A 53,670-nucleotide genomic window follows, 5' to 3' on the forward strand; every position below is an offset into this window, starting at 1 on the left:
AAAATCATAGTGTTTGTTGCCCATGTGCGGCTGCCAAGTGCCAGCCTGCTCCATCTCTACGAATTGGCCGAATGTCAACCGATAGCAAGCACCCACGCGATGAGTGACAAAGTAATCTCCTAGCCTGTCCAGCACCCGATCATCTATCATAGCTACCACACTGAATGCTGATGCTGGTTAAGTACGTGCAGCTCAATCATCATGGCCATGGCCGGGCGGTGCTCGTATCGCCTGAGCTCCGGCATCACTGCCGCCCGCCCCCGCTCCGTCAGCTGATATCCGTTATCCGTCAGCTCGACCTTGCCCTCTTTGATTAGCTCCCTCAAACAGGTCTGACTAAAATCCTGCGTTGCTACCGATTGTTTGCCCAATGGGATCAACCTCCTTATATGTGCCTTCCAAAATTGCCTCCACGTCCTCGATCGCCTGCTGGAGCAGTGCTTCCGACCGCTCCAAGTGGAGATACTGGACCACCAGGGCGAACTTGCCGCTTTTTAACCGCTTGTTGATCCAGACATTGACTCCAGCCCCGCTCTGCGTCATAACCGTTACCGAGTACGGCGCGTCAAACCCAATCTGAATCACTTTCTCCGAGAGCCAAATCAGGCTCAAGCTGAGAGCAGCCGGTTCCGCCGCCCCCCCGGGCGGCTTTTTTTGGTCAGTCATGGGTGGGGCTCCTTTCTCCGCTACTGTTCGCAACTCGCTGGGCCGCGCGCCAGGCTTCCAGGTCAGCAAGCCTGAATTTGATTGTAGGTCTGCGCGATCCGATGCCGCCATAGCGCTCATGCGGAATGATGCGCTGCTGACACATCCGATAAATAAGCTTCTCAGATACCCCCAAGCGGGCTGCGGCCGCTGACACATCCAGTGTTTCATCATTGACACTTTCCATTTCTGCCCGGATACGTTTCTCAGCGGCAGCAACTTCTTCAACCACGATTTCGCGAATCATCTGTTCTATGCTCATCTCTGACACCTCCAAGCACAGTTAGAATAGGCCCTTTTTGACATAAACAGTATTTAAAATACAGTTTTTATACAAAAAAAGGGCGGGCTCCTTGACGTAGTATTGAAAATACAGTATTATGAATTTGTCGTATTAATAATACTAATTTCAAATGATGTCCGGGAATAATAGCTGTGGTTCTTTGCCCGTCAGTTTGCATATCTTAAGCAAAACTGTAGCGCTTGGGTTTACACGACCATATTCGAGGCTTCTGACGGTGTCTACGTGCAGTTCAAGCACTTTTGCAAACTCGATTTGATTAAGACCGAGTTCTTTTCTCGCTTCCCTTAATCCATCACGTTTCAAAGTGTCACCTTCTTTCTTTCGGTGTCATCATTATAAATCGTATTATAAATACAGTCAATAGTATTTTGAATACTTTTTTTGAGAGGATGTTTCCCTTGTCTACAGGCGGCCGCATAAAAGATCTTAGAAAAGCAGCTAAGTTAACCCAAAAACAAATTGCCGATCAATTAGGAATGGGTAGCTCTAACTTTGGCCATATCGAAAATGACAGAGTTATACCAAGCAGCAGTGACTTGGATAAAATCGCTGAGATCCTTGATACAACTACTGATTACTTGTTGGGCAGAAGTGCAAGCAGAAAAAAGCCATATTACGCATTAACAGAAAAAGATGAAAAAGACATCGCAAAAAGACTTGAAGATATGATGAATGATCTTAATTCTGATTCTGCACTAGCATTTATGGGAGAACCGATGGATGAGGACGATCGTGAGCTTCTAAGAATATCTCTGGAGAATACGATCCGTATGTCAAAGGAGATGGCAAAAAAGAAATTCACTCCGAAAAAATATAGGGAATAACCTGCCGGGGGTTATGTAATGGAACGACAAATAGTCACCGACTTGGTACGAACCCACGGAACCAACAGCCCGCTGGTTATTTCATCTGAGAGAAACTTAACGGTTCTGTACGAAGATTTAGGGAAATCCGTCTGGGGGTACTATACCTGCATCAATCGGATACCCAGCATCCATTTAAATAATCGCCTTGAGGATTTCAAGCAGTTGTTTGCTGCTGCTCATGAACTAGGACATAATATTTTGCACCCAGGGATCAGTACCCCTTTCTTAAGAAACCAGACTCTTTTTTCTGTGGACAAGATAGAGCGTCAAGCCAATAGATTCGCCCTCCACTTGTTAATAGGATTTGAGGTACCCGAACCTGGGGAACAGTTTGAGCATTTTTTAATGCGTTGCGGCATTCCGGCTGAATTTAAAATTTTTTACTGAAACTTGCGCTTTCCCGCTGCTAGGCGGTTTACTATACACAAAAAAAGAACATATGTACTCATGGAGGTATTAAAATGGCAAAAGGTAGCATCGAAAAACGTGGGGAAAATAAATGGCGTCTGACCGTGGATCTCGGATTGAAAGGAGACGGTACCCGCGACCGCCCCCGCAAGACAATTACCGTCGAGGATAAAGCACTGCTCAAGACAAAGAAAAAGCTCCAAGAATATCTGGAGAACGAGTTAGCTAAGTTTAGGCTGGAAATCGAATCCGGGGAGTACATCAAACCGGAGAAAATGCTGTTCAAAGATTTTGTCGAGAAGGAATGGAAGCCTAAGTATGCATCCAAAGAAGATAACCTTTCGGCCCTCTCATATAAAACTTATTGCCGGCACATCAAAAACCACATCATGCCGGTATTCGGCAATAAGGACTTGGGCGACATTAAAACAATGCACATAGTCACTTTCGTCGACGATCTGGGGAAGCCCGGTGCTAGAAAGGATGGTAAAGGGGATACACTAGAACCTGGAACAATCCAGTACATTTACCGGGTACTTAAGAATATCCTTAGCCGAGCAGACGAATGGGACTTAATCAAAGAGAATCCCATGAGCAAGGTAAAGAAGCCGAAGGTAAAGCAAACAGAATTTGAATTTTACGATGAAGACGAAGCCCGCGATGTTATAGGAGCTCTCTATCAAGAAGTGCGTAAGTGGAGATTGTTTATTTTGGGAGCAATGATTGGAGGGAATCGACGCGGCGAGCTAATCGCTCTGGAATGGCCAGAAGTCGATTTTGAAAAAGGAGCCGTCGCTGTAGAAAAAAGTATTTCGCTCACGGAGAATAGCCAAGCCATAGAAAAGGGACCCAAGAATGCAAGCTCAAAGCGGTGGATTGACATGCCGAACTGGTATATGGATGAGCTACGCGTTCATAAAAGGGAATGGGATCTCCAGAGAAAGAAGGCAATACTTGCGGGGGAGTGGTTAGGTGGCGAAAGACAATATGTATTCCACGGTGGGTACGGAAAGCCATACTATCATAGCTACCCTTCCGAGTGGTGGATTAAGTTTGTAAAGCGTCACGCTCTTAAACGTGTCAGGTTCCACGATCTACGGCATTCCAGTGCTACGCTCCTTATCGAAGCTGGCGCGTCAATGAAGGCCATACAGAAGCGCCTGGGGCATGCGAAGCATCAAACAACGGCTGACATCTATGCTCATGTAACGAAGAAAGTCAGCCGCGACACTGCAGAGAAATTTGATAAGTTTGCACCGCGTCCTATTTCCGTCCCCAATTTGTCCCCAAGATGATAATTAGCCACTTTGATGGCGGGTAAAAATCCCCCCTACGATCCGCAGACAAATAAAAAAATCCCTTATGTATCAAGGGATTTCAGCGTTTAAATTATGATGCGGTCGAGAGGACTCGAACCTCCACGGGCGTAAGCCCACTACCCCCTCAAGATAGCGTGTCTGCCATTCCACCACGACCGCAAGCTTGTTGTGTTTCTTCTATTATATACATTCTCTTCTGAGGAAGAAGAAAATGGTGAGCCATGAAGGACTCGAACCTTCGACACCCTGATTAAAAGTCAGGTGCTCTACCAGCTGAGCTAATGGCTCTGGGAAGTTGGTGACCCGTAGGGGATTCGAACCCCTGTTACCTCCGTGAAAGGGAGGTGTCTTAACCCCTTGACCAACGGGCCTTGTCCATTTGATGAGTGCGCCATAAGCGACAACAGAAGTTATTATATCTGATTGTTTTGAGCTTGGCAAGCATTATTTTCAGGGTCATTTTCAACCCTATAATCTTGCTTCGCTCTAGCGCTTCAGGCAAACTAAAAGGGCCGGCTGAACGGCCCTATCGTTCATCAACATTCGTATAAATGGCGGAGAGAGAGGGATTCGAACCCTCGCACCGCTTGCGCAGTCTAACCCCTTAGCAGAGGGTCCCCTTATAGCCACTTGGGTATCTCTCCATGCTGGCTCCCCGAACAGGACTCGAACCTGTGACAACTCGATTAACAGTCGAGTGCTCTACCAACTGAGCTATCAGGGAAAGTGTTTGACGAAAGTGACAAGTAATAATTTATCACGGTTCTAAAACAATGTCAAGCATCTTTATGAATAATTTTCCGCGGCATTTCCCGCAGGCATATTTGGCAGGATCAACCTTGCGTTTGCGGAGGTATTCCATCCCACAGGAACGGCAGATCAGCTTGTACCGGTAAGGCTGCGTTCGCTTGGTCTGACCAGGCAGCGCGCTACAGAATCGGCTCCCTCCTACCTGGGCCAGTAATCGCTTGAAATCTGCGTCTCGGTGTTGATAGCCCCGCTTCATCAGATGCAAATGATAGTGACACAGCTCATGCTTGATAATCTTCTCAGTCTCTTCCCGCCCGAAACTCTCCAGCTGACCGGGATTGATCTCTATATCATGCGATCTGGTGAAATAGCGGCCGCCCGTCGAGCGAAGTCTGCTATTGAAAGTCGCGCGGTGCAGAAACGGCCGGCCAAAGCTCTCTATTGAGATCTTCTCCACCCACGCTTGCAGCGTTTCATTATCCATCGTTATTCTCTCCTATCTACTTGAATTTATAATCGTTCATGCGATACACTGTCAAGTAGTAATGAACGGTTCCCGTGAGTTCAACTATGGAGGGGAGTAACCTGGCTATGCCTACAATGCGATATGTCCTATTCAAAGACGCAGAGCAGCTCACAGTTGTCGAGATGCCTGCATCCCACGCTTACCAATTGAGCGCGCTCAACCTTCGTCTGCACAAAGAAATCGAAAAGCTGACCGCCGACAGCGTGCCGAAGCTGCCTTACGCAATCGGCGAATGCAATGATCTGGAGCTGCATGATACTTCTATAACCATCACAGACGGACTGGCTTATATCAATGAATTGGAGCGTTCCTTCTCCGCCATTCAAGAGAAAACCTATCCTCTTATTTCATTGCTGACCGAGATTCGCGCACTCCAAGCCCAGCTCGAACAATGGTACGAAGAAGAGATGGAAGTCGAAGCTTAGCTTATTTTCTGAAGTGGACCTGCACGGACTCCCGCCTATCCCCATATGCTTAACCATACATCATGTTTCTGGGGGAGGAACCGGTATGCCGCAGTGGCTGTGTAACCAACTGATGCGCGCATTTCTCAAACGGGATCGCCGGCAGATACGTCTGCTGAACGATTGTTGGTACTTCTATCGAACCCGGACGCAGCCTGAGAACGGCAGCCCCGGGAGGGTCTAACCAAACGTCGCGGCGCTTGTCCAGCCGATGCGGCTTGCCGCGTGTTACTGATTTTTTGGACGACCTGCACCCGTGAATTCTCAGCATAAAAAAAGCAGCTGTCCCCCGCGGAGTCACGTCAGTGACCCCAGGGACAGCTCTTTTTGTTGTAAATGTTTAGCTAGCTCTTGTTATCCTGGTTTGCGCATCGTGAGGCCGACGCGGCCTTTCTTGGTATCGACATTGAGCACCCATACCGTGACATTATCTCCGACAGCGACAACATCCATCGGATGCTTGACGAATTTATCACTTAACTGGGAGATGTGGACGAGGCCGTCGTTTTTGATGCCGATATCGACAAATGCCCCAAAGTCGATGACATTGCGCACCGTCCCCTGAAGCTCCATGCCTGGCGACAAATCCTCCAGCTTCAGCACGTCGGTGTGGAAAATCGGCAGTGGGAGCGCTTCGCGCGGATCCCGCCCTGGACGCTGAAGGCTATCGAGTATATCGCGCAGCGTCGGCACACCCACCCCAAGACTCGGAGCCAGCGTTTCCGCGCTGGCAGAAGCCAGGGCCTGGTTCAGTTCCTTGGTACCGAGCCGGGAGAGCTCCAGCCGTAGCTCACGGAACAGCTTGTCCACCACGCCATAGGACTCCGGATGAATCGGCGTCGCATCCAGCGGATTGGACGCGCCAGAGATCCGTAGGAAGCCCGCACACTGCTCGTAGGACTTGGCCCCCAGGCGCGGGACTTTTTGCAGCTGGGCCCGGCTGACGAACTTCCCGTTCTCCTCGCGATATTTGACAATGTTTTTGGCCAGGGTCGCATTAATGCCCGCCACATAAGACAGCAGCGAAGGAGACGCTGTATTGACGTCAACGCCGACATGGTTAACCGCCGATTCGACGACACCGCCCAGCGACTCATCCAGCCGCTTCTGGCTCACATCGTGCTGATACTGCCCCACACCGATCGCTTTAGGCTCAATCTTGACGAGCTCGGCCAGTGGATCCTGCAGCCGTCTGGCAATTGAGACTGCGCTTCGTTCAGCTACATCCAGGGATGGGAACTCCTCCTGCGCAAGCTTGGACGCCGAATACACGCTTGCCCCCGCTTCGCTAACGATAATGTATTTGAGCTCGCTGGCGCCGCCTGCCACCCGTTTGCGGATCAGCTCCGCAATGAATTGCTCCGTCTCGCGCGAAGCCGTGCCGTTGCCGATAACCACCAGCTCGGCTTGGTAGCGGTCGATGAGGCCGTTGATGGTCCGCTCAGCCTCGGCCACCTTGTTGTGCGGCGCTGTCGGGTAAGTGACAGCAACCTCCAGCAGCTTGCCCGTCTCGTCGACCAGAGCAAGCTTGCAGCCCGTCCGGAAGGCTGGATCAACCCCCAGTACGACATGCCCCTTGACTGGCGCCTGCAGCAGCAGATTCCGGAGATTGGCAGAGAAGATCGAGATGGCATGCTCTTCGGCCTTCTCCGTTAATAGGCCCCTCACTTCCCGCTCAATGGAAGGCGCAATCAGCCGCTTATACGCATCTTCAATGACGGCAATCAGCACCTCGCGGATAGCAGGTGAGACCTGATGACGGAGCGTGTGCCGCGCGATGTAGTCATGGATACGCTCAGGCGACAGCTCCAGCGACACTCGCAGCACGTCCTCCCGCTCCCCCCGATTAATGGCAAGAATCCGATGCGGCGGCAGCTTGCGGACAGGCTCCTGGTAGCTGTAATACATCTCATATACCGACTCGGCTTTGCTGTCCTTGGCTTCTGTCGCCAGGATCGCTTGCTCTTGCGTATGCTTGCGCACCCAGGCGCGGATTCCGGCATCGTCAGCGAGGTTCTCGGCAAGGATATCCATGGCTCCTTGAAGAGCCTCCTGAGCGGTTTCTACGCCCTTATCAGGGCTGATGTACTTGGCAGCCTCAGTCATTGGCTCACCGCTCCGTGGCTGCCCGTAGAGCCACGTTGCAAGCGGCTCCAGCCCCCGCTCCTTGGCTAAGCTTGCCCGCGTTTTGCGTTTCTGGCGGTACGGCCGGTACAGATCCTCGACCTCCTGCAATTTGACCGCCCCTTCAATGGACGCGCGCAGGGTATCGGTCAGCTTGTCCTGCTCCTCGATTAACCGGATGACCTCTCGCTTGCGATCCTCCAGGCTCCGAAGGTATGTGAGCCGTTCCTCAATGCTGCGCAGTTGGTCCTCATCCAGCTCTCCCGTCATTTCTTTGCGGTACCTCGCAATGAAGGGAATGGTATTCCCCTCGCCAAGTAATGCGACGGTTGCTTTGACTTTACCTGCCGGAATCTGCAGCTCTGCAGCGATTTGACGCTCCATCCGCTGTTGCTGCTCCGAGATTTCAGCGGCAGTCCGTTCGGTTGATTTTGCTTCTTTCGACTGTATTTCTGCCAACGCTGGTGCACCTTCCTTTGCGTGAGTGATGTCAGGCTGCCCTTAAAAGAAAGCCTACAGTCACGGATCGATCTTACGATCGCTGTTGTCCCCAGATTTCTTTGATTTTACCCCTGTTAGGGGTGAAATCCGGGGACAAAGGCGAACGCTTCGCTTCTCCAGATTCGATTCCGTGCCTTTCCGGCTTTTTGAGGGCAGCCTAAACTTTATATTTTATTGTGGCAGAATCACTGCCACTGCGCTACCCGTAATACAAACGGCACCGCCTGCAAAAGAAGACCCTTCGCTGGGGGTGCCGATTTCTGGTTTAAGCTATCTTGGTTGTCCGGGAACATAGGGGTTATTCTGCATTTCATAGCCGATCGACGTGCGCGGCCCATGCCCTGGATAGACCGTGGTCTGCGGGGCCAGCTTGTATAGTTTGCCGCGAATCGAGTCAAACAGATCTCGCTCGGCACCGCCAGGCAGGTCCGTACGACCCACCGATTGACGGAAGAGCACATCGCCCGAGAACAGATGCTCGCCGCACAGGAAGCTGACACTGCCCGGGGAATGTCCAGGCGTATGCATGACCCGGAATTCCAATCCGATCAGCTTCAGCATTTGGCCTTCATCCAAGGCATATTCGGCTTCGTCCGTCACCAGCGGAGCCGTCACTTCCGACCAACGCAAAGAACCGTTCTTGCGGGGATCGGTAAGCCATTCGGCCTCCAAATCGTGAATATAAACCGGTGCTCCAAATGCCTTGCGGGTCTCATCGACACCGCCCATATGGTCAAAGTGGGCATGCGTGAGCAGAATGGCTTCCACCGTCGTGCCCGCATCCTGCAGACGCTGGATCAGTTTGCCGGGATTCATCCCAGGGTCAATGACGACGGCGCGGTTCAGCTCCTCATTGGTGATCACATAGGCGTTGGTCTGGATGGGGCCTAACTCATAGCTCTGGATTTTCATGATTAAACCGCAGAGAACAGCTCAGTGAGCTCTTTCAAGATTACTGCCTGGTAGCCGGTACCTTCCCCATATTGACGGCCCATTTCCTGGCGTGCTTCGCCCAGTTTTTCCTGGTAATCTGCAGCTTCCCGGTCCGGGTTCGCTTGTTTGAAGGCGGTCATGACTTCCTGAACATGAGCCGGACGCGGGCCCCATTGCTCCAATACATGTCCACCGGTATCCGCAATAATAACAATCGGCACTGCTTCGCCGCCCATCGTCAGAAACTGCGCCATGGTATCCATGTGATCTTCTTTGATCAGCACCTCTGTAGGTACTCCGCTGTTCTCAAGCGCACGGAAGACAACAGGGATGTTCTTGACGACATCGCCGCACCATTCCGCCATCAGAATCAGTACCCGCAGGTCGTCGCGGTTGTTGAGCGATTCGAAGAACGCTTTGGACTCCTCATCCGGCCATTGAAAGTTATCATAGAGCGAAATGAATTGTTCCTTGTTGCGATCCATGCCATCCATAAACTGCTGCGGGCTAATGCCCTTGCCCAGCTTTTCGGCTACGTTTTTGCTCATCTTATCCATCCCTCTCTGCAATCGAATGTATGTACCCTTCCCCCATTGTATCAAAGATCAGAAGGGCGAGCCAGCTTGCAAAAAAGGGATGGTACTACATGCTCTGCCCCCGGCTGCGAACGAACTTGTACAATCCATAGCCAAGCGCCAGGGCCAACATGGTCAGCGTCAGGGGTTGGACATAAGGACCCGCAATGTCGTGAATCGTATCCCAGCGTTCGCCGAGCTGCATGCCCAGATACAGAAACAACAGCGTCCACGGGATAGCGGCCAATGCTGTCAGAAGTGTGAATAACGGCAGGGACATCCGGCTGACACCGGCGGGAATCGAGATGGCGTGGCGGATGACAGGCACGAAGCGGGCAAAAAAAATCATGCCGGTTCCGTACTTGCGGAACCAGTCCTCTGATCGGTCGAGATGCTTGCCGCTGATATGCAGCCATTTGCCGTATTTGTCCAGCACCGGCCGGCCCCCATATCGCGCGATAACGTAGATGATCAGCTGCGCTAACGTCCCGCCGATAACCCCAAAGAGCAGCGCACTCCCAAAGCCCACCTTGCCTTCCGATATCAAATACCCGCCATAAGCGAGGACAATCTCACTCGGAATGACTTCCACCATCAGCCCCAGCATAATACCGAGCGCCCCCAATTGCTGCACCCAGCTGAGCAGTAACTGGACGAATTCACTTAGCCATGACATGCACATCCCCCTATCGTTGACCGAGCCTGATCTTATGCACTCAGTTTATGCATTCAGGCACTCGGACATGCTTCGCGGGACAAGTGTCATGCTCAGACAAGCTTCTGCATACAATGCAGGGAATAGAAACTAGGAAAAGAGGTGTTTCGATGTCCAAAGTATTTGTCGTCGGCCGCAAACAGCTCAAGCTGCTGGGAATTGCTTGTCTGCTCGTCGTCCTGACCGGCGTCTATCTCACCTGGAACCAGACACAGGCTGTCTCAGGTAATCCGGATGCGGAGCGGGTCTTCCACCTGGTCACCGTAGAGTACAAAACGACGCTAAAGGATGGCAAGGAGCTGGAAGTGTACCGCTGGGACCCCGGGTCGATCCGGGTCAACAAGGGGGAGAAAGTCCAACTGCGGATAACGGGGGTCAATGGGCAGACGCATCCTTTTGTCATTGAGGGATTGGGCATTAAGGGTGAAGTCCGAAAAGGAGAAACGACCGTCGTCGACTTCAAGGCCGATCGGGCGGGCACCTATCCGATTCTCTGTCTGACCCATACGGCTGCCAGCCAGCTCAGTCCGATGGTCGCTTACATCGAGGTCCAGTAGGGTGAGTAGCCTCCGGGCGGCTGCCTGCATATAGATAGGGCAGAGAGGAGTGGGAGTATGAACAAGCCCCCCCATGCCAAAACATCACATGACTACCCCAGCCCCCGGAAAATTAAACGCGCCTGCAGCAAGGAGTTGTACCGGACCATCAAGCGGCTTGACCGTTGGATCGCGCCTGATCTAGTGGAGCAAGCCGAGAAAGTGTATGTGCGCAAGGTGTTGCAAAATCTCATCTGGATTCACGAAAACCGCAGCAACCGCAAGCTCCTCTGTGACTGGTGGGACGAACAGCTCAGCGAAGAAATCGCCACCCTCTGGGAGGTCGATCAGACCAAGCTGAGCGCGGCGTTCCGGCACGCATTTGGCGGATAAGGAAAGGCTATGTGGTTGGCAATCAGCCGCCCTATCCGCTTTAAGAAACTGGATACCTGGATACCTCATCAGCACCGTGCCAGGCAGATTGGAGAACGGCTCCCCTTGCAGCATTTATGCGCGCCTCGGGGAGCTTTTTGTTTGAATATGCTAAGCTCCCGGCTCCCGGCACGCTGGAGTTTCGGAATCGAAGTCATCATGGGTTGGATAATAGCAGGCATGCACCGCCCAAGGGAAGGCGCGGAGTACAATTTAGCTAACCACCCCATCCTGAAATGCCCCTATTTAGACTATCTTCGTACATATGCTCCACCCCACACGCACCCCAATATGCCTCACCTTTACCTACAGCTCGATGTGTATTCGGTTTTTCGAGTTTATTGATGCGTTCACCACCATTTGAGACCGTATGTATTCGATTTTTCGTGCATATTGATGCACTCACCACTATTTCTAGCTCAATGTATTCGATTTTTCGAGTTTATTGGTGCGCCCATCACCATTTGAGGCCATATGTATTCGGTTTTTCGTGTTTATTGTGCCGCCGCACCCACTTGCAGCTCGATGTATTCGGTTTTTCGTGTTTAGTGGTGCCCCTCTGGCGCCACTTGGTGGCTCGATGGCTCAGGAGGTCGCCTGCAGCTGCAAAAAGAGAGACAGCGTCAGGCTGTCTCTCCCGAAGGGCTAGCTATTAACCGATAACAGCGAAAGTCTCAACGCCGGCCGGGATGTTGCGGCTGCGGAATTGTACGCCGCTGCTGTCGAAGACCCGGATGGTGTAGCTCACGTTCGTGAGCGTGGATACCCGGCTGAACCGGACGACACCGAAGCGGTCGAACGCCGCTGTCTGAACCAGTGTGTTACCACGATACAGGCGCGCGAAGAAACCGGTTGTATCGAACGGCACACCATTACTTTGCACCCATACCACCGTCAATCGATTGAAGGTCGGGCCGCCATTGCCCGCTGCTTTGATCGGCTTTACCTTCAACAGGACGGCGCCAGCCCGCCGGCCGCGCGAGAGAAGCCGCGGCTTCACTCTTGGAGATGCCATGCTATCAACTCCTTATCCGTTTGCAACAGCTTATGCTGCAACGGTGCGCATGGCGTGGACAATCTTCCCGGGCCAGCCGTCCAAATCCGGCTGGCTCACCCGTAGCCGTGGCTGCGCAGCAGCTCACGGCAATACTGCGCCGCCGCGGTCGCCTGCGGCAGCATCACGAAGCGGCGCCCCTCACCGGCCGCGCCGCCCAGCTCCACCCTGCGCGCCAGCATGTCGTAGCGCGCATACACCTCGGCGCCGGCTGCAGCAGCCGCCAGCGCCTCCCCCATCCGGCCCGCCTCGCGATGCATCGCGGCGAGGCCGGCCAACCACTGGACCGCTGCCGACTGCTTCGCCTTGTCGTAGCGGTCCCCCTGCAGCGCGCGGCGCAAATAAGCCGCCGCCTGCTGCACGTCGCCGCGCTCGGCATGCGCTGCGCCGAGCGCCCACAAGAGCGGCACGGACTGCGGGTCATACCGCAGTCCGGCCGCCAGCAGCGGCGCGCGCTCAGGCAGCGGAGCGCGCGCAGCCAGTTCCAGGCGCATCCGGGTATCATACGGATGCGCCATCACCCCCGCGCGCAGCAGACTCAGGCGCGCGTCCTCAGAGGCACTCAGCGCGGCTTGACGGGCGCTGAGTGCCGTGTCGGCGCGCAGCCCGGCCAAGCCTGCTGCGACCAGCACGCTGACTGCCAGCGCGGCGCTAAGCAGCTGCAAGACGCGCCTCGCATGCATCGTTGGGGCGGATCGCCCCCGACCTTCCCCTTGTTTTCCCCCTTGAAACGCATCAGCGGTTTTTCCCAAGCGCCACCGGTCGCTTTTCCGTTTGTCTCTCACTTGAGACACGACAGCCGCTTTTTCCGCACGATTGCCTGTAGGCCGGGCCATAGCCACGAGCGCGAAGCTAGAGAGCAGGAGCCAATAGAACCCATAGGCCATATCAAAATCCACTGCAGCATGGAGAAACAGAACGAGCGCTGGCAGCACGCCCAGTCGGTTGGAACGATAAATCACCACAAGCAGGTGCACAACCAAGATTATGAGCAGCAGCAGACCGGTCCAGCCAAGCTCCAGAAGCAGATTAAGATACCCGCTGTGCACTTCATTGCCGATATAGGGAGCGGATTGCAAGCGCCCCATCTGATTACGCCAGGCGTCCCCTCCACTGCCTAGCCAGGGCGCTTGCTGGACCAATTGCCAGGCGTCAGAGTAGAACTGCCAGCGGGCTCCAGCGGTCGCATAGGCGCCAGGCGCCAAACGTCCGGCTGCAATAGCAGGCAACAGCGCAGTACTGCCCAGTAGCAGCAGGCCGCTGCAGAGCCATGCCAGAGGAGCGCGGAGCTTCGGACGCGTCCGCTGTAGGCATTGACGTATACAATAGCCCACCCCAAACGCGCCGCCTATCGCAATGAACAATGGGAGAGCCAGATCCAACAATGTCTGCTCCAGCGATCGCTGCGAGAGCAACCACCCGTAGAGCACGGCACTGCCGGAAAAAGCCGCGAGCGGGTACATCAGCCATTCTGCTTTGCGATCCCGCTCCACCACAAAATATCCAGCCGTCCAGACAACAGCTGCGATCAGCCAGGCAGCGCGGGATTCCGTGAGCAGCAGGAGCGCCCCCGCCGGAACCGCTTGCACCCAGAACAGCAGCACTACCCTTCCACGTTCTCCAGTGCCCAGCAGCCCTTGCCAGTACCAGGCCAGAAAAGCGGCGAGTACAGCACCATACATATTGGGGTATTCTAACGTTCCAGCCACTCGTGCGCCAATAGCACTAAGTCTGGTGTCTCCGCTAACCATCACGAGCCGAGGATCCGCAAACCAGCCAAGCCACCCCCCCAGTCCGCCAATCATCAGCAGCACTCCAGTTGCCCCCAGAACACACAGTAGAATGCCTGACGCCCAAGTTCGACCAATCTTAAGGACGGTAAAACCGACAATAAGAAAGCCGGCATAGCTCCCCCAACGCAGCCCTTGTTCCAAAGTGGCCAGCACAGAAACTTGTTTCCAGGATGGTTGAAGCAGATATAGGCCAGCAATGACCAAAGGCCAGAGGCTTAACAAGAGAGGATTTCCAAACCATTGCGTATCACGCTCCTCCCCGACTGCTGAGAGAATGTAGACGCCAACAACGCCCGCTCCCAAAAAACAAAGCAGCATAGCTGGACGATAGTATGCCGCATCAAAGAAATAACCTGCTACGCTCAGACTGTCAAATAATACATAAGCAATTGCCAACAAGCAAATGCAGACAATGATACTGTGACGACTTCTTACGCGGTACCTGATACTCAGTCGCTCCTTTGCTGGATTAAATAAGACGAAAAATTCAGACTTTTATTGTCGGCAAATTTTTCACACAATCATTTCCTGGGAAATGAGAAGTTTCTAACCGAAAAGAAGCTAATAATCTGCAGACGGGAGCCGTTTCACAGCTTCTGTCAGGTGGTAATAAAAGACTGTTCTCATTAATCCATCCGTTTTTTTATAGTTTCCCCATAATTGAAGGTAAATAACGGATCTTCACGCAGCCTTTATCAGTAATGCCGAGAATACACCCACCTTCTATAAGCGGGGGATGAATCGGTGCTTTTTGCTGTGTTCGGTTGCGAACATATGTGCTACAATTGGGACATAGACCTTGTGGTAAAGGGGTGGTGTCCGGCTATGCTAAGACATAAGGCATTTAAGTTTCGGCTGTACCCGACTTCTGAGCAAGAAACGCAGATGCGGAGAACGTTGGGATGCTCTCGCTTTGTCTTTAATCATTTCCTTGCCGCGTGGAAGGAAACGTATGAAACGACGGGCAAGGGCTTGTCCTACAACGCTTGTGCGACTCAGCTTCCCGGGCTCAAACAAGCCTTGCCCTGGCTAAAAGAAGTGGATAGCATCGCCTTACAATCTTCCGTTCGCCACGTAGCAGACAGCTTTCAGCGTTTCTTCAAGAAGCAGAATCAGGCCCCACGCTTCAAGAGTCGGAAGCATCCGGTTCAAAGCTACACCACAAGATATACGAACGGAAATATCGCGGTCAAAACAAACACGATTCAACTTCCCAAGCTGGGTGCGGTCCGATTTGCCAAGTCGCGCGAGGTGGAGGGCCGTCTGCTGTCCGCCACGGTGCGTCTTGCCCCCAGCGGCAAATGGTTTGTCTCGATCGTAAGTGAAGTAGACATCGAGCCGCTGCCGGTCTGTGAACGAACGGTAGGAATTGATGTCGGCATCAAGCACTTGGCGGTTACCTCGGATAACGTAGTGATTGATAATCCTCGGCATACGCGCCGCTATGAAAAGCAATTGGCGACGTAGCAACGCCGGATGGCCCGACGCACAAGAGGCGGAAGAAACTGGAACCTTGCGAAGCGCAAGGTGGCTCGCCTTCATGAGAAGATAAGGAACAGTCGTCACGATGCCCTGCACAAGCATACGACGAAGTGGATACGTTAAAACCAAACGATCTGCCTCGAAGACTTGCGCATTGTGAATATGATGAAGAACCGGAAGCTGGCGGGGCATATCGCAGACGCAGCCTGGGGGGAGATGAGTCGGCAATTGCATTACAAGGCCGAGTGGTATGGGCGCACCATCAAGGAAGTACCCGCCTACGCTCCATCAAGTCAAACCTGTCATGTGTGCGGCGCCGTGAACACAAAGGTTAGGGATCTGAGCGTCCGCGAATGGGAATGCGTCGTGTGCCAAACCCGACACGACCGGGATGGAAATGCCGCGCAGAACATTAAAGTGATGGCCGTCTAGTCTAGACCTTGAAATAGAACTGTGGGGACCACAGGGATCGCTTGGTCATCTTTGCTCCAGGAGGAGCAACAACCCAAGATTCCCCCACCTCAGCCGTCAGGCAAGTGGCGGGAGTGTTCAATGTCGATGAAAACTGTTTGTTCGGCACGACATTGCGACAAACATTTTGATAAAGGTCTGCTATGCTGTAATTCTCTACTGACAAGATAGTCTGTCCCCCCACTAAATTCTGCTGCTCAAACAAGAAGGAGTGTTACTTATGGAGCTTATTACGAACCAGAAGTTTACGAATGAATCGATTATTTTTGATGGTTTTCACTTTATCGGCTGTTCCTTCCGCGACTGTATTGTCGTCATCACGGACGATAACTTTGCCTTCGACCGGTGCTCGTTTGAACAAAGCACCTTTCATGTCCAACCGGACTCTCCGGCCTTTCACAAGCTTAAACCCATTTGTGAGAGCGCAGGAAACTTCTGGGCGGACGTATATAAAGGGATTCGCAACCCCAGCCTGGCCGCAAGTGAATAATTAGCTCTAATCCATACCATAGTTTCTAAACAACGCAAAAAAGCCTGTCCCAAAGACAGCCTGACTGAAGCGATTGGCGAACAATCGGCAGCCAGGCTGTCAATGGTTCCGGCTGGAACGTTAGACCCTGTAGCTTTGCGTCCCTGCCTTTCGACAGGTTTGCCTATTAGAGGTAATTCAAAAAGTACGCTGTTGATCACGAAGTGATTCAGGGAAGCGGATTCGACTTCGAATCTTGAATGCATGAGAAACTAAGCATATGCTTACGAAGCTAGTTTCCTCTGGAAACTTTTAGGTGCTCACGTAGCTTAGGCTACGTTCCGCTCCTCATTTCATCCTGCCTCCAATCTTCTCGGTGCTGAACACCGACCTTTTTAAACACGCATTATATTATGGATTTGCATGCGGCAGCTCGTTTATATTTCTTTGGTAATCAGTACATGCAGTTGGTCCTTCAGATCCAGCTCGTAAGGGGTTTTTGGCGAAGAGCCGTCCGCTTCTTTGACAATCCGGACCGTCGGCCGATGAACCGCAAGCGGGTTATTGGCGGAAATTACCCCGGTCTGTCCCGTATTGAGCACCACGGTTGTCGCTACCGGGTAAATTGAAATGTGCTTGCAGAACAGCTTGATCAGATCCAGATCAAAGATGGAGTTCCCTGCCGCAAACAAAAATTCGATCGTCTCTGACGGTGTGTGACGGTTCCGATAGGAACGCGGAGATGTCATGGCGTCATAGACATCCGCTAATGCAACAATCTGCGCATATTCATGAATCTCGTTCCTTTGCAGTCCGCGCGGATACCCCGAGCCGTTATAGCGTTCATGATGCTGTAGCGCACAGTGGGCAGACAATAGCGAGATATCATGCTGCTTGCGCAGGATCTCGAAGCCGTCTGTTGTATGACGCTCCATAATTTTACGCTCCTCGGGCGTTAGCGGCGTCTTCTTATTCAGAATTTCTGCCGGCACCTTCGTCATTCCCACATCAAACATGAGCGCCCCGATCCCGAGCTCCTCAATCTGTGTCCGGTTATACCCCTTGGCAATACCCATAATTCCAGCTAGCACTGCTACATTTACCGAATGCTGAAACAAATAGGCATCCGCCACATGAATATTGGTCAAGCTGACAAGGATGTCCTTGCGTCCTACAAGGTCCTGGAAAATCTGCCCGAATACCGATCGGAACGTTCGTCCCATCTCGGGCGCAACCGCTCGCCCTCGCGTTGTCGGCGTGTCCATAATCGAGGTCATCGTCTTGTGAATCGAGTCTACCGCCCGCTTGCGCGTCTCTTCACGAATCACCTCTTCAGGCATAATATCTTCTGTCATATTGTCTTCAATAAACAATGTATCCACTTGCATGTCCCGCAGACGTTCTATAAACCGCTCGGTCAGCTCCACGCCCATCCCGAGCAGCACATGGCCATTCTCTCGCAAGATCGGCTTGGCCAGCACGTCTCCGGCGCGTACGGAATGAATGGTTACTCTTCTCATGGTTACCCCGCCTTTGAAAGGTGGTTCAAAAAGTACGCTTTTTGAACATGCACTCTATGACTCCTCAGCAATTACAATTCGGTTGCGACCGCCATCCTTCGCCTTATACAGGGCGACATCCACTCGAGTGAACAATTCGCGCAAATAGGCTTTGGGATCATCAATCCGAAACTCTTCATCCTCTTCGACCGCAAGCATCCCCATGCTCACCGTCACCGAAACCGGCTCTTCCCCGGTTCGTGTAACAATCTTGTTGTCTGCAATTGCGGTTTTAATCCGCCCGGCCAGCATTTCAGCCTGTTCACGGTTCGTATGCGGCAGATAAACCGTGAATTCCTCGCCGCCATAACGGGCCAGAATGTCTGTGCGACGGAGGGCGCTCTTGACGACTTCCGCTGTACTTCGCAGCACTTCATCACCGACAAGATGTCCATACGTATCGTTAATATTCTTGAACAGATCGATGTCGAACAAGAAGATAGCGAACGGAATCCGATATCTGACATTGGTCAGGACTTCATGCTCCAACTGCTGCATCAAGTAACGGCGGTTGAAGCAGCCCGTCAGACTGTCGGTAATGGCCATGTGCTCCAGCTTCTGATTGGCCTGAAACAGCTCGTCCTGCATCAGAATGAGCGCACGGTTGCGGTCTTGCAGCACATCGTTTTGCCTTCTGGAAGAGTCCACAAGCTCCCTGAGCTCCGTCACGTTTTGAAACGTAATGACGCGGCCGATCACCTGCTGCCGATGATCGATAATCGGCGAGGCATAGATAGCTGCATGTTTGAAATGATGATGCCCCAGGACAATTTCGATGTAGGCATGACGTGGGGGATGGTTATGGTAAGCCACCAGGAAATCTGTCAGATCCTCTTCCATCTCATACTTGCTAAGAAATTCTCCGATGTCGATACAGTCGCCTACGCGCAGATTGACATACGGTCGCAGCACCTTATTGACTTCTAGCACGACACCTTGCTCATCAATGACCACAATTCCTGTATTTATACTGTTCACTATATCCTGCTGAGCAATCTGTTTGATGTCGAATACCCGGTTTCTCGTGATGGCAACGACAAAATAAATCCCCGCCAGCAAAATACCAAGCGATGTGAGCCCCTTTATCGCTGGCAGCGATTCTTTGAAAATCACGCTGAATATCAGATCCGATGCGGCAAGCGCCGCAAATATAATTACACCCTTGAGCGACATGCGAATCCGTTCTTTGTGCCGAGACGGTCCGCTAGTAGCAAGGCCGCGCATCAGCTGAATCATAGATAGGATGGCGTAGCCAATAAGGATGGTGATCAGATAGTAAAACAGCGGGCCATACAAGCGCTCCTCATAACCGCCCGTGGCTGTAGGCCGGATAAACAGCGTCAAAGGATTCCACATGACTCCTATAGCAGCTGTTAACGACGGAAGATGGAGCACTACCAGCGATGTGCGGCTAAGCTGGTAGGATTGACCGCTGAGAAAAATCGAGAACAGGTACCAGCCGCTCCCCAGCATCGACAAACCTACGTAAGAGAGACTCACATAGAAGACTTGAAACTGCGGTTCAGAGGTGGTGTTCGCGGCGAATTGTCCCAGGGGCCACAACATCATGAAAAAATGGAACATGAAATACACTTTATGGAGGTTAGTGATGGTTTGAATGAGAAGGATACAGAAAAACAGGAGGCCCAGTATTAAAAAGACCGAAAAATCAAACCACATCATGAGTCCCAAAAGGTTCACCCATTCATCTAATTAATCTATATACGCTATTCTAACCGTCCGGCAACCGTCCGGCAAGCGCCTTTTCCAGATAGGGCTGTACCTGAAGACCATCACGAAAGGTGACATACTCCGTCCATTTGCGACTGCGATCCCCTCGCCCTCCTAGTGAGGCGCGAATCAGCAAATTTTTGGGCGTATGCTCAGGATCAATAAATTCCAGCAATTGCACCTTATACCCTACGACTTCCAGCAATCTCGCCCGGATGGCATCGGTCGCCAGGGCCGAGAATCGCTCCTTAAGCAGTCCGTGGGACAATAAAGGGCTCAGCATGTCATTATCAACCTGTCGGAACAGCTCATGCTGGCAGCAGGGCACCGACATAATAACAGACGCCCCCCAGCTTACCGCCTTCGCCAGTGCAGCATCTGTCGCTGTATCGCAAGCATGTAGAGTAACGACCATGTCCGCAGCCTGCAATTCCTCGTATTGTGCGATGTCGCCTTGCAAGAAACGGAGGTCCTCATAATTGAGCTTGCGAGCCAATTGCTCACACCACGCAATGACATCCGCCTTCAGGTCCAGACCGATGATGCGGATCTGCCGCTGCTGTTCGATCGCCAGAAGATGATACAACGCAAAGGTAAGATAGGACTTGCCACAACCAAAATCAACAATAGTCACCGGTCTGTCCTTAGGCAACTCCTCCGCGACATCCAGGACCATTTCCAGAAAGCGATTGATCTGACGGTACTTATCCTGCTTCTGGGCATGCACCTTGCCTGTGGACGAGAGGATTCCGAGCTCCACAAGGAAAGGTGCCGGCGTCTCGGACGCCAGCACCCGGTTCTTTTTGCGATCATGCGTCTGCAGATTGCCTGTACTGGCTGTAGGCGGTTTGCGTAACAACGCGGGTTTGCCCTTCTTGCTGAACAACAATTGAAGGTCTGCCTCTTCCGTTTTGAGCAGCGCTTGGCGGTAATGCTCCTGTATGAGCTTCACCGTATGCGTGGCGGCGGCTTCCGGCAGCAGATTATCATGAGTGACCCGGCCGGGCACATGGTATTCAAATTGATAATGCAGGCCCTGCTTGAGCTGGACCTTGCGGATTACCGTCTTTGGTGCAAAGTCCGACTGCTTGCTCTGCAGCTGACTTAATGTCCCGTGATGCAGCGTGTGCTCCATAATAGAAGCAACCAGCACTTGTTCCCATTGATCAGCTTTCTCCATGCGGCACTCCTTGTCGTTGTAATTCTTCGTAGGCTTCCCGAACCTCGTCCAGAGACAGCCGGCCACTGGCGAGCTGATCAGCCGGCATAGCCAATAGTCTGAGGTAGAAGCTCTCCGCTTCCTGAACCTTCATCTGACCATCCTCCAACAACTCGTGCAGCAGGTTCTCCGCCCTATCCAGATGGCGTTCGCTTTCCTCCCACTGGAGGAGCAACCGCTTGGTCTCCTCGGGCAGTTCATATGCTCGAAGCAGCGTCTGCAGCTTGTCGATTTCTTCCCTCGGCTCTGCGGTAGCCGGTTCGGCATCCTCAAGCGCACCATACAGGAACAGATGGAGTGATTTGAGCAGTGCGGCATAGCTGGCCTCGGGATCCCCTTGCTCCTCATAAATCTCGCCCTTCTCCCGGAGGAGACGTGCGATTCCCTGGAGGCTGCCATGGTCCAGAACGCCGCCCGTTGTCAGCATGCCCACCAGCTCTTGATCAGTGAGCGAATCAATCAGCCGGGAGTTGAGCCGGAATTCACGATCCAGCAGCTCATCGACGATCGCCAGTGCCTGCAAGTGTTCCTTGCGGTCCCGCAACCCGACCACCTGGCCGATGGATTGGGTCATTTGCTCGATCATCCGCATAAAATAATCTCTTTGGAACATCTCTAATTCTCCCTTCCCTCTACGGTCAGGACTGCAAAAACTGCAGCAGTTGCGCAGCCTCTTCGTCTGGGGTCTCAATCATGCCCAAATGTCCTGCCCGCGCCAGAAGTGCGCTGGTCACATTCGGTTTGTCGACACTGAATGTCCGTTCCGGGGCGATGACGCCATCCTTGCCCCCCGCTACTAGCAAGACAGGCAGCAGCGTTTCCTTCAGTACATCATTACGGTCGGGACGGGCTTTCATACCGCGCGCAGTGGCAGCCGCACCATGTTTGCTAGTCTGACGGCCGATCTCCTTGACCTGCTCCACGTGCTCAGGCATGGTCTCCAGATGTTCTGGTGCGAACAGCTTCGGTACCAGTCCTTCTACAAAGGCAGCCACTCCTTCGTTTTCAATCGTCTCCACCGCACGGTCGCGTCCTGCCTTGGCTTCCTCGCTGTCCGGATACGCTGTTGAGTGAACGAGACTAAACCCGTTCAAACGTTCGGCATATTGTTCAGCAGCCGCTAGCGTAATATAACCTCCGAGCGAATGTCCGATCAGAACGGCTTGACGCACATAGAGATGATCCATCAACCGAATGACATCGCCAGCGAAATCCTCCATCGCATACACTTCAGCATCGGGTGCGGATGACGCTCCATGGCCGCGCAAATCAGGAATGATCACTCTTCCTGCGTATTTCAAGACAGGAAGCAAGTGCTCCCAATAAGCTGAACTGCCGCAATAGCCGTGCAATAATATGACGGTTGGACCTACGTCTTTGCCAATCTTCTCGTTATCGTAGTAAGCGATGATGGAACCATCCTCGCCATGCATTTTCTTGTCTGCGATTGTAATCATTACTTATATCACCTGCTATTCTCAGGATTGGATTGCCTCCGGCCAAGCTTGGCTGATGGCTTCAGCCAGCATGCCTGCCATTTGCATCACAGCATGCAGCGAAGTCGTCTGCAGCGTGTGATAGGGCTTGGCGCTATGCAGATTGACAACACCTGCAATGCTGTAGTGGCCGACGTCGGGCAACTGCGTGCCGCTGATGGCCTGTGCCGGTCGCAGCGGGCCCTCGGAAACAAGGAAACTGCCGACGGATGCCGGTTTTCCCAGACAAGCATCAACTGCAATAATCACGCATTGAGGGGGCAAGGCCTTCAGCTTGGCCATCAGATTGTCGGCATCGCAAGGTGAAGCCAGCGTCCCCGCGACATGAGGCCAGCCTCTGGCTGTCAGAACATCCCCCACCAGCGGGCCTAGCGCATCTCCGGTCGATCGGTCGCTGCCGATACACAGAAAAGCGACCTGCTCGCGGGATGGCCAGTTGACGGCGATCCTTTGCAGGAAGCTGAGCAGTCCGGCGCTGTTTACACGTTCACGTTTTTGAATGGCGGCTAGTGCCCGTTCTCCTTGCGGGAGAAACAGCCCGGTATGCATAGGTGTATCTTTTGCAGCTGACCGCTTCATCGCTCGCTCCCCTTTCGCCTTTGCACCTCTGCATCCGGCTTATGACCGGCCGAGAGGGCTGTGTTGTGCCTCCATTGTACCTAATTCAGCCTGCCGCTTCAATCGAATGGCAGGCTTTTCATTATCATGATAGAATGAATAACACCGGAATTGGAAGGGAGGAACGGTTATGGCCAATCTTAACGAGCCCTCGCAAGAAAATATTGCCTTCATGATCGAGGCGATCAAGGCAAAGCTGCGGATGGCATCGGCAGCTGCTATGCAATCCTCGAATTTCAGCATCAATGATTACGAGGATATTAAAGAGCTGTATGAGATCGTCACGGAGAAGAACAATATCAGCATCAGCGAGGTCGAAGGCATCGTCGCTGAATTGGGCAAGTTGCGAAATAAATGACAGATTAATCCACATTATGCCAAAAAAACATTTATTTCGACACGCCATAGCTGAACAATAAGGCCATTTCACTTTAGAGACGAAGATGGTATTGCACAGCTTCTTTTACCCAGAACGAAGACGGGGAGCACATCGCTCCCCGTCTTCTCTGCTCTATTCGAATCGGTTAGACCGTCTCCGCTTCTTCCGTTTCTCCTTCAGGCTGCTTCTGCTCAGCCGAAGCAAGCGTCAGCTTGATGGCAATCTCCTTTTGTTCCCCTCTGAGAAATTGTGCCAGACGTTCCAGCTTGTCTGCAATTTCGGGTCCGGTCAGGCTCAGGTTAAGCTGGTAATCAAAATGATCCTCGCGCGGCTGCTGATTGCCTGCTGCAGGCAGCTGTTGTACACTGCCGAACCCGCGATCGCCAGGCGCACGGCCATTCATCAGCTGCTCTGGGAAGAACTTGTCAGACTTGTTGACCACCTGCTCGTAAATCCGTAATTTTTTCAACAGCATATAATACTGCGCGGAATGCTTGAATCCCCAAGCCTCGCGAATGTCCTTCAGTGTATAATCCATTTTCCACCGCTTCAAGCGGTCCACCTGTTCTTCTTTTTCCAGCTTTAAAAATTCGTCTAAGGGAATAATTGGCCCTGTCATCGTAAATCCTCCAGTCATTCTTTTACTTGTTCTGAGTTCATTGGAACCGTATGCACATGAAAATATGCAACAGCTATAGTTTATTACTAATTATAAAATATTACCATAAACTTATAAAAAAGAAAAGGAAGCGTAATATTTTTTTTGCATGGCCGTTTTTCCGTCCTCGAACACAAAAAAACAGCCTGCCCCGAGGGCAGACTATCCATCGTATAAAGTTATTGCCAGCCAGAAGCTCTCAAGAACCGGTCAAAGGCTGATCTGCCCTCAGGCGTCATCTTGAATACCCCGGCATCGGCAAGCACCTGGTGGAACTTCTCTCCGGTCTCCCGGCGGACCGCATCTGTCGCGGCCTCAGCGCTCAACTCTGTGCCATACGTGCCGATCAGCTCCGCAAGCCAAGCCGCATGATGATGCAGCGGATGCGCCGCTTCCCGAAGGTTCTCGGCAGGTTCAACTGCAGATGCCGTCAAATAAGCAGCCAATTGTTCCAATTCCGTTTTTAGTCGTCCCGGCAATACCGCCAGTCCCATCACTTCAATTAAGCCAATGTTCTCCCGCTTGATGTGATGCAATTCGCGGTGCGGGTGGAAGATGCCGTCCGGATGCGCTTCACTTGTCCGGTTATTGCGGAGCACCAGATCGAGCTCATACACGCCATCGTCCTTCAGACGGGCGATCGGCGTAATGGTATTATGGGGAACACGCTCCCCACCCTGCTCCGTATACGCTGCAACCTCCGCATCCGGATCGCTATAGGCTCTCCAGGACGCCAGCATATGCTCTGCCGCCTGCAAGAGCGATTGTTTGCTGGTGCTACGTAGACGCGCCACGGTCATCGGCCAACGAACAATGGAGAGCGATACTTCACCATACTCCGCATGGTGGTAGAGAGCCTCGCTGTCTGCCGTCTCCATCGGGAACGTGTGTCGCCCGCCCTGGAAATGGTCATGGCTGAGGATGGAGCCGCCCACTATCGGCAGATCCGCATTGGAACCGACGAAATAATGAGGAAATTGCTCCACGAAATCCAGCAATCGCATGAAAGTAACCGGCGAAATGGACATCGGCAGATGCTCACTGCGGAACACGATGCAGTGTTCATTGTAGTAAACATAAGGTGAGTATTGGAAGAACCAGTCCTCTCCATTCAACCGCAGCGGCAGCGTCCGCAGGTTTTGCCGGGCCGGGTGGTCCGGACGACCGGCATAGCCCACATTCTCAGGACACAAGAGGCAAAGCGGGTAAGAGCTCTGCGGCATCGATTTCAAGAGTGCGATCTCGCGCGGATCCTTCTCCGGCTTGGACAGGTTGATGGTAATCTCCAACTGGCCGCTAGCCGATGGATACTGCCAATAGAGATTGTTGCTGATGCGGTCCATGCGAATATAGTTGGAATCGATATTGAGCTGATAAAACCGGTCGGTTGCCAAGCGGATCCCCTCCTGCTCCGCAAGCCGCACGAAGTCTGCCGCTACTGCAGACGGGCGGGCAAGCAGGAGTCCCATAATACGGGCATCCAGCAGGTCGCGCCAGGTCGTGGTACCGTCCGGGATCAGACCGATCTCCTCACCGTAAGCCAGCAGCACATCGAGGGCTGCCAGAGGCGTCTCGGGCGCCTGTGGCTGTTCGCCAGCCAGTGCGGGCTCCTTCAAGCCAAACAGATCGAGCAGGGCGTTTCGTGTAAAAACCGTATCGAGCGGCTCGAACAGGCGCTTGTGAAGACCGAACTGCACCAGCTCCTCGATCGCCTGGTGAACCTGGCCACCCGCGACTGCGCCCCGGCTGCTCTCCATGGAGGCTGCTTCTGTTTTCATGTTGCCAACTCCTTTTATTAACTTCCCTTGACAGTGCTATAAATTCGAGTTCAAAATTCGAGTTCAAAAAGTTCGGTGTTCAACACCGAGAAGCTTGGAGGCAGGAGAAAATGAGGAGCGGAACGTAGCCTAAGCTACGTGAGCACCTAAAAGTTTCCAGAGGAAACTAGCTTCGTAAGCATATGCTTAGTTTCTCATGCATTCAAGATTCGATGTCGAATCCACTTCTTCGAGTTACTTCGTGATGGGCAGCGGACCCTTTAAATGTAGCCGTGCGGGTGTGACTGATGCCATGCCCAGGCACTCTCAATGATGTCATGGAGCTTGTTGCGCGAAGGGCTCCAGCCCAGCTCGCGACGCGCGCGCTCGGACGAGGCCACTAGCGTAGCCGGATCTCCGGCACGTCGTGCTTCCATCACCGCAGGAATATCCCGGCCCGTTACTTCGCGGGCGATATCGATGACTTCCTTGACGGAGAAGCCTTGTCCGTTACCCAGGTTGTAGATGGCACTGTCGCCGCCGCCACGCAATTTGTCTACGGCCAACACGTGTGCATCGGCCAGATCACTAACATGAATGTAGTCGCGGATGCATGTGCCATCCGGCGTATCATAGTCATCGCCGAATACGGAGATATGCGGACGCTGACCCAAAGCAGCTTGCAGTACGATCGGAATCAGATGCGTTTCCGGCGCATGATCCTCGCCAATTTTGCCACTCTCATGCGCACCTGCCGCGTTGAAATACCGCAGCGATACATATTTGACCCCATGCGCGGTGTCGAACCATTTCATCATTTTTTCCATTGCCAGCTTGGTTTCGCCATAGGCGTTGGTAGGCAAGGTACGATCGTTCTCGTCAATTGGAATGTTCTCCGGCTCTCCATAGGTGGCAGCCGTCGACGAGAAGACGATACGGCGAACGTTATGCTCTTGCATCTTCTCGAGCAGGCAGAGCGTACCGTACACATTATTATGGTAGTACTTGCCCGGTACCTGCATACTCTCGCCAACTAGTGAGTTCGCTGCGAAATGGATAACAGCATCAATTTCATTCTCCAGAAAGACCCGCTCCAAGAAGCCGCTATCCCGCAGATCACCCTCGTACAACTGTCCGCCAAGCACCGCCTGCAAATGCCCTTGCTGCAGATTATCAACAATGACTACCTCTTCTCCGCGTTCCAATAGTGCAGCTACGGTATGCGAGCCGATATAACCCGCTCCTCCAGTTACCAATACAGCCATAATTCCTCTCTCCTCTCCAGTGCTATGCATTCAAAACGATAAAACCAAGGGACTTGTGCAACGTTTAGCGCAATTGCTCGACTCCATTACCGATCGTGCAGACATAGAACGACGCTTCGAGCCCGGTGGCTGCCTGATAGCGCTCACCCACCTGGGCAATGAACGTCTCCACGCTGTCCTCGTGTACGAGGGAAACTGTACAGCCGCCGAATCCTGCCCCAGTCATGCGCGACCCGAGAACGCCAGGCACCTGACGAGCCGCATCGACCATCGCGTCCAGCTCATCGCCGGTTACTTCATACAAGTCGCGCAGCGAATCATGCGATTCGTTCATATATTGGCCGAATGCGGTCAGATCATCGGACTTCAGCGCTTCGACGGAACGGACAACGCGGTCGATTTCTTCTACAACATGCTGTGCCCGGTTACGTACGATCTCATCTGAAATCAGATGGGCATTTGCCTCGAACTGCTCCACTGTGAGCTGTCCGAGCAACGTCAATTCAGGGAATGCCGGCTGCAGCTCCTTTACCGCTTGCTCACATTGGCTGCGGCGCTCATTGTATTTGGAATCGACCAAGCCGCGACGCTTGTTCGTATTGCCGATGACCAGCTTGTAGCTGCCGCTGTTAAATGGTACCAGCTCATAAGCCAGCGTGTCGCACATCAGCATAATTGCATGATCCTTTTTGCCATTCGCTACTGCAAACTGATCCATGATCCCGCACTTCACGCCGTTGAACTCGTTCTCCGAGTGCTGCGCCATGAGGGCAATCTCCACCGTATCAGTAGGATGGCCGCTCAGTGTCAGGAGCGCATAAGCAGTGACTACCTCAATGGAGGCCGAAGAGGACAGGCCGGAGCCATTCGGAATTTCTCCGTGATAGAGAAGGTCGAATCCAGCTGGCACCGCGTAGCCCCGCTCCTGCAGTTCATGTACGATGCCTTTGGGATAATTCATCCAATCGTCCGCTTCCTTATAGACGATCTCGTCCAGTTCCACTTCACCCTTCAGCTCGAAGTTGGTAGAAGCCAGGGAAAGCTTGTTGTCATTTCTCTCGCGAATCAAAAGCGTGGTGCCGAATGTAAGTGCTGCCGGGAAGACATACCCGCCATTGTAATCCGTATGCTCGCCGATCAAGTTGACCCGGCCTGGCGCATGAAATACATGGAGTCCGTCAGTCGTGCCGCCGAACTGCTGAAGGAAGCGCTCGGTCAGTTGTTCGATGTTTGCCACAATAGTTCCACCGCTTTCTGTGTCGTTTGTTTTCTTCCTACAGTATAGTACAACACCCGCGTGAAAGAAATGGCGTGATGTGAAGGAGACATGGAATTATGTGACTTTCCTATTGTTAATGTCAGGTGGTATGCTAGAGAAAAGGGCTAGGAAGGAATGACGATATGTCGCAGGAAGAGTTCTATACGGTGGCTTCAAATCCCGTCTCAATTGAGCCTGGGAAACTGAATGTACTGTTTGCCGGTGAGAGTCAGACCGCCCCCCTTCATCAGCAGGGGCCCAAAGTGTATGATTTCTACCTGATGCACCATGTGCTTGCCGGAGAGGGGAAGTTTGTCTCCCAGGAACGAACCTACACGGTCCGTGCCGGTCAAACCTTTGTTATTGAGCCACAGCAACTGGTCAGTTACATCTCGGACGCAGCTTCCCCCTGGCATTACAGGTGGGTTGCCTTCGCCGGGTCCGAAGCGGCTCAACTGGTCGAATCTGCCGGGCTATTCGAGGGTTTTCCCGTATTGAACGAGGGCAGCCGGAGGCTAGCTATGTTATTCCGGCGCATCAGACAGGTTTTCGGGAGCAGCGGAGAGATGGCAGATATGCAGGCGCTGGGCTACCTTCATCTAATAATTGCTGAACTCGGACAAGCACTGCTCCCTGCTCACGGGCAGGCACTACGCAGCAGCGAGAACAACGGACTGATGCAGCGGATCGTCCATTATCTCTCAACGCAATACGCGGAGCCCGTTTCTATTGAACAGATGGCGGATACGCTCGGTTATAACCGAGCCTACCTATCGAGACAATTCAAGCAGCGGACAGGCATGACGCCTGTCCACTTTTTGCTGAAGCTGCGGCTGGACAAAGCACGTCAGCTGCTGCGCGGCAACCGGGAGCTTACCATCGAGCAGGTCGCTGCCTCTGTCGGCTTTCACGACCCGCTCTACTTCTCCAAGCAGTTCCGCCGCATGTATGAGCAATCTCCCACTGCCTACCGCGATGCGATGAAACAAGTACAACAGCCGGAGAGCTAGGCTAACCAGGAGGTCCGGCCACTGCGGCGCGGGCCCTCTGCGTAGGCTAGCTTAACCACCGGCTCGATCCAGCCGACCGGGACTCCCGAATCGCTCATCACCGCAGAGGGATGCTCCGCCCTGACTGCTTCAGCCAGCTCAGTTAGAGCCTGCCCACGGTCTTTGACGAGCGGGGAATCGGCGAGCGAAGCAAGAATGGCAGAGACAATGAACGGCAGGACGGTCTCGTTTCCGTCCCCCACCTTGATGGCAATGCCAAGCTTCCATTCAGACAGAGCCAGCGCAAATATACCTTGGGCCCCGCTCTTGGCTAGAACGCCTTGGCGGGCAAGCAGCGTCGTTGCCAGACGATCCGTCCCTTCAACCAGCGCAGGGGCTGCCTGCATAGCTGAGGTGACACGTTGGACGGCAGCGCGCTGCGACTCCTCCCCCCACCCTGCAGGTGGTGCAGCCAATCGGGCATAGCTAAGCGCAATGCGCCAGATCGGCATGGAGAAAACGGGAAACCCACAGCCGTCCTTCGCCTTGCCGATACCCGACTCCTCCATCCCGGCAATCGCAGCGACCTGCCGCAGAATTTCCTGCTGCAGCGGATGCTCAGGGTGCATATAATTCGATAGCGGCCAGTCCAATTGCTTGCATAATGCCAGTAAGCCGAGATGCTTCCCTGCGCAATTATGGTAGATACGTCGGGGTTCCCCATCACGCCGCAGCAGAGCCTCCCTGGCTTTTTCATCTGACATAAGGGTTTCTGACAGGCCCAGGTCGGACTCTGCAATTCCTGACGTAGCCAGCATTTTTTCGAGGACCGCTATGTGCATGGGCTCGCCACGATGAGATGCTGTCATGAGCGCCAATTCCTCGCTGCCCCATCCCACATGTTCTGGCAAATGGTGCAAGATTGCAGGCAGTGCCTGAATAGGCTTGGCCGTCGAGCGCATAAAAGTGATCTCCCCCGGGTCTCCTGCCCAGGCCAGCAAACGTCCGTGATTATCGGCAATCGCCACATGACCACAATGGCGGTTCTCCACTTGGTCACCGCGCCAGACATTGGCCAGTGAGGCTGCCTTCGACTGCTGTTCCAACTCCATCCCTATCCCCTGCCTTCTTCGGTAATGACCGCAATAGCCATGGTTTTCTTCATTGTATTCTATTTCCTCCGATAATAATCATCCCCCAACTTCACTATGCCAAAAAGTTTCAACAAACCCGCTTCGGGTTAAAAATAACTCAAGCCGGGCTAATGAAAGGCCCCACTAAGGAAGATAATAAAGGAGATGAACGATCATGGAAAATCATGAAAGTGTAAAACAGTCTAACGGCGGCACTGCAGTGAAAAGTGCCATTATCGGAGCATTGATTGGTGCAGCGGCAGCGCTGTTGCTGGCTCCCAAATCGGGACGCGAGCTGCGTGGCGATCTGAAAGTCAAAGCAGAAGGTGCCGGTGAAGTCATCAAGACTCAGGCATCGGCCTTGGCAGAGACCGCAACTTGCGCTGCACAGGCTGTAGGCGAGCAAGCGACGGTATTGGCTGGTAAGGTTCAAGACCTCACCGCAGCTGCCCGTTCCAAAGCTTCGCAAACCGCAAGCCGCGCTCATGACGCTGTAGACGTTGCCGCTGGTAAAGCTAAAGAGGCAGCAACCGTAATTGGTATTCGCGGCAAGGAAGCGGCCGATGCGGCAGCCGAACGTGCACATGACGCTGTGGACGCAGCACAGGACAAAGTGAACGATTCAACTGAAGCTGTCAACTCCTCTGTATCAAGCAACAAGTAACGCAGTCAATCCATACGGAATACGGGAGGGACATCGAATGCAAGCCTCAGATCAAAGCAAGGAAACGGATCGACCGGCCTCCGGACAAGCGGCCTCTCCTTCCAGACCTGTAGATCAAGCCGAGAATGGATCGATGGTTCAAGATATGAACGATCTGAAGCGGCTTGGCGAGGATATGGAACGGATGCGAACCAATGCCGAGCTTGAAGAGGATGGTTTCGTTCCTGACCCCATTCAGGATTAGACGGGCGCTTCTGGCGCCCGTTTCCCATGTCGAAGCCTCGTGCTTCGGCATTTTTTCACCCAAAAAAACGACGGCTAAGGAGCGAATTCGGATGGAACATCATTACGGCAGCCTATACTGGCCTACTACTTGGCACAAGCACGAAGCCTACGCTCCTTTGCGGCAAAACCTGCGCAAGGAAGTCGCCATTATCGGAGGCGGCATGTCCGGATCTATTTGTGCACATACGCTTCTCGAAGCCGGGTTATCGGTAGTTATGCTGGAGCGGGACGAAATATCCGGCGGCAGCACCTCAGCCAATACCGGACTGCTCCAATATGCAAATGATATTATGCTGCACGAGCTGGGCGAACAGATTGGCACCAAGGACGCGGTCGCCTTTTATTCTTCCTGCCGCATGGCGGTTCACCAGCTTCGAGAATTGGCTTCCCGCCTACCCAAAGAGGTGGAGTTCGTCGACCGAAGCAGCTTCTATTATGCCAGCACCAATGAGGACGTGGCGAAGCTGCAACGGGAATACGAGATGCTAAAGGCGCATGATTTTGATGTAGAGTATTGGTCCGAGACGAAGATTCGTGAGCAATTCCCCTTCTCGAAGCCGGCAGCGCTTGTCATGCATGGCGATGCTGAGGTCAACCCCTACCGTTTTGTAAGGACCATTGCGGATGATTGTGTTCGTCAGGGGATGGAGGTCTACGAACAGACTGAAGTCGTGACTCACAAGAGTGAAGCTGGCATTCACACCTTGACTACGGCAGATGGATACACAATAGAAGCCGACCACGTGATCTATGCCATTGGTTACGAACCCGAGGAGCTGCGGGGACAACTGATCAAGGCAGATATTAATCGTTCCTATGCTGCGGTTACTGCACCTCAGCCTTCCCTGGAGGCCTGGCATGGGCGCTATATGATTTGGGAAACCCAGCGGCCTTATCTGTATATGCGAACTACTGAGGATGGACGTATTGTGGTGGGCGGACTCGATGAAGAGCAGGCCGAGCCCCTCGCCGATGATGATGCACGTCACAAACGGATCGACAAGCTGGAGAAGAGCATTCGCTCGATGTTCCCGATGCTGGACCAGCCCGTTGAATTCGAATGGAGTGCAGCCTTCGGTGAATCCCGAGATAATCTCCCGTTCATCGGTAAGGATCCTGCTTGGGATGGTGTGTATTATTGCTTGGGTTACGGGGGGAACGGGACCGTCTACAGCATGCTGGCAGCAGGCATTATACGAGATTTGATCCAAGGGCAAGATCCGCATCCAGTTGCCCGGATTGTCCGGCTGGATCGCCCTTCCCTGGCCGAGGTCTAACCCTCTCGTCTGGCTGGCCCTAAAAAGTTGTCCTCAAACGCTTCTCACATGTTTATTGTGACAAGCGTTTATTTCATTGCCCAAGAAGAACGAAGCCAACCGATGCTCGGAGGCATCTACGAGCAAATAAAGGAACAAAGGTGTGTTACAGCGGGCGTCTAGCGGATCTACGAGCAAATAGAGGAACAAAGGTGCGTTACAGCGGGCAGCGGGTGGATCGACGAGCAAATAGAGGAACAAAAGTGTGTTACAGCGGGCGTCGGGCGGGTCTACGAGCAAATAAAGGAACAATGGTGTGTTACAGCGGGCGTCTAGCGGATCTACGAGTAAATAGAGGAAGAAAAGTGTGTTACAGCGGGCGCCTGGCGGGTCTACGAGCAAATAAAGGAACAAAGGTGCGTTACAGCGGACGGTTGGCCTGGACGAAACAATCAAAAAAGCCGTTTGTTCTCCCGGACCGGGAGAACAAACGGCTCTTTTAATTGTTAGTGAATGTCAATCGCTCCACTGCTGCGGAAGACGGCTTCAGCCTTGTCCAGGCGATTAATGCCACTGTCCGTTTTCTCTGCATCATCTTCAAGATCCACTACGATGAGAAGTGAGCCTTCGCGGATTGCATCGCGGGCAGAATCGGCTTCCTTGCTGCCCAGTCCGAGCGTACGCAGAGCGTCGCGAATGCCATCATTGTCGTCTGATCTGAAGTCGCGGCGGAACAAACCGCCAAAGAATCCTGCACCCACTGCCGGAGCTGCGCCATAGGTGTTGCCAGCTGCAGTGGAACCGCCAGGGTTGCCAACACCCATGCCACCTACTGCAAGCGGAATGCCTACCACACCACCGTCATTGTTTTCTGCGATTTCTTGGACCTCCTGAGTTGGAACGTCGGTTTCGGCTTCAATCCGGTGCGTGTGGTCACTATCTCTAGCCAGTACCTGCAGCTCCCCCGCTGAAAAACCTTCCTTCTCCAGCAATTCTACAGCTTCGATTGCCTGCTGCTCCATTTTAAATACGCCAATTTTTTTACCCATGGTAATACCCTCCTTAGGAAGAATTAAAATTTATAGTTAAATAGTGTATTTCCGGTGGTCGGGCCGAGTTTTAGAACATTGGGAACACGTAGTTCACCAAGAAGTACAACGCACCGAAGAAAATGATGATGTAAGCAGCATACTTAATAAAAGTGGCTGCTACATGGCTGGGTTCGCTGCGTTTCTCAACATGTCTTTCCTCTACATCAATATTACGGTTCTGTTGCATTCTTATCGTCCCCTCTCAGCATTGGCTTGATTCGCCTTGTTGAGCATCTTTACCCGCCTGCATCCGCTCCCAAACATGGGCAAACGCCGGGTCAAGGGCTTTTTGTAATCTTAATTAAAACTTTGAGAACGAACATGTTTAAGGCTCCAAAAGACTGGTTAATAATCATTTGAATAAGGTATGATATGAAGAACCAGGCAAGACAAGTTTAGACATTTACGTATTCTGAGTCAGGAGAGGAAAAGATGAAACAACCGGATAAATTTCAACTGCGCACAGAAACCAAGGAAGGCAAATGCATTGTCTACGTTAGCGGCGAATTGGATCTAGAAGTAGCGACGCAGATGCGTGCGGCAATGGCCCCTCTGGTGGAGCTGACAGACCGCGAGCTGACTCTTAATCTCAGAGATCTGAAGTATATCGATAGCACCGGGATTGGTATCCTGCTGTCTGTACTTAAGGCCAGAAACGCGCAAAATGCGCCGTTTACAGTGGAGGCGATCCCGCCTACAATAAAAAAATTGTTCGACATGACCGGCATCACGCCGTTTTTCACTCAAAAGATCGTCTAGAATATAACGTTAAGAAGGGAACGAGGATGAACGCGATGAAAGCGACCGAAGAGATGGTTACGCTACAAGTGCCGGCCACTGCAGAATATGTGGATCTGGTCCGGGTCACCTTATATGGAATCGCAGCAAAAATGGGATTCTCGTATGAAGAGATCGAGGATATGAAGGTTGCCGTATCGGAGGCTTGCAATAATGCCGTTCTTCACGCTTATGGCAATCCTGCTACAGGAACCACTGCAATGGCGCCAGATGAGCAGCCACGGATGGAGATTCGTTACATTAAGAAAGAAGACGCCTTGTCTATTGTTGTGAAGGATGAAGGACAGAGCTTCGATGCCGTTGCGGCAGTCGGAGCACCTCAGGCCTCGCCACTTATGGGTAAATCCATTGGCGAGATCAACCCCGGGGGACTGGGACTATATCTTATGCAGGCGCTAATGGATCAGGTGGAGGTGCACAGTGAGTCGGGTACTGAAGTTATACTGACCAAACGCCTTGTCAGGAGTGAAGAGACGGCATGAGTACGCAACCGGCAGAATCTTCGCCCTTCGAGCCTGCGGCTCTTATCCTGGCCTACCAGGAGAACCCGACAAACGAAGCGGCGACACAGCTAATCGAATTCTATGAACCTATGGTTCGAATGGCGGCCGGCAAAATTTCGAGAAACCGTCCCGACTTGTACGAAGATTTGTATCAGGTTGGACAGATGGCACTCCTCCGTTTATTCGGACAATATGATGCCTCTGTAGGCGTTCAATTCGAGCCGTACGCCATGAAGAGTATTATCGGCCATATGAAGAACTATCTGCGAGACAAGTCATGGTATGTCCAGGTCCCCAGACGCATTAAGGAAAAGGGTATTGTCGTCCAACAAGCGATCGATCACCTGACGGTCCAACTGGAACGGTCCCCTAATGTGGATGAGATTGCCTCTTATCTTGAGCTCTCTTATGAAGAGACGCTTGAAATCCTGGCTGGACGCGACCTGTATCATTATGTGTCACTGGACACGCCGATCTCGGAGGAAGACAGCAATACCACGCTGGGCGAACTGATCGGTTCCCAAGCAGATGATTTTGATACCGTCGACAAGAAACTGGATTTGCAATCGGCTATGGCCAAGCTCAAGCCGGAAGAACAGCAAGTGTTGCTTCTGGTATTTGATGAAGGCTTGCCGCAACGGACGATCGCTGATCAGCTGGGTGTCTCCCAGATGAGCATCTCGCGCATCCAGAAGCGAGCAATCGACAAGCTGAAGCAGCTGTTGACGGAAGCGGAATAATACGGTTATGAAGGCACCTTCTGTCCGAATGGACCAGAAGTGTGCCTTTTATTCTGACTTACGGGAGGTGGACATATCGCCATGAATTATCGCCACTTACGCTATCCCGGAGGCTGGGAATGGCATGTGCTGCTTCCCTCCCCCGGCTCTCCAGATGATGCTGAAATGCGTAAAGAGCTTCCAGAGCTCTTCGCTTGGGTAGAGTCTGCGCTGGAACGCCAAACCAATCATATTGCCATATCCGAGCATGTAGAGGGCGTAACGGCTCTCCACGGCACTTTAATGATGCAGGTGCAAGGGAATCGTCAGGAAACGGCCCCTCTCCATTTCTGGTCAGACCGGAACAGGCTTGTGATGATCCCGCCGGACGCCTCCCTCCCAGCACGTCTCCAACTGCCCCCTTGGCAGTTCAAGCTGGAGCGATGCGCCAATGCCCCCGAGGCCCTGCTGGTTGTTCTGCAAGCGTTGCTGGACCGGTTTCATGAGGGGTTGGACCGTTTTGAGCAACGGCTAAGCTTACTGGAGACGTCGATGCAATCACGCAATCGAGCCGACCTGCTGGATGAGATTTTCGAGCGCCGGTACGAGCTGCTGCACTGGAACCATCTGTTCATTCCGATTCGGGAAATCGAAGGCGCTGCACGTGAGGCGTTCCTGGCGGCACTCTCAGATACCGAGACGGCCATGCGCCTGCAGCATCGACTCGTGCGGATCGAAGCGTTGCTTCAGCACTACAGTGCCGAAATCGACACGCTCATCTCGATGGATGATGCGATAGCCAGCTTTCGGGGCAACGATATCATGAAGACCCTGACGATCTTCACGGCCCTCTTCACGCCGGCTACTGTAGCTGGCGCCTTGTGGGGCATGAACTTTCGCAGGATTCCATGGTCGGCCGAACCCGCTGGCTTCCTGCTAGTCTGTGCCGTCGTCACGGGGTTCACATTGCTTATCTATCTCTGGTTATGGCGCAAGGGGTGGACCGGCGATCTGCTTCTGAGCCACAAGCGTCAACGGAACAGATCTCACCGTCTGCCTCTACCGGAGCTCCCTGATCCTTCCGGTACCCCTGTTCGCTCCCGCAGGAGCCGCGGGCAAGAAAGAGTCATAAAAGAAACCCCATCACCCGAAAGGGACGGCGAAGATCGGCAGATCCGGGAATCTCGTGCTTCGCGCCATCGTAAACCTAAATAAATCACCCGCGGCAATGGACTGCTGCGGGTGATTTATTTGGGCTTGTCCTATTTGAGATGGACCCAGACGAGACAACGGTCATCTGCCCGGTTCGAAGGAATCTCATCGGCAAAAAATTGCTCTGACCATTGGTCAATTGTATTCTCTGCGCCATTGGTTTCCGCCAGCTTCTCGTGCAAGCGATCCAGCTTGTCCTCATCCGGCGCATCGACCATCTCCAGGATGCCGTCCGTTACCATAACGATGCGGTCGCCTTTGGCGATAGGCACCGTCTGCTTGTGAATCTCAATGTTCTCAAACAGACCGATCGCCGAGCAGCCGCCTTCCAGACGGAACGGTGCTTCACCGTTTGATCGCAGCAGCACGCCCGGTGGATGTCCGGCATTCACATACTCGACGATGCCTTTCTCCACATCAACAACCAGATAAATCGCTGTATAGTAGTATTGAATAAGCTGGTCAGTGAACTGCAGCTGCATGGCCCGGCGATTCAACTCGTGAACGACACGCTGGGGATCCACAAGCTTGATCATGGCGTCCTTCAGGACAGAGGCAATAAACATGCAGACCAGCGAGGACGAGATCCCATGTCCCATGGCGTCCACGACGGCAACCCCGTACCGGTGATCGTCAATGCGATGCCAGGCATAAAGATCCCCCGCCAGCTCTTCGGACGGGGAGAAGATCGATCCGATATCAATACCCTGCTCCGACACCGGCTGCGGCAACACTGCAGATTGAACCTCCTTGGCGAGCAGCAGCTCTTCATGCAGACGACGGTCTCGCTCATTGTGCCAGTCTTTTTCTTCCTTCAGTCGCAGAGCAACCCGGATTCGGGCCAAGAGCTCGATCTTATTAATCGGCTTGGTCACATAGTCGCTTGCTCCGGCATCCAGAGCTTCGGCGAGTTTCTTGGAATCTCCAATCGCCGTAACCATAATAATCGGAATATCCCGCAGCCGCTCCGAATTTTGCATGGCCCGGCAGGCGGCGATGCCATCGATTTTCGGCATCATCATATCCAACAAGATCAGGTCGAAGCCATGATCATTGATCACGTGCTCCTCCGGTTCTTCACCTGTTGGGGTCAACCCCACCAGTTCAAACAATTCCATGCCTGAACTGGCAGAATGCACATTCCGGTACCCCGCCCGCTTCAGCATTTCCTGAACCACGGTTACGTTCATTGGATTATCATCCACAATCAGAATTTTCATTTTCCAGCTTTTTGACATTCTTTCCTGTCTGTCCATACGCCGTCTCCTATTCTAGCTTAACCGTCTGTTCAAGTTCGTCGTTTGTTCTTCTGCGACCGGTTGCTCCTTGATGGATTCTGATACGACAATTTCACTGGTAGCCGCTACCGCAGGCTGACTTGTTTTCTTGAGAGCCTGCAGGGCATTCTGGATCCCACGGACCGCCTTAACCCCAGTGTCGACCCAATCCAGCCACTTCATGCTATCTTCCGTCGCAGGCATTGCTGCTTTGGCTGCTGTCTTGCGATCCACCTGTGCTACAGCATGCTGCGATTTACGCTTCAGACTGCCAACCCAGCTTGTCGATACTTCGCGAGCAGCTGTTGTTACTTCATTAACTACGGTTCCTACATCACGCACGGAGGACATCAGCGGTTCAACCGCTCCCACCTGTGTGTTGACCTGACCAATCAAGTCGCGTACATTGCCGACCAGACCTTCTACGTCATCTTTGGATGTGTTAATCAAATCCCGAGCTTCTCGCAACGTCTCATTGGCCGTTTCAATCGACTGCTGGGCTTTACGGAGCGTCTGGACCAAGAAGATCACTAACACTGCCACCGAGATTGCCATGATCAGCACACTAATTTCCATTATCATTATGCTTACCTCCATTTTTGGTCCGTTTATCCGAACACTCATAATTTTCACTTGTATATCGTTACCCTCCGACTATTCGGCTGAATCAGTTTTGACGTGTTCGCCCAAGTCTCCCAAGCCGGTTATAACGGACCCTCCACCTCCACCATACAAACATTTTTGGCCCTATAGATGTAAGAGAAATATTTGCTAAATGTTATTCAAATCGAAGTTGTTTCAACCTCTGTTTTCCCGGTTAATTCTCCACCAAGCGAGGTTGCAGCCGCTTGATACTCAAGCTTCCCGAACCCCATTCGGGGACATGCGCATCAAGCGAACGCAGTCCGGGAATAACCGTGACCTTGACTTCATACACTATATGTAGAAAGGATGAGTGATGACTATGTTAAGATGGGCAGCAATTTTCTTCATTATTGCGATCGTGGCAGCAATCTTCGGATTCGGGGGCATTGTAGATGCCGCTGCAGGCGTAGCCAAAGTACTATTCTTTATCTTCCTGATCCTCTTCGTGGTATCTCTGATTACCGGACGAAGGTCAGCTTGACGGTCGTCATGAATCCATCATGATAAGAACCACTGCAAAACCGCAGCAGGCATAGCCTGCTGCGGTTTTGTGCGTCTTGCGACCTTCACTTAGATAATCCGCACCGGCTGCTCAATCATAGCCGAGCGGTTGGCTGCGGCAGTTACCTGCTGTGTACGCCAGGCATCGGCATAGCTTGAACGAATGGCCGAAGCATCCCCGCTGCGGACCGCTTGCACGAATATTTCATTCTCCAGCTTGTACGGGTCTGTCCGGTTCTTGTGGATGACAGATTGGCCCTCTGTTGTGTAAGCCAATTGTTGATGATCCAGTTCCAGCAGTCCTTCACTCGCATAAATCTGCAATCCGGCCGATCCCGCATGCGGTGACATGCAAGTATTGGTGATGCTGGCAACTGCACCGCTCGCCATTTTCAGCGTGAGCGCCCCGACATCGGGTACGGTCACGCCATCCATCTGCTCATGCATGACACGCTGGGCATAGGCCGCATATACCTCTGTCACTTCCCCCATGAGGTAGCGAAGCAAATCGACGATATGAGTTGTCTGCTCCATAATCTGACCGCCAGAGCCTTCCTGCTTGCGCCACCAGTAGACCCCCGGCATCCCGCCCAGCCATCGGCCGATCGCCATCCCTGCTGTCTGTCCGGCCAATAGCTCCTTGGCTCTGGCCGCATTATCCATGTAGCGGAAATGATAGCCGACCGAGGTAATCAACCCCTTGGCTGTCACCTGCTCCAGGATAGCGGTTGGCGTCTCAAGATCAGTACCGAGCGGTTTTTCTACCAGAAATGGAATGCCCGCCGACACCAGAGCCAACTCAATATCGCCATGAGCAAATGGTGGTACGCATATGTATGCTGCATCCAGCTTGGTCCCCTCCAACATGTCCGTTACTCCGCCATATGCCGCAGCACTAGGATAACGACCAGCCAAGACCGCCGCCTTCTCGCTGCTGCTTCCACAAACCGCGGCTACTCTGACACCCTCCATGCCGGATAGAATGTCCCCATGCTTCTGGGAAAATGAACCTGTACCAATAAGACCGATGTTTAGTGTCATGCTGCTCCCCCTCAAGTTAGGTTAAAGAACCCATTTCAAACACATCATGATATAATCCCAGTATAGCAGACAATGACAGAAAACCAACCCTGGCAATGCCCTGTCCTGTTGGATCAGTTCATCGTTTCCAGCACTCAGGGCTGTGGTAATGGGTAACAAAGATGAAGGAGGGATATGGATGCGGATCGTGCAATCCGAAGAAATGAGGAGGCTGGATCGGTATGTCATCGAAGACATCGGCGTACAAGTTGAATCCCTGATGGAAAATGCGGGGCGTTCGCTCGCGGAGCTGTTGCTGCGTCTGCATCGGGGCGAGCCGGAGAATGCTGGTCCCGTACAAGTGATGGCCGGTTCAGAGAAGATCAGCTCAGCCCGGCGCAGCGAGCTGCAGTCGGACAAGCCCTGGGTTATCCTGGCCGGTAAAGGCAACAATGGCGGAGACGGCTTGGTCGCTGCCCGCCATCTGCAGGAGTATGGCATTGCAGTCTCCATCGTCCTGGCAGAAGAGACTGACCAGCTCGGAGCCGAGGCAGCCAAGCAGCTTCGTTCAGTGAAACGGTTGAACATCGACTGCAGCGTTTACCGCCCAGCTGTTCTTGACTGGAGTCAATGGGGTGGAATTGTCGATGCCCTGCTCGGGACAGGCACACGCGGTGAGCCCAAGGAGCCTTATGCCTCGCTGATTCGGGAAGCTAATGACAGTGGGCTGCCGATTATTGCGGCTGACGTGCCCAGCGGGCTGGACAGTGATACGGGTCAAGCTGCTGACCCTTGTATCCAGGCTACGGCGACCCTGACGTTTGCGCTGGCAAAATGCGGTCTCGCACAGCATCCGGGCGCAGCCCTCGCAGGAACCGTGCTGGTGGCCCCTGTCGGCATTCCGCCTGCGCTCCTAGATGTGGCTGCTGATCGAGAGGTTCCTGCCATCAGCCCGACCTGGCTGGTCACGCCAGCGCTGCTGCGCAACAAGCTCGGTGTCGATCCCCAGCGGCCGCGAGGCGATGATACGCACAAAGGCTCTTACGGTCACGTGCTCGTTGCTGCCGGTACCCGGGCCATGAGTGGAGCTGGGCTGCTCTGCTGCCGGGCTGCGCTTCGCAGCGGCTGCGGTCTTGTCACCTGGGCGCTCCCGGAACGGCTGCTCGATGGCATGATTGGCATTCAACCCGAGCTGATGCTCGCCAGTATTCCGGACTTCGGCCGAGGCGACTGGTCGGCCACCGATCCTGGTCAGCTGGCCGAGCTCACAGCTACCCGGGATGTGCTGGTTACAGGTCCTGGCATGGGTCAGCTTCCTGGCCTCTCGGGGGCGGATTCGGCACTTCCACTGTATGAGATCGATGCTGTAGCTGCAGGCATAGGCAAGGCGCCCATGCAGAGCTGGCTGCGTCAGCTCTGGCATGAGCTCCCACCGGAGATGCCCGTCGTTATTGATGCCGATGCGCTCAATCACTTGGCTGAGGCCGGTGATTTTGCCGATTGGCCGCGCCGACCCGGCGCAGTCATTCTGACGCCGCATCCGGGTGAAATGGCCAGACTCTGTGGTTGCCGCACAGATGAAGTTCAGCGTGACCGGATTGGAATAGCGCGACATTACGCGACAACTAACGGTGTGATCGTGGTACTCAAGGGCGCCCGCACGGTGTGCGCCGATCCGTCCGGTCAGGTCTACGTCAACCCAACGGGCAATCCGGGTATGGCTACAGGCGGCACGGGAGATGTGCTGGCTGGCATCATCGGAGGTCTGCTTGCCCAAGGTCACTCGGCGATGGCAGCAGCTGTTTTAGGCGTCTATCTGCACGGAGCTGCCGGTGATGCGGCTGCCGGGCGCCGTCAATCTCCCGGCTCCATTATTGCCGGTGATCTGATCGCTGAATTATAGATCCGCTGATGAAACGGCTTTACAAATCAGGCGGATGACGCCTGTCATGTAACCATGCCCTGACTCCCGTACGTGCATAGGATATCCATACAGGTACGCCTGAGATCCGAGCGGGAGTTGAGACAGCATGAGGAACAAGAAGATGGATATTCGGACAGCGATCTTTCTGGCGGCCGTATGCAGTCAGACGTATCTGCAATACAACAGCAAAAACGGGATCTTCCTTGTGCCCCAGCATTTTAAGATTGCCGGCATTATCGATGCCCAGGCATTCGGCAATCCCCTGGAGCGCTTCGGCTTTATTCTTGAATCGGACCGTTCCATCATTGTTGCGTTCCGGGGCACAGGATCGGCAGCAGATTTCGAAGTCGATATGACTGCAAGGCAGCTGCCATTTCCTTATGCCCGCAATGCTGGGCTGACGCATCTGGGCTTCACCGAGCTCTACAGCTCCTGCAGAGGGGCGCTCCTGAAGCTGTTGAACCGGATACCCGGCAGCAAATCGGTATATGTGACCGGCCATAGCCTGGGCGGTGCTCTGGCCACACTGGCAGGTTTAGATATTGCGCTGAATACGCACCATAAAAAACCTCGCATCTACACGTTCGGGGCACCGCGGGTTGGGGATCCGGCCTTTGCCCGTTATTTTAACCGTCATATTGACCTGAGCTGTCGTGTCAGCAATCAATCCGATATTGTACCTCGGCTCCCTCCACTCATCTATCAGTCACCCAAAAATGATAAATTTTATTATTACCTTCATGTGAAGGGCGAGCACAAGCTCAATTTCAAAGGCGGTTCCATCTCAGGAAACCATCTGCTCGCCGGTTACTTCAACGCTCTGGCACGGGAGGATTCGTCCTATGCAGCTACCATGTGCAGCCAGCCTGCTGGCTGGTGCCCGGTCCGGGTGCGCCGCCGCCCCTGACCCTTCATAATTCAACCTCTACCGTTGATCGCTTTTCTTGCTGCGCGCCCGGCGCGACTGTATCTCCAATACAACCAGGACTCCGATCACCGGCACGGCGACAAGAAGAACCCATGGCGAACTTTCCATTATCATTGCAATCACCTCCCGTTTTAACTGGTTACTTAGTTTCTTCTATGCCTTATCCACTCCCTTTTGCAACGTAGTTGCTTATTATTCTGCCTTGGTTATCTGCGCAAACAAGGTTTCGACATCTTGTCCAACGATTTTGGCAATCGCAAGCGCGACGTCCAGCGGCGGTATATTCTGGCCGTTCTCCACCATAGCGTATCCACTCTTGGACCGATAGCCCAGTTTGGAAGCCATGTCTGCCTGAGTCAGGCCTTTCGCCCTCCTGGCCGCTTTTAATCTGGCATTCATCTGTTTCACCCCTGTTCATGTTTCATGAACACAAGACCTATTATAGGCTTTATTTACCATTTTTTCAAGCTATATTTCATCTTTCATGAATCATTTTTGTTTTATATGCACGGAAGTTCATTTTCCATGTACAATATGAATAAATATAACTCACGAATGAGATGATAGCATGATTGGTGAACGGATTCGCGAGCTCCGCAAAGCTCGCAATATGACTCAAAAACAGCTGGCGGCCATCTTGAATTCTGCCAAATCGACGATTTCTCAATATGAGAACAACATCAATGAACCCGATCTGGAGACAGTGATGAAGATTGCCGATTGCTTCGGCGTAACAGTAGACAGCCTGCTCGGCAGAGATCGGTCGGACAAGCCCACCCCTGCCTCCTCAGAGCACACCTTAGTAATGGAAGTAAAGGACGACGATGAAGCCGGATATGTGAGAGCTTCATTGGAGCTGTACCGAAAGTTCCGAACAGCCGACGTGTCCAAGCCATATCAGAAGGATTGAAACGTGTCCATCACAAAGAAATAAAAATGGCGGTGCAGGGATAACTCCCAACACCGCCATTTTTATAGTTGCTAATTTAATGAAAAACATCTGTTGTCTAAGGGAGCATATACAGCAGCACCGCAAAGAAATGTGTGGTTGATCCGGCCAGCACGAACAAATGCCAGACCGCATGATGATAGGGAAAGCTGCGCCACATGTAGAAGATTGTGCCTATTGTGTAGCACAAGCCTCCTGCAATCAGCAGCTTCAAGCCACCTGAGGCCAATCCGTTCACCAGCGGCTGCCAAGCGAAGACGATAATCCAGCCCATCAGGACGTAAATAAGCGTCGAAGTGAACAAAAACCGGTTCACAAAAAACGATTTGAACACTACGCCAGCCGCTGCAATTCCCCAGACAATCCCGAACAGTGTCCATCCCAGTGCACCTTTGATAACCGTAAAGAGCAGCGGGGTATAGGTTCCTGCAATAAACACATAAATGAACGAATGATCCAGCACTTCAAATACCCGCTTCGCCCGGCCTTCAGGAAAGCTGTGAACCAGTGTCGAAGCCAGATACAGCAGCAGCATGGAGCTGCCGTAAATGGTAAAGCTGACAACGTGCAGCGCCGTCCCCTTCAGCGATGCGAACACGATCAGGAGCACAAGCGCCGCTACGCTGAGCACCGCCCCAATCCCGTGCGTCACACTGTTGGCTATCTCTTCCCGGCGACTGAACACATGGGTGGCCGCCATTAGACGCCCATCCGTTTGCGCTGGTTATTGATCTTCTTCGTATTCTGGCTGCGCATTGTTGCCTGATTGCCAGCGATATCATGCTTTTGTTTGCCGCCACCTGCTTGAGCCTGCTTCTTTTGCTGCAGCTTTTGCTTCATAGCTTCGGCCAGCGAGACTTTGCGGGGTTCGCTCTCTGGCGTGCCCTGCTCCTGCGAGCCGACTGTTGGTTCTGTCATCGTTCTCACCTCATCTGTATACAGCGTTGCTTCTATCATAACTTGTTTGGACGCCGCTTGCCAGTCCCCTGCTGGCAATTCCGCGCTTCCTTATACCTGTTCGTTCGAATAAGCTACACGGCTGTCTACATTTAGGGTCAAGACCTGCTCATGGCCATCATAAGCAAGCCCCAGCGGTTCATCCTTGCCATACAACCACCACTTGCTAATCCCTTGCGGACCCTCTTCAAAATAAAATAAATTCAGATCCTGACTGAGCCTTCCGATTTCTTCGGCTTTCTCTGGATCAACGCGTTCAATGACAATCCGCCAGCCCCCATCTTGCTCTTCCAGAGCAAAAGGTTGCTCCCGCTCCGCCGTATCGAGCAGCAACCGCCCGATTACCTGCTTGACAAGCAGCTTACGTTTAATATCCGCCAAAGCTCTCCCTCCTCTTACATCCCTTTTTAAGGCATATCAATTAATAATACACGCGCTTCATTCGTTGGTTGAAGCTTGATTTCCTGAACGTCCCGAATCCTTGCCGTATCTCTAGGCTTCAACGTATGATGCCCATCCAGCGAAAGTTCCCCTTCGAGAACGAACACATACAATCGCCTGCCCGCTGCCGTCTGGTAGTCCAAGGACTGTCCACCCACAAGATCGGTCATAAAAATCGTCAAATCCTGATGAATATGAGCCACACCTTCGCCTTTGTGAGCTTCCTGGCCCGAAACAATGGGCAGCAGCCGGCCTTTGAGCTGCTCGGGATCGTAATTGGAGGTCTCATAGGATGGGGGCAGACCCGGGCGCTCAGGCGTGAACCAGAGCTGCAAGAGCTCGCATGGCTCATCTCCAGGATTGACCTCGGAATGGATGATGCCGGTACCTGCGCTCATGCGCTGCACGCCGCCGAAGCCGGTTACCGCGCTGTGTCCGGTGCTGTCCTCATGTTTTAATTGACCGCTCAGGACAATACTGACGATTTCCATCTCTCGATGTGGATGCGCCCCGAAGCCGCGCCCACCACTAATTGTATCGTTATTAAAGACGCGCAGACAGCCAAAGCTCGTATTGTCTTCTTCGTAAAAATCGCCAAACGAGAAGCTGAGCCGGCTTTTCAACCAGTCCAAATCCTTGTGGTACCTCTCTTCAGCAGGATAAATGGTTATCATGGCCTATGCACTCCCTGTCTCATCTTTACTCCAGCTGCACAGGCGGCCCGATGGCGCTCTGCAGCCAGGTCCATGCCTTCTCTATTGTTTTGTCCATATTGGATACGTGCGCTTCATCCACAAAAGGCGATTCATGGCGGAAGTAATCGGCATGTCCGCCCACCACTTTAATCGGCCTGATATGCGCAGGCGCGTACTTGCTCCCGTTCCAGCGGGGCAGCGAAAATCCGGAGCGCGTCCAGCCGCCCCAGCTTCCCAGCTTGGTGATGGGATCCTTGAGTCTGCCCAGTTCATCTACGGCGTGGATATAACAGACCCGCTCCCGGAATTCCGGAAGAATCGGCACACGCGGAGAACCAATCTGCACAATTCGACAATCCGTAAGCTTGCCCTCTTCCGCCAGAATGCGAGCGGCTTGGTAGGCTGCCGCTCCGCCCCCGCTGTGCCCAATCAGAATCAGCAGGCCGCCCTGGTACGTCTTGCGGATCTCTTCAGCCGCCAGCCTGCCGCCGATCCGAAAGGCCTGAAAACGACGGGTTACATCGCCGCTCACTTCGCGTACTTGGGCTAATAAGCTACGGGTATGATCACCATAAGGGTAAATCGTGTGCACGCTAGGCTGCCAACCGCAGGTGCTGCATAGCTGTTCTACATGCTTGGAGCAGGTTTCAAAAAAACGCGGCGCCGTCGCTACACCAGCCAGCAAGTAAATGGAAGCATGCGCTTCGCTTACTAGGGTTTGGTCCATCCTCATCGTCTCCTTTGCTACCTAGACATAGGTCGTTTGAGGGTTAGTATACGGCAACAAAAGCATCCGTCATTCACTGGTGGAAGAGCCAATCCGACCCACTCCACTTACCTAATTATAGTTGATTCGGCGACAAAAAGAAATGCCGCCTGTAAGGCGCGACGGATTCATCGGCAGCCGACCGGGGTATCATAACGTATAGCTCAGCACAAGGAGGAGACAACCCATGACAGACAAGCAAGCATTGGAAAAAAAAATCGTTGAAGTGCTAAAGGACAACCCGTATTGTTCCTTCGGAACAGTCGAGGATAGCCGGCCCAAAGTCAGGTATATGGCGCTGTTCCATGATGGGCTGCAGCTGCATCTGGCCACTAGCCGCAAGACACATAAGGTAGAAGAGCTGGAGAACAACCCGAATGTCTTCCTGCTCGTCGGGTTCGATGGGAAGATGGGGCGCGAGGTTGTCTCTATTGAAGGGACAGGCTCGGTGACGAAGGATGATAGCCTGCGTGAGAAGGTCTGGAGCAAGGAGCTTGAGCGCTGGTTCAGCGGACCGGACGACCCGGACTATGTCATCCTCGACATCACGCCTGAGCGTATTGAATTGACAAGTAAGGACATGGAGACGCAAGTCTGGGAACAATAATTGGAAAAAAGCCCTTCCGGAGTTAATCATCCGAAAGGGCTTTTTTTAGTGAGCTTATTCGGCTGGCGGTGTGAAGCTGCGCTTCGCGAACTCAGCATCCATCATAAAGAAGGCATTGCTGTCCTTGTCGATCCGCTTGAGCTTCTGGATAATCGAATCGAACATGGACTCTTCTTCCACCTGCTCATCGATAAACCATTTCAAGAACTGAATGGTCGCATGCTCGCGGTCATTCATTGCAATATCGGACAAATGATAAAAACGCTTCGTCACTTCAACCTCATGCTTATAGCCTTCCTCGAATACTTCAAGTACCGAATGATACTCATTTTTAGGGGTTTCCATGCCGGAGACGGTTGCCCGTTTGCCCCGATTATTAAGGAAAGCATAAATTTTCATGGCATGAAACTTTTCTTCTTCCGCCTGCACAATGAAAAAATTAGCGAATCCATCCAGGCTTTCTGCAGAGAGATACGCTGCCATCGCAAGATATACCTGAGAGGAATAAAATTCAAAATTCATTTGGTCGTTTAACGCTTTATGCAACGTTTCGTTCATCACTCTCACCATCCTTTACCATGCTGAAGATGCTTCTATCATATCGAAAAGTAGCGCAGTCAGCAACTCATCCCAATAGAAGTTCTTGTGAATTTCTTCCATTCGACATATAATGATAATGGTTCAATATACCCACTACCAAAGAAAGGGGATGACAATTGATGAGAGCCCCTTCCGAACTGTTCGACAGCATGCTGAACCTGACTACAGACCTATTCAAACCGCTTGAGCATGATCTGCTCCTGGCATCGACTCTCGCGTATGGTAGCTACAGACGTGTGCTTGATATCGGCAGCGGTAACGGGGCATAGCTAGCTCGGATGCAGAGCTCTATCAGACCTTACACAAGATGCAGGAGGTGACACCCGTGCAGTGGTTTGACGATTACAGAGAAGAACTGGTTCAGGTGTTTGAGGAGGCCAGGCGTCAGATCGCCCAATTCCCTGAGCCGTTGGACGAGCTGGGGCAACGCTATCTGGATGCTTTTCATCCGCTCATTGAAGGCAGTTCCAAGAACTATGTCTGCTACCTCTTGCCTTATTGGTTAGAGGACGCTCTGCCTTTGCGCCGGGAGCAGACGCGCGACCTGGCCCTCGCCAATGTATTTGTTATGCTGCATTATTTCATTCAGGATGATGTTATGGATTCCTCTTCATCGCCAGGCGGCTGGTCCAGCCAGCTGGCGCTCTCGCAATTGTTTCAGCTGCAGTACCTGGGCTTGTACAGGGCCATGTTCCCACATGACTCGCTGTTCTGGCAGCATCACGACACGTATGCGATAGACTGGGCTTCTACGGTATGCAATGAATGCAATGAGAACTATTTCCTGACCGACCCCATGCGGGTTGCCAAAAAAGCCGCCCCTGTCAAACTGGCCAGTACTGGAGCACTCTTGCTTACCGAGCGTCCACAGTTGATCTATCCGGTATCGGAGATGGTGGATTTGCTCCTCGTAACACTACAGATGAACGATGATTGGGCAGATTGGGAAGAAGATCTGGCCAGTGGCAGTTACAATGGTCTAATTGCACTGGTGAAATCGCTTCGCGGCTTGCGCTCGGAAGATATGATTACGCCTTCAGAGGTGCGTTCGTCGCTTTTTGTCGGCGGGGCCATGACGCGTTACAGTGCCCGGGCCATCGCCGCCCATCAGCGTATGAGATCTCTGGATATGGAATGTCCCGGCTTGCTTGCTTTCCATCAGTCCTTAACAGATAGTCTGTCTGAAGCAGGCTCGAGAATTGATGCGGAGAAGAAGTCTTTAGAACTAGGAGCATTGAATCATTGGTTCTATAAAAATAGCTAAAAATAGTAGAAAATACCCAAAGGACATGCTATACTTTAGTGGCAATGATATCCATAAACTAAAGTATAAGGGAGATTGATGTGTCATGTCAGCCGAACAAACGCTAAAGACTCTGATTATTCAGAAAGCTTGGGAGGACGCTTCCTTCAAGGAAGAGCTTTGCACCAATCCTAAAAAGGCCATTGAAGCTGCATTTGGCATCGTGGTTCCTGAAGAAATTGTGATCGTCGCGGTTGAAGAGACAACCAGCAAGTTTTACCTGGTCATCCCTCCAGATCCCGCAGTCGTGCTCGATGGCTCCGACGATCCAGTTGGCATGTGGTAATTGTTACGCCGAGGCACTAACGGACGGGAAGCGCAATATGGCTTCCGTCCCGACGCCCTTGGTACTTGAGAACTCCAACTTCCCTTGCATTACCTCGATAATCCGGAACGTTACCATCAACCCCAGCCCTGTGCCCTTCGTTTTATTGGAGAAGTAAGGCTCCCCTAGCTTGGCAAGCTCCGCTTCATTCATACCTTCACCGTCATCCCTAATATGGACGACAATCTCGTTCTTTTCCTTATAAGCCCAAATTGTGATTTCACCCTGTCCGTTCAGCGCCTCAATACTGTTCTTGATTATGTTGATGAGCGCCTGCTTCAGCTTGGACGAATTGCCCTCAATATAGAGCTGTGACGGAATATCCAGCCGAATGCTCCCGCCCTGCAGATTGGCCAGCGGCCGCAGAATACCCTCGATATGCTTGAGCTCCAGCCCAATATTAAGCACTGATACTTCATCAAGCTCAGGCTTGGCAAAGGTAAGAAAGTCCGTAATGATATGCGAAGCCCGATCCAATTCTTCAATGGCCAGCGCCATAAAATGTCGATCCTTGTCAGAAGAGCTCTCGCGAAGCAGCTGTAAAAAGCCGCGGGTTACCTGCAGCGGATTACGCACCTCATGCGCCACCGATGCGGCCAAGCCGCTAATGATTTCCATTTTCTCGGATCGCTGCAAGCGGGTATTAAACATCTCCAGCTCTTTGGAATAAGCTATCAGTTGCTTGTGGTCACTCGCAAATCGCCGGCCTAAAATAATGATGAGCGAAATAACAAAACAAACGATCCCCCACTTCCAGAGCACCAGTTTATAATTGCCTCCACTCATGTAGTACAGAATCAAATCGATAATGCCCATCATGGCAAAGGACATGAACCCCGTCGAAAAAATGAGCGCTACCTTGTTGCCCTTAAAAGCAAAATACACCGAGCAGCCAAATAGCATGGACAACTGCACGAGCATCGTCACACCCAGTATGGATACCGAAACCAAGTAATACAAGCTGTAGTAGTTATAATCCGTCAACACATTCAACAAAGAACTAATGGCGCAGAAAATCGAAAAGCCAACCTGAAACTTGCGAAACTTGGTCACGAATCCGAGGCGCCGTCCCACCATCATTTTCTCGAAGAAATAGGTAAGAGACGGAAGCAATATCAATAAAGAAACATCAAAAAAGTTATACGCGTAAACGCCAAGCTCCGGATAAAACGTATAAAGGTACGGCGAATACGACACAATCATTAAGCCCGTGGTTAATACAATCAAGCTCAAAGATAGCCAGCGTTTAAACTGGTCCTTTTGCAAGAAGACCAGGCAAATCATCATAACGATGGCAACAAAAACAAATGCACAACCCAAAATAATATCCAACAGACCTGATTTGACATAATTCGACATCAACGCTTCGTAGTCTCCAACGCGAATGGGGATGTCCAGCCCCAGTCTCTCCGTAGCTGTATCCATCCATATCAGCACTTCTTCGCCTGCCTGTGAAGGCTGCAAGGGCAGCAAAATGCGGTGCCCATCATAGAGATGAGTCCGTTTGGCTTCATAAATTAGCTTCTGATCAGCATAGATACGGACATTCTGAGCGTGCAGTCTTTCAATGTACAACCCGTTATGGTCCCATGATAGCTCAGGCAGCTGCAGCCGCACCCATGCTGAGGAAACGCCTTCAGGAATAGCGGGCGGCGGAGTGCTGTCGTTGAGTTGAAACCATTGTGGGCTGCTCTTCGCTTGATGGGTCGTTAACCCGGATGTCGTGTGCTCCCAATTCATCTGCCAATCGTGGATCGCGATGCTTGAAGGAATCGGTTTGCTGCCCTCCTGATCAGGAAGAGCAAGCGCAGCTGCTGGCGCTCCCAGCCAGAGAACGGCCATGATAATAAGAAACGCCGGCCAATACAAAGGCAAAGCTTTCATAGGACCCCCATAGTCACAAGTAATCTCACTTAGTTGTATTAAATTTCGACAAACTTCTCCGTCGTCCTCCCTAAAATGGCTTCTGGAAAAAAATAAAATTCATTCCTAATGATCCAAAAGCCCTGCCTGATCCTACGTTCTCAAAATAGAACGATTCGTTTGGGGAACGATACGGGTAAGGAATAACATACTGACGGCCAAGCCGTACACCAAGAAGGAGGCATCTCCCATGAAAGAAAAAAACAACCATCCGGACTCTCTTGTCACTGAGCGTGAGATCGATCCGTCCTTCGGACTGTTCAATGAGGAAAAAGAAACGGACTACGTACCAGACGCCGAGACGGAGCTGACAGAGCAGTATCCAGAACACGACGTCATTCTTGATGATAAGACTGCAGAGGAAGAACCAGCGAGCACAGAAGCCGCACAAGGCACACCCGTCGATCCGGCGGCACCGGAGGAAATCACTCCCGGAATTGACCTGATTAACGGGGTTGGTACAGAGCCCGAAAAAGAAACTCGTTAATCCATAGGCATTGCATGAACCGGCAGGAGACGACTCCTGCCGGTTTTACAATGATTACTTATACTTGCCAGGTTAGCCTTCTTGCTTGAGGTCATGAAGGAGCTCTCGGGAGAGCTGGTATAGCTGCTGCAGTTTATCCGGCGGCAACGTCGATTGCTGCAAGGCTTGCTCCGGTACGCAAGCTCCTTGCTGCCTAAGTGCAGCCCCGTTGGGTGTCAAGCCGATCAGGACGCTCCGTTCATCGGCACGGTCCCGAGTCCGGGTGACCAGACCAGCCGCCTCCAGCTTCTTGAGAAGTGGGGTCAAGGTGCCGGAATCCAGATAGAGACGGGCGCCCAGTTCTTTGACCGGAATGCCATCTGTTTCCCACAGCACAAGCATCGTCAGATACTGCGTATAAGTCAGATTCAGCGCTTTGAGCAGCGGCTGGTACAATTTTGTAATTTCTCGCGAACAAGCGTACATAGCAAAACAAAGCTGGTGCTCCAGTTTCAGTACATCCGGCGCAATCGCCGCTGCCGTCTCCAGTGCCTCAGCTGATGTCGAACGATTCTCGGTTGTCATGCAAGTCACCTCTTCAATTAAATTGCATGCAATCTAATTCAACGTATTATACCACCCTTGCTCAAAACGTGTCAAAAGACGCAATAGTACGCATAGTAAAGTTGACACCGGTCATTTAGATTGTATAAAATTTAATTGAGAAAAATCGAAATGCAGGAGGGAACGGATATGTCTATCTATGATTACGAGGTAACTACGATTCGCGGGGAATCGCGTCCGATGTCCGAGTATCGCGGAGATGTGTTACTGATTGTCAATACCGCGACCAAGTGCGGTTTTGCCCCTCAGTTTACCGGACTTGAGCAGCTGCATCAGCAATATGGGGAGCAAGGGCTGCGGGTGCTTGGCTTTCCGAGCAACCAGTTCGCCAATCAGGAGCCAGGCGAAGACGCTCAGATCGAACAGACCTGTCAGATTAATCATGGCGTAACCTTTCCGTTGTTTGCCAAGATTGACGTCAACGGCCAGGATGCCCACCCGCTGTATCAATTTTTAAGTCAAGAAGCACCAGGCATCCTGGGCTCCAAGGCGATCAAATGGAACTTCACAAAATTTCTTGTCGACCGTGACGGCCGCGTGGTCAAGCGGTTTGGCCCCCAAGATACGCCAGCCAAGATCGAGCCGCATGTCAAAGCCTTGCTCGGGTAGGTTAGCTAAGGTCAAGCGCCCTATAGGTTCCCCTGCTGCCCGGGCATCGCCCAGGCAGTTTTTGGGTTGCCCGCTTCTGGTTAGCCTTATTCA

The 53,670-nt window shown here is 52.6% G+C and carries 65 protein-coding genes, 5 tRNA genes, 1 pseudogene and 1 riboswitch (1 of these 72 only partly in view); of the genes and pseudogenes, 28 read left to right on the forward strand and 43 right to left on the reverse strand.

Features of this window, described 5'->3' with window-relative positions:
- Positions 1–152: 152 nt before the first annotated feature.
- The 4 genes from F556_RS0127230 to F556_RS0127245 form a co-directional block, all read right to left on the reverse strand.
- The gene (locus F556_RS0127230) at positions 153–371 is read right to left on the reverse strand and encodes a hypothetical protein (protein WP_020620178.1); all 219 of its coding nucleotides are present in this window, start codon (positions 369–371) and stop codon (positions 153–155) included.
- On the reverse strand, positions 337–666 hold the full coding sequence (locus F556_RS0127235; protein WP_020620179.1) for a hypothetical protein: 330 nt from the start codon (positions 664–666) through the stop codon (positions 337–339). The genes F556_RS0127230 and F556_RS0127235 overlap by 35 nt, the downstream gene beginning before the upstream one ends.
- On the reverse strand, positions 659–967 hold the full coding sequence (locus F556_RS0127240; RefSeq protein WP_020620180.1) for a helix-turn-helix domain-containing protein: 309 nt from the start codon (positions 965–967) through the stop codon (positions 659–661). The genes F556_RS0127235 and F556_RS0127240 overlap by 8 nt, the downstream gene beginning before the upstream one ends.
- 147 nt (positions 968–1,114) lie before the next feature.
- Positions 1,115–1,312 (reverse strand): helix-turn-helix transcriptional regulator, encoded by a 198-nt coding sequence (locus F556_RS0127245; RefSeq protein ID WP_020620181.1) that lies wholly within the window; start codon positions 1,310–1,312, stop codon positions 1,115–1,117.
- Between the two features lie 86 nt (positions 1,313–1,398).
- Here F556_RS0127245 and F556_RS0127250 point away from each other — a divergent pair, with 86 nt between their 5' ends.
- The 3 genes from F556_RS0127250 (at position 1,399) to F556_RS0127260 (ending at position 3,578) form a co-directional block, all read left to right on the forward strand.
- Entirely contained in the window at positions 1,399–1,833 is a 435-nt protein-coding gene (locus F556_RS0127250) for a helix-turn-helix domain-containing protein (RefSeq protein ID WP_040718568.1), read from the forward strand.
- An 18-nt stretch (positions 1,834–1,851) separates the two neighbouring features.
- Positions 1,852–2,262, forward strand: a complete 411-nt coding sequence (locus F556_RS35370) for an ImmA/IrrE family metallo-endopeptidase (RefSeq protein WP_020620183.1) — start codon at positions 1,852–1,854, stop codon at positions 2,260–2,262.
- 74 nt (positions 2,263–2,336) lie between these two features.
- Positions 2,337–3,578 (forward strand): tyrosine-type recombinase/integrase, encoded by a 1,242-nt coding sequence (locus F556_RS0127260; protein WP_020620184.1) that lies wholly within the window; start codon positions 2,337–2,339, stop codon positions 3,576–3,578.
- A gap of 100 nt (positions 3,579–3,678) precedes the next feature.
- Here F556_RS0127260 and F556_RS0127265 read toward each other — a convergent pair.
- The 6 genes from F556_RS0127265 to F556_RS0127290 all read right to left on the reverse strand — a co-directional run bounded on the left by F556_RS0127265 (position 3,679) and on the right by F556_RS0127290 (position 4,836).
- Positions 3,679–3,761 (reverse strand) — tRNA-Leu (locus tag F556_RS0127265).
- A 53-nt stretch (positions 3,762–3,814) separates the two neighbouring features.
- Positions 3,815–3,890 (reverse strand) — tRNA-Lys (locus F556_RS0127270).
- A gap of 8 nt (positions 3,891–3,898) precedes the next feature.
- Positions 3,899–3,973: transfer RNA gene (locus tag F556_RS0127275), tRNA-Glu, on the reverse strand.
- 181 nt (positions 3,974–4,154) lie between these two features.
- Positions 4,155–4,246: transfer RNA gene (locus F556_RS0127280), tRNA-Ser, on the reverse strand.
- 4 nt (positions 4,247–4,250) lie between these two features.
- Positions 4,251–4,326, reverse strand: a tRNA-Asn gene (locus tag F556_RS0127285).
- A 33-nt stretch (positions 4,327–4,359) separates the two neighbouring features.
- Positions 4,360–4,836: a SprT family protein gene (locus F556_RS0127290; protein ID WP_020620185.1), complete on the reverse strand. Its 477-nt coding sequence runs from the start codon at positions 4,834–4,836 to the stop codon at positions 4,360–4,362.
- 107 nt (positions 4,837–4,943) lie between these two features.
- Between F556_RS0127290 and F556_RS0127295 the strand changes: the two genes are divergently transcribed.
- Positions 4,944–5,303 (forward strand): hypothetical protein, encoded by a 360-nt coding sequence (locus F556_RS0127295; RefSeq protein WP_020620186.1) that lies wholly within the window; start codon positions 4,944–4,946, stop codon positions 5,301–5,303.
- A gap of 85 nt (positions 5,304–5,388) precedes the next feature.
- Positions 5,389–5,526, forward strand: a complete 138-nt coding sequence (cmpA, locus tag F556_RS38115; RefSeq protein ID WP_157272983.1) for a cortex morphogenetic protein CmpA — start codon at positions 5,389–5,391, stop codon at positions 5,524–5,526.
- Between the two features lie 170 nt (positions 5,527–5,696).
- Here cmpA and F556_RS0127300 read toward each other — a convergent pair whose 3' ends face one another.
- The 4 genes from F556_RS0127300 to uptA form a co-directional block, all read right to left on the reverse strand.
- Entirely contained in the window at positions 5,697–7,871 is a 2,175-nt protein-coding gene (locus tag F556_RS0127300; RefSeq protein ID WP_425414021.1) for a Tex family protein, read from the reverse strand.
- Positions 7,872–8,237: 366 nt separating this feature from the next.
- Positions 8,238–8,879 (reverse strand): MBL fold metallo-hydrolase, encoded by a 642-nt coding sequence (locus F556_RS0127305; RefSeq protein WP_020620188.1) that lies wholly within the window; start codon positions 8,877–8,879, stop codon positions 8,238–8,240.
- 2 nt (positions 8,880–8,881) lie between these two features.
- Positions 8,882–9,448 (reverse strand): thioredoxin family protein, encoded by a 567-nt coding sequence (locus F556_RS0127310; protein WP_020620189.1) that lies wholly within the window; start codon positions 9,446–9,448, stop codon positions 8,882–8,884.
- A gap of 94 nt (positions 9,449–9,542) precedes the next feature.
- Positions 9,543–10,151 carry an undecaprenyl phosphate transporter UptA gene (gene uptA / locus F556_RS0127315; protein ID WP_020620190.1) on the reverse strand — a complete coding sequence of 203 codons (609 nt, stop codon included), beginning with the start codon at positions 10,149–10,151 and terminating at the stop codon, positions 9,543–9,545.
- A 149-nt stretch (positions 10,152–10,300) separates the two neighbouring features.
- Here uptA and F556_RS0127320 point away from each other — a divergent pair, with 149 nt between their 5' ends.
- Complete coding sequence (locus tag F556_RS0127320) at positions 10,301–10,747, forward strand: cupredoxin domain-containing protein (RefSeq protein ID WP_020620191.1); 447 nt, start codon at positions 10,301–10,303, stop codon at positions 10,745–10,747.
- Between the two features lie 57 nt (positions 10,748–10,804).
- Positions 10,805–11,119: a hypothetical protein gene (locus F556_RS0127325; RefSeq protein WP_020620192.1), complete on the forward strand. Its 315-nt coding sequence runs from the start codon at positions 10,805–10,807 to the stop codon at positions 11,117–11,119.
- 691 nt (positions 11,120–11,810) lie between these two features.
- Here the strand turns inward: F556_RS0127325 and F556_RS0127330 are convergent.
- A complete protein-coding gene (locus F556_RS0127330; RefSeq protein ID WP_020620193.1) occupies positions 11,811–12,173 on the reverse strand; it encodes a hypothetical protein in 363 nt (120 codons plus the stop codon).
- A gap of 95 nt (positions 12,174–12,268) precedes the next feature.
- On the reverse strand, positions 12,269–14,401 hold the full coding sequence (locus F556_RS0127335; protein WP_211222648.1) for an O-antigen ligase family protein: 2,133 nt from the start codon (positions 14,399–14,401) through the stop codon (positions 12,269–12,271).
- Positions 14,402–14,830: 429 nt separating this feature from the next.
- Here F556_RS0127335 and tnpB point away from each other — a divergent pair.
- Both tnpB and F556_RS0127345 read left to right on the forward strand, forming a co-directional pair.
- A pseudogene (gene tnpB / locus F556_RS35375) lies at positions 14,831–15,919 on the forward strand (IS200/IS605 family element RNA-guided endonuclease TnpB).
- 259 nt (positions 15,920–16,178) lie between these two features.
- Entirely contained in the window at positions 16,179–16,448 is a 270-nt protein-coding gene (locus tag F556_RS0127345; RefSeq protein WP_020620195.1) for a hypothetical protein, read from the forward strand.
- A gap of 83 nt (positions 16,449–16,531) precedes the next feature.
- Positions 16,532–16,622, reverse strand: a riboswitch (cyclic di-GMP riboswitch).
- A gap of 242 nt (positions 16,623–16,864) precedes the next feature.
- Here the strand turns inward: F556_RS0127345 and F556_RS0127350 are convergent.
- The 6 genes from F556_RS0127350 to yyaC are packed head-to-tail and all read right to left on the reverse strand — an operon-like array spanning position 16,865 to position 23,011.
- Positions 16,865–17,947, reverse strand: coding sequence for an HD-GYP domain-containing protein (locus F556_RS0127350; RefSeq protein WP_020620196.1), 1,083 nt, complete (start codon positions 17,945–17,947; stop codon positions 16,865–16,867).
- A gap of 54 nt (positions 17,948–18,001) precedes the next feature.
- On the reverse strand, positions 18,002–19,669 hold the full coding sequence (locus tag F556_RS0127355; RefSeq protein ID WP_342663323.1) for a histidine kinase N-terminal 7TM domain-containing diguanylate cyclase: 1,668 nt from the start codon (positions 19,667–19,669) through the stop codon (positions 18,002–18,004).
- 49 nt (positions 19,670–19,718) lie between these two features.
- Complete coding sequence (locus tag F556_RS0127360) at positions 19,719–20,897, reverse strand: class I SAM-dependent methyltransferase (protein WP_020620199.1); 1,179 nt, start codon at positions 20,895–20,897, stop codon at positions 19,719–19,721.
- Positions 20,884–21,549 (reverse strand): DUF6483 family protein, encoded by a 666-nt coding sequence (locus tag F556_RS0127365; protein WP_020620200.1) that lies wholly within the window; start codon positions 21,547–21,549, stop codon positions 20,884–20,886. The genes F556_RS0127360 and F556_RS0127365 overlap by 14 nt, the downstream gene beginning before the upstream one ends.
- 25 nt (positions 21,550–21,574) lie before the next feature.
- On the reverse strand, positions 21,575–22,393 hold the full coding sequence (locus F556_RS0127370; RefSeq protein ID WP_020620201.1) for an alpha/beta fold hydrolase: 819 nt from the start codon (positions 22,391–22,393) through the stop codon (positions 21,575–21,577).
- Between the two features lie 21 nt (positions 22,394–22,414).
- Positions 22,415–23,011, reverse strand: coding sequence for a spore protease YyaC (gene yyaC / locus F556_RS0127375; protein ID WP_020620202.1), 597 nt, complete (start codon positions 23,009–23,011; stop codon positions 22,415–22,417).
- Between the two features lie 169 nt (positions 23,012–23,180).
- Here yyaC and F556_RS0127380 point away from each other — a divergent pair, with 169 nt between their 5' ends.
- Positions 23,181–23,408, forward strand: a complete 228-nt coding sequence (locus F556_RS0127380) for a DUF1128 domain-containing protein (protein WP_020620203.1) — start codon at positions 23,181–23,183, stop codon at positions 23,406–23,408.
- Between the two features lie 166 nt (positions 23,409–23,574).
- On the opposite strand, the gene F556_RS0127385 is transcribed toward F556_RS0127380, so the two are convergent.
- The 4 genes from F556_RS0127385 to F556_RS0127400 all read right to left on the reverse strand — a co-directional run bounded on the left by F556_RS0127385 (position 23,575) and on the right by F556_RS0127400 (position 28,346).
- A complete protein-coding gene (locus F556_RS0127385; protein ID WP_020620204.1) occupies positions 23,575–24,048 on the reverse strand; it encodes a hypothetical protein in 474 nt (157 codons plus the stop codon).
- A gap of 218 nt (positions 24,049–24,266) precedes the next feature.
- Entirely contained in the window at positions 24,267–25,865 is a 1,599-nt protein-coding gene (locus tag F556_RS0127390) for a UDP-glucose--hexose-1-phosphate uridylyltransferase (RefSeq protein ID WP_020620205.1), read from the reverse strand.
- Positions 25,866–26,125: 260 nt separating this feature from the next.
- Positions 26,126–27,109 carry a UDP-glucose 4-epimerase GalE gene (gene galE, locus F556_RS0127395; protein ID WP_020620206.1) on the reverse strand — a complete coding sequence of 328 codons (984 nt, stop codon included), beginning with the start codon at positions 27,107–27,109 and terminating at the stop codon, positions 26,126–26,128.
- A 64-nt stretch (positions 27,110–27,173) separates the two neighbouring features.
- Complete coding sequence (locus F556_RS0127400) at positions 27,174–28,346, reverse strand: galactokinase (RefSeq protein ID WP_020620207.1); 1,173 nt, start codon at positions 28,344–28,346, stop codon at positions 27,174–27,176.
- A 164-nt stretch (positions 28,347–28,510) separates the two neighbouring features.
- On the opposite strand from F556_RS0127400, the gene F556_RS0127405 reads away from it, so the two are divergent.
- Positions 28,511–29,377 carry an AraC family transcriptional regulator gene (locus tag F556_RS0127405; RefSeq protein WP_020620208.1) on the forward strand — a complete coding sequence of 289 codons (867 nt, stop codon included), beginning with the start codon at positions 28,511–28,513 and terminating at the stop codon, positions 29,375–29,377.
- On the opposite strand, the gene F556_RS35380 is transcribed toward F556_RS0127405, so the two are convergent.
- Positions 29,374–30,468 carry an asparaginase gene (locus F556_RS35380; protein ID WP_020620209.1) on the reverse strand — a complete coding sequence of 365 codons (1,095 nt, stop codon included), beginning with the start codon at positions 30,466–30,468 and terminating at the stop codon, positions 29,374–29,376. The two genes, F556_RS0127405 and F556_RS35380, sit on opposite strands and share 4 nt — an antisense overlap.
- A 196-nt stretch (positions 30,469–30,664) precedes the next feature.
- On the opposite strand from F556_RS35380, the gene F556_RS38645 reads away from it, so the two are divergent.
- From F556_RS38645 to F556_RS0127425, 3 genes are all read left to right on the forward strand, one after another.
- Positions 30,665–31,153: a YtxH domain-containing protein gene (locus tag F556_RS38645; RefSeq protein ID WP_020620210.1), complete on the forward strand. Its 489-nt coding sequence runs from the start codon at positions 30,665–30,667 to the stop codon at positions 31,151–31,153.
- Between the two features lie 37 nt (positions 31,154–31,190).
- A complete protein-coding gene (locus F556_RS35390; RefSeq protein WP_020620211.1) occupies positions 31,191–31,397 on the forward strand; it encodes a hypothetical protein in 207 nt (68 codons plus the stop codon).
- Between the two features lie 91 nt (positions 31,398–31,488).
- Entirely contained in the window at positions 31,489–32,715 is a 1,227-nt protein-coding gene (locus F556_RS0127425) for an NAD(P)/FAD-dependent oxidoreductase (RefSeq protein ID WP_020620212.1), read from the forward strand.
- Positions 32,716–32,748: 33 nt separating this feature from the next.
- Here F556_RS0127425 and F556_RS38125 read toward each other — a convergent pair whose 3' ends face one another.
- The 3 genes from F556_RS38125 to F556_RS38450 form a co-directional block, all read right to left on the reverse strand.
- Entirely contained in the window at positions 32,749–33,150 is a 402-nt protein-coding gene (locus F556_RS38125) for a hypothetical protein (RefSeq protein ID WP_157272984.1), read from the reverse strand.
- Positions 33,151–33,200: 50 nt separating this feature from the next.
- Positions 33,201–33,743 (reverse strand): general stress protein, encoded by a 543-nt coding sequence (locus F556_RS0127430; RefSeq protein ID WP_020620213.1) that lies wholly within the window; start codon positions 33,741–33,743, stop codon positions 33,201–33,203.
- A 70-nt stretch (positions 33,744–33,813) separates the two neighbouring features.
- Complete coding sequence (locus F556_RS38450; RefSeq protein ID WP_020620214.1) at positions 33,814–33,972, reverse strand: hypothetical protein; 159 nt, start codon at positions 33,970–33,972, stop codon at positions 33,814–33,816.
- Positions 33,973–34,217: 245 nt separating this feature from the next.
- Between F556_RS38450 and F556_RS0127440 the strand changes: the two genes are divergently transcribed.
- The 4 genes from F556_RS0127440 to F556_RS35395 all read left to right on the forward strand — a co-directional run bounded on the left by F556_RS0127440 (position 34,218) and on the right by F556_RS35395 (position 37,020).
- Entirely contained in the window at positions 34,218–34,544 is a 327-nt protein-coding gene (locus F556_RS0127440; protein WP_020620215.1) for an STAS domain-containing protein, read from the forward strand.
- A gap of 35 nt (positions 34,545–34,579) precedes the next feature.
- Positions 34,580–35,065 (forward strand): anti-sigma B factor RsbW, encoded by a 486-nt coding sequence (gene rsbW / locus F556_RS0127445; RefSeq protein WP_026297525.1) that lies wholly within the window; start codon positions 34,580–34,582, stop codon positions 35,063–35,065.
- Positions 35,062–35,826 (forward strand): sigma-70 family RNA polymerase sigma factor, encoded by a 765-nt coding sequence (locus tag F556_RS0127450; RefSeq protein WP_020620217.1) that lies wholly within the window; start codon positions 35,062–35,064, stop codon positions 35,824–35,826. Before rsbW ends, F556_RS0127450 begins: the two co-directional genes overlap by 4 nt.
- Positions 35,827–35,907: 81 nt before the next feature.
- Positions 35,908–37,020 carry a CorA family divalent cation transporter gene (locus tag F556_RS35395; protein ID WP_020620218.1) on the forward strand — a complete coding sequence of 371 codons (1,113 nt, stop codon included), beginning with the start codon at positions 35,908–35,910 and terminating at the stop codon, positions 37,018–37,020.
- 47 nt (positions 37,021–37,067) lie between these two features.
- Here the strand turns inward: F556_RS35395 and F556_RS0127460 are convergent, their stop codons facing one another.
- Both F556_RS0127460 and F556_RS0127465 read right to left on the reverse strand, forming a co-directional pair.
- Complete coding sequence (locus F556_RS0127460; RefSeq protein WP_026297526.1) at positions 37,068–38,237, reverse strand: PP2C family protein-serine/threonine phosphatase; 1,170 nt, start codon at positions 38,235–38,237, stop codon at positions 37,068–37,070.
- 51 nt (positions 38,238–38,288) lie between these two features.
- On the reverse strand, positions 38,289–38,876 hold the full coding sequence (locus tag F556_RS0127465; RefSeq protein WP_020620220.1) for a DUF948 domain-containing protein: 588 nt from the start codon (positions 38,874–38,876) through the stop codon (positions 38,289–38,291).
- A gap of 382 nt (positions 38,877–39,258) precedes the next feature.
- Between F556_RS0127465 and F556_RS37385 the strand changes: the two genes are divergently transcribed.
- Entirely contained in the window at positions 39,259–39,420 is a 162-nt protein-coding gene (locus F556_RS37385; protein WP_020620222.1) for a DUF1328 domain-containing protein, read from the forward strand.
- An 89-nt stretch (positions 39,421–39,509) separates the two neighbouring features.
- On the opposite strand, the gene F556_RS0127480 is transcribed toward F556_RS37385, so the two are convergent.
- On the reverse strand, positions 39,510–40,481 hold the full coding sequence (locus F556_RS0127480; protein ID WP_020620223.1) for a Gfo/Idh/MocA family protein: 972 nt from the start codon (positions 40,479–40,481) through the stop codon (positions 39,510–39,512).
- Between the two features lie 178 nt (positions 40,482–40,659).
- On the opposite strand from F556_RS0127480, the gene F556_RS0127485 reads away from it, so the two are divergent.
- A complete protein-coding gene (locus tag F556_RS0127485; RefSeq protein ID WP_020620224.1) occupies positions 40,660–42,363 on the forward strand; it encodes a bifunctional ADP-dependent NAD(P)H-hydrate dehydratase/NAD(P)H-hydrate epimerase in 1,704 nt (567 codons plus the stop codon).
- A gap of 127 nt (positions 42,364–42,490) precedes the next feature.
- Positions 42,491–43,291 carry a lipase family protein gene (locus tag F556_RS0127490; RefSeq protein ID WP_026297527.1) on the forward strand — a complete coding sequence of 267 codons (801 nt, stop codon included), beginning with the start codon at positions 42,491–42,493 and terminating at the stop codon, positions 43,289–43,291.
- Between the two features lie 213 nt (positions 43,292–43,504).
- Here the strand turns inward: F556_RS0127490 and F556_RS0127500 are convergent, their stop codons facing one another.
- Positions 43,505–43,711, reverse strand: coding sequence for a helix-turn-helix transcriptional regulator (locus F556_RS0127500; RefSeq protein ID WP_026297528.1), 207 nt, complete (start codon positions 43,709–43,711; stop codon positions 43,505–43,507).
- Positions 43,712–43,880: 169 nt separating this feature from the next.
- Between F556_RS0127500 and F556_RS0127505 the strand changes: the two genes are divergently transcribed.
- Positions 43,881–44,222, forward strand: a complete 342-nt coding sequence (locus tag F556_RS0127505) for a helix-turn-helix domain-containing protein (protein ID WP_020620227.1) — start codon at positions 43,881–43,883, stop codon at positions 44,220–44,222.
- A 97-nt stretch (positions 44,223–44,319) separates the two neighbouring features.
- On the opposite strand, the gene trhA is transcribed toward F556_RS0127505, so the two are convergent.
- The 5 genes from trhA to F556_RS0127530 form a co-directional block, all read right to left on the reverse strand.
- On the reverse strand, positions 44,320–44,961 hold the full coding sequence (trhA, locus tag F556_RS0127510; RefSeq protein WP_020620228.1) for a PAQR family membrane homeostasis protein TrhA: 642 nt from the start codon (positions 44,959–44,961) through the stop codon (positions 44,320–44,322).
- Positions 44,961–45,179 (reverse strand): hypothetical protein, encoded by a 219-nt coding sequence (locus F556_RS0127515; RefSeq protein WP_026297529.1) that lies wholly within the window; start codon positions 45,177–45,179, stop codon positions 44,961–44,963. Before F556_RS0127515 ends, trhA begins: the two co-directional genes overlap by 1 nt.
- Before the next feature lie 90 nt (positions 45,180–45,269).
- Entirely contained in the window at positions 45,270–45,599 is a 330-nt protein-coding gene (locus F556_RS0127520; RefSeq protein ID WP_020620230.1) for a hypothetical protein, read from the reverse strand.
- Positions 45,600–45,625: 26 nt separating this feature from the next.
- The gene (locus tag F556_RS0127525; RefSeq protein WP_020620231.1) at positions 45,626–46,333 is read right to left on the reverse strand and encodes a pirin family protein; all 708 of its coding nucleotides are present in this window, start codon (positions 46,331–46,333) and stop codon (positions 45,626–45,628) included.
- Between the two features lie 25 nt (positions 46,334–46,358).
- Entirely contained in the window at positions 46,359–47,081 is a 723-nt protein-coding gene (locus F556_RS0127530; protein WP_020620232.1) for a hypothetical protein, read from the reverse strand.
- 226 nt (positions 47,082–47,307) lie between these two features.
- Between F556_RS0127530 and F556_RS0127535 the strand changes: the two genes are divergently transcribed.
- A complete protein-coding gene (locus F556_RS0127535; RefSeq protein WP_020620233.1) occupies positions 47,308–47,727 on the forward strand; it encodes a pyridoxamine 5'-phosphate oxidase family protein in 420 nt (139 codons plus the stop codon).
- Positions 47,728–47,781: 54 nt separating this feature from the next.
- On the opposite strand, the gene F556_RS0127540 is transcribed toward F556_RS0127535, so the two are convergent.
- Positions 47,782–48,285, reverse strand: coding sequence for a ferritin (locus tag F556_RS0127540; protein WP_020620234.1), 504 nt, complete (start codon positions 48,283–48,285; stop codon positions 47,782–47,784).
- Between the two features lie 161 nt (positions 48,286–48,446).
- On the opposite strand from F556_RS0127540, the gene F556_RS38130 reads away from it, so the two are divergent.
- From F556_RS38130 to F556_RS0127555, 3 genes are all read left to right on the forward strand, one after another.
- A complete protein-coding gene (locus F556_RS38130) occupies positions 48,447–48,596 on the forward strand; it encodes a hypothetical protein (RefSeq protein ID WP_020620235.1) in 150 nt (49 codons plus the stop codon).
- A gap of 38 nt (positions 48,597–48,634) precedes the next feature.
- Entirely contained in the window at positions 48,635–49,591 is a 957-nt protein-coding gene (locus F556_RS0127550) for a hypothetical protein (RefSeq protein WP_245583147.1), read from the forward strand.
- Positions 49,592–49,676: 85 nt separating this feature from the next.
- On the forward strand, positions 49,677–49,916 hold the full coding sequence (locus F556_RS0127555) for an NHLP leader peptide family RiPP precursor (protein ID WP_020620237.1): 240 nt from the start codon (positions 49,677–49,679) through the stop codon (positions 49,914–49,916).
- A 3-nt stretch (positions 49,917–49,919) separates the two neighbouring features.
- Here the strand turns inward: F556_RS0127555 and F556_RS0127560 are convergent, their stop codons facing one another.
- Positions 49,920–51,839 carry a sensor histidine kinase gene (locus F556_RS0127560; protein WP_020620238.1) on the reverse strand — a complete coding sequence of 640 codons (1,920 nt, stop codon included), beginning with the start codon at positions 51,837–51,839 and terminating at the stop codon, positions 49,920–49,922.
- Positions 51,840–52,068: 229 nt separating this feature from the next.
- Here F556_RS0127560 and F556_RS0127565 point away from each other — a divergent pair, with 229 nt between their 5' ends.
- Entirely contained in the window at positions 52,069–52,365 is a 297-nt protein-coding gene (locus F556_RS0127565) for a hypothetical protein (protein ID WP_020620239.1), read from the forward strand.
- Positions 52,366–52,437: 72 nt separating this feature from the next.
- Here F556_RS0127565 and F556_RS0127570 read toward each other — a convergent pair whose 3' ends face one another.
- A complete protein-coding gene (locus F556_RS0127570; RefSeq protein WP_020620240.1) occupies positions 52,438–52,929 on the reverse strand; it encodes a MarR family winged helix-turn-helix transcriptional regulator in 492 nt (163 codons plus the stop codon).
- A gap of 168 nt (positions 52,930–53,097) precedes the next feature.
- Between F556_RS0127570 and F556_RS0127575 the strand changes: the two genes are divergently transcribed.
- Positions 53,098–53,577: a glutathione peroxidase gene (locus tag F556_RS0127575; protein ID WP_020620241.1), complete on the forward strand. Its 480-nt coding sequence runs from the start codon at positions 53,098–53,100 to the stop codon at positions 53,575–53,577.
- 86 nt (positions 53,578–53,663) lie between these two features.
- Here F556_RS0127575 and F556_RS0127580 read toward each other — a convergent pair whose 3' ends face one another.
- Positions 53,664–53,670, reverse strand: partial view of a YwbE family protein gene (locus F556_RS0127580; RefSeq protein ID WP_020620242.1) — the end only. 191 nt of this gene lie beyond the right edge of the window; only the last 7 of its 198 coding nucleotides appear in the window; its start codon lies beyond the right edge, outside the window; it ends in the stop codon at positions 53,664–53,666.

The organism is Paenibacillus daejeonensis DSM 15491, assembly GCF_000378385.1.
Classification (GTDB): domain Bacteria; phylum Bacillota; class Bacilli; order Paenibacillales; family Paenibacillaceae; genus Paenibacillus_D; species Paenibacillus_D daejeonensis.

Excerpts from the sequence above, each read along its gene's own strand:
- F556_RS0127235 (WP_020620179.1), bottom strand. The coding sequence starts at position 666 with ATGACTGACCAAAAAAAGCCGCCCGGGGGGGCGGCGGAACCGGCTGCT.
- F556_RS0127240 (WP_020620180.1), bottom strand. The coding sequence starts at position 967 with ATGAGCATAGAACAGATGATTCGCGAAATCGTGGTTGAAGAAGTTGCT.
- F556_RS0127250 (WP_040718568.1), top strand. The coding sequence starts at position 1,399 with ATGTTTCCCTTGTCTACAGGCGGCCGCATAAAAGATCTTAGAAAAGCA.
- F556_RS35370 (WP_020620183.1), top strand. The coding sequence starts at position 1,852 with ATGGAACGACAAATAGTCACCGACTTGGTACGAACCCACGGAACCAAC.
- F556_RS0127260 (WP_020620184.1), top strand. The coding sequence starts at position 2,337 with ATGGCAAAAGGTAGCATCGAAAAACGTGGGGAAAATAAATGGCGTCTG.
- F556_RS0127290 (WP_020620185.1), bottom strand. The coding sequence starts at position 4,836 with ATGGATAATGAAACGCTGCAAGCGTGGGTGGAGAAGATCTCAATAGAG.
- F556_RS0127295 (WP_020620186.1), top strand. The coding sequence starts at position 4,944 with ATGCCTACAATGCGATATGTCCTATTCAAAGACGCAGAGCAGCTCACA.
- cmpA (WP_157272983.1), top strand. The coding sequence starts at position 5,389 with ATGCCGCAGTGGCTGTGTAACCAACTGATGCGCGCATTTCTCAAACGG.
- F556_RS0127305 (WP_020620188.1), bottom strand. The coding sequence starts at position 8,879 with ATGAAAATCCAGAGCTATGAGTTAGGCCCCATCCAGACCAACGCCTAT.
- F556_RS0127310 (WP_020620189.1), bottom strand. The coding sequence starts at position 9,448 with ATGAGCAAAAACGTAGCCGAAAAGCTGGGCAAGGGCATTAGCCCGCAG.
- uptA (WP_020620190.1), bottom strand. The coding sequence starts at position 10,151 with ATGTCATGGCTAAGTGAATTCGTCCAGTTACTGCTCAGCTGGGTGCAG.
- F556_RS0127320 (WP_020620191.1), top strand. The coding sequence starts at position 10,301 with ATGTCCAAAGTATTTGTCGTCGGCCGCAAACAGCTCAAGCTGCTGGGA.
- F556_RS0127325 (WP_020620192.1), top strand. The coding sequence starts at position 10,805 with ATGAACAAGCCCCCCCATGCCAAAACATCACATGACTACCCCAGCCCC.
- F556_RS0127330 (WP_020620193.1), bottom strand. The coding sequence starts at position 12,173 with ATGGCATCTCCAAGAGTGAAGCCGCGGCTTCTCTCGCGCGGCCGGCGG.
- F556_RS0127345 (WP_020620195.1), top strand. The coding sequence starts at position 16,179 with ATGGAGCTTATTACGAACCAGAAGTTTACGAATGAATCGATTATTTTT.
- F556_RS0127350 (WP_020620196.1), bottom strand. The coding sequence starts at position 17,947 with ATGAGAAGAGTAACCATTCATTCCGTACGCGCCGGAGACGTGCTGGCC.
- F556_RS0127355 (WP_342663323.1), bottom strand. The coding sequence starts at position 19,669 with ATGATGTGGTTTGATTTTTCGGTCTTTTTAATACTGGGCCTCCTGTTT.
- F556_RS0127360 (WP_020620199.1), bottom strand. The coding sequence starts at position 20,897 with ATGGAGAAAGCTGATCAATGGGAACAAGTGCTGGTTGCTTCTATTATG.
- F556_RS0127365 (WP_020620200.1), bottom strand. The coding sequence starts at position 21,549 with ATGTTCCAAAGAGATTATTTTATGCGGATGATCGAGCAAATGACCCAA.
- F556_RS0127370 (WP_020620201.1), bottom strand. The coding sequence starts at position 22,393 with ATGATTACAATCGCAGACAAGAAAATGCATGGCGAGGATGGTTCCATC.
- yyaC (WP_020620202.1), bottom strand. The coding sequence starts at position 23,011 with ATGAAGCGGTCAGCTGCAAAAGATACACCTATGCATACCGGGCTGTTT.
- F556_RS0127380 (WP_020620203.1), top strand. The coding sequence starts at position 23,181 with ATGGCCAATCTTAACGAGCCCTCGCAAGAAAATATTGCCTTCATGATC.
- F556_RS0127385 (WP_020620204.1), bottom strand. The coding sequence starts at position 24,048 with ATGACAGGGCCAATTATTCCCTTAGACGAATTTTTAAAGCTGGAAAAA.
- F556_RS0127390 (WP_020620205.1), bottom strand. The coding sequence starts at position 25,865 with ATGAAAACAGAAGCAGCCTCCATGGAGAGCAGCCGGGGCGCAGTCGCG.
- galE (WP_020620206.1), bottom strand. The coding sequence starts at position 27,109 with ATGGCTGTATTGGTAACTGGAGGAGCGGGTTATATCGGCTCGCATACC.
- F556_RS0127405 (WP_020620208.1), top strand. The coding sequence starts at position 28,511 with ATGTCGCAGGAAGAGTTCTATACGGTGGCTTCAAATCCCGTCTCAATT.
- F556_RS35380 (WP_020620209.1), bottom strand. The coding sequence starts at position 30,468 with ATGGAGTTGGAACAGCAGTCGAAGGCAGCCTCACTGGCCAATGTCTGG.
- F556_RS38645 (WP_020620210.1), top strand. The coding sequence starts at position 30,665 with ATGGAAAATCATGAAAGTGTAAAACAGTCTAACGGCGGCACTGCAGTG.
- F556_RS35390 (WP_020620211.1), top strand. The coding sequence starts at position 31,191 with ATGCAAGCCTCAGATCAAAGCAAGGAAACGGATCGACCGGCCTCCGGA.
- F556_RS0127425 (WP_020620212.1), top strand. The coding sequence starts at position 31,489 with ATGGAACATCATTACGGCAGCCTATACTGGCCTACTACTTGGCACAAG.
- F556_RS0127430 (WP_020620213.1), bottom strand. The coding sequence starts at position 33,743 with ATGGGTAAAAAAATTGGCGTATTTAAAATGGAGCAGCAGGCAATCGAA.
- F556_RS38450 (WP_020620214.1), bottom strand. The coding sequence starts at position 33,972 with ATGCAACAGAACCGTAATATTGATGTAGAGGAAAGACATGTTGAGAAA.
- F556_RS0127440 (WP_020620215.1), top strand. The coding sequence starts at position 34,218 with ATGAAACAACCGGATAAATTTCAACTGCGCACAGAAACCAAGGAAGGC.
- rsbW (WP_026297525.1), top strand. The coding sequence starts at position 34,580 with ATGAAAGCGACCGAAGAGATGGTTACGCTACAAGTGCCGGCCACTGCA.
- F556_RS0127450 (WP_020620217.1), top strand. The coding sequence starts at position 35,062 with ATGAGTACGCAACCGGCAGAATCTTCGCCCTTCGAGCCTGCGGCTCTT.
- F556_RS35395 (WP_020620218.1), top strand. The coding sequence starts at position 35,908 with ATGAATTATCGCCACTTACGCTATCCCGGAGGCTGGGAATGGCATGTG.
- F556_RS0127460 (WP_026297526.1), bottom strand. The coding sequence starts at position 38,237 with ATGAAAATTCTGATTGTGGATGATAATCCAATGAACGTAACCGTGGTT.
- F556_RS0127465 (WP_020620220.1), bottom strand. The coding sequence starts at position 38,876 with ATGATAATGGAAATTAGTGTGCTGATCATGGCAATCTCGGTGGCAGTG.
- F556_RS37385 (WP_020620222.1), top strand. The coding sequence starts at position 39,259 with ATGTTAAGATGGGCAGCAATTTTCTTCATTATTGCGATCGTGGCAGCA.
- F556_RS0127480 (WP_020620223.1), bottom strand. The coding sequence starts at position 40,481 with ATGACACTAAACATCGGTCTTATTGGTACAGGTTCATTTTCCCAGAAG.
- F556_RS0127485 (WP_020620224.1), top strand. The coding sequence starts at position 40,660 with ATGCGGATCGTGCAATCCGAAGAAATGAGGAGGCTGGATCGGTATGTC.
- F556_RS0127490 (WP_026297527.1), top strand. The coding sequence starts at position 42,491 with ATGAGGAACAAGAAGATGGATATTCGGACAGCGATCTTTCTGGCGGCC.
- F556_RS0127500 (WP_026297528.1), bottom strand. The coding sequence starts at position 43,711 with ATGAATGCCAGATTAAAAGCGGCCAGGAGGGCGAAAGGCCTGACTCAG.
- F556_RS0127505 (WP_020620227.1), top strand. The coding sequence starts at position 43,881 with ATGATTGGTGAACGGATTCGCGAGCTCCGCAAAGCTCGCAATATGACT.
- trhA (WP_020620228.1), bottom strand. The coding sequence starts at position 44,961 with ATGGCGGCCACCCATGTGTTCAGTCGCCGGGAAGAGATAGCCAACAGT.
- F556_RS0127515 (WP_026297529.1), bottom strand. The coding sequence starts at position 45,179 with ATGACAGAACCAACAGTCGGCTCGCAGGAGCAGGGCACGCCAGAGAGC.
- F556_RS0127525 (WP_020620231.1), bottom strand. The coding sequence starts at position 46,333 with ATGATAACCATTTATCCTGCTGAAGAGAGGTACCACAAGGATTTGGAC.
- F556_RS0127530 (WP_020620232.1), bottom strand. The coding sequence starts at position 47,081 with ATGGACCAAACCCTAGTAAGCGAAGCGCATGCTTCCATTTACTTGCTG.
- F556_RS0127535 (WP_020620233.1), top strand. The coding sequence starts at position 47,308 with ATGACAGACAAGCAAGCATTGGAAAAAAAAATCGTTGAAGTGCTAAAG.
- F556_RS0127540 (WP_020620234.1), bottom strand. The coding sequence starts at position 48,285 with ATGAACGAAACGTTGCATAAAGCGTTAAACGACCAAATGAATTTTGAA.
- F556_RS38130 (WP_020620235.1), top strand. The coding sequence starts at position 48,447 with ATGAGAGCCCCTTCCGAACTGTTCGACAGCATGCTGAACCTGACTACA.
- F556_RS0127550 (WP_245583147.1), top strand. The coding sequence starts at position 48,635 with ATGCAGGAGGTGACACCCGTGCAGTGGTTTGACGATTACAGAGAAGAA.
- F556_RS0127555 (WP_020620237.1), top strand. The coding sequence starts at position 49,677 with ATGTCAGCCGAACAAACGCTAAAGACTCTGATTATTCAGAAAGCTTGG.
- F556_RS0127560 (WP_020620238.1), bottom strand. The coding sequence starts at position 51,839 with ATGAAAGCTTTGCCTTTGTATTGGCCGGCGTTTCTTATTATCATGGCC.
- F556_RS0127565 (WP_020620239.1), top strand. The coding sequence starts at position 52,069 with ATGAAAGAAAAAAACAACCATCCGGACTCTCTTGTCACTGAGCGTGAG.
- F556_RS0127570 (WP_020620240.1), bottom strand. The coding sequence starts at position 52,929 with ATGACAACCGAGAATCGTTCGACATCAGCTGAGGCACTGGAGACGGCA.
- F556_RS0127575 (WP_020620241.1), top strand. The coding sequence starts at position 53,098 with ATGTCTATCTATGATTACGAGGTAACTACGATTCGCGGGGAATCGCGT.